The organism is Bacteroides sp. L10-4 (assembly GCF_013373675.1).
Taxonomy (GTDB): domain Bacteria; phylum Bacteroidota; class Bacteroidia; order Bacteroidales; family Bacteroidaceae; genus Bacteroides; species Bacteroides muris.
Window position 1 is genome coordinate 1 of record NZ_JABXJH010000015.1, and the last position, 57,671, is coordinate 57,671.

Annotated in this window: 47 protein-coding genes and 1 pseudogene (1 of these 48 running past the window's edge); 27 read left to right on the plus strand and 21 right to left on the minus strand. The window is 45.1% G+C overall.

The genetic code is table 11. The annotated features are described in order from the left end of the window. Positions 1-244 precede the first annotated feature (244 nt). The 8 genes from HU824_RS06805 to HU824_RS06840 all read right to left on the minus strand — a co-directional run bounded on the left by HU824_RS06805 (position 245) and on the right by HU824_RS06840 (position 7,778). Entirely contained in the window at positions 245-889 is a 645-nt protein-coding gene (locus HU824_RS06805) for an ATP-binding cassette domain-containing protein (protein WP_176468438.1), read from the minus strand. 63 nt (positions 890-952) lie between these two features. After that, positions 953-2,506, minus strand: coding sequence for a DUF4836 family protein (locus HU824_RS06810; protein ID WP_176468439.1), 1,554 nt, complete (start codon positions 2,504-2,506; stop codon positions 953-955). 21 nt (positions 2,507-2,527) lie between these two features. Continuing rightward, positions 2,528-3,226, minus strand: coding sequence for a 16S rRNA (uracil(1498)-N(3))-methyltransferase (locus tag HU824_RS06815; RefSeq protein WP_176468440.1), 699 nt, complete (start codon positions 3,224-3,226; stop codon positions 2,528-2,530). A 1-nt stretch (position 3,227) separates the two neighbouring features. Further along, positions 3,228-3,812, minus strand: coding sequence for a bifunctional nuclease family protein (locus tag HU824_RS06820; protein ID WP_176468441.1), 585 nt, complete (start codon positions 3,810-3,812; stop codon positions 3,228-3,230). A 22-nt stretch (positions 3,813-3,834) separates the two neighbouring features. Then, positions 3,835-5,094 (minus strand): nucleoside permease, encoded by a 1,260-nt coding sequence (locus tag HU824_RS06825; protein WP_176468442.1) that lies wholly within the window; start codon positions 5,092-5,094, stop codon positions 3,835-3,837. 314 nt (positions 5,095-5,408) lie between these two features. After that, positions 5,409-6,590 carry a class I SAM-dependent rRNA methyltransferase gene (locus tag HU824_RS06830; RefSeq protein ID WP_176468481.1) on the minus strand — a complete coding sequence of 394 codons (1,182 nt, stop codon included), beginning with the start codon at positions 6,588-6,590 and terminating at the stop codon, positions 5,409-5,411. Positions 6,591-6,605: 15 nt separating this feature from the next. Then, on the minus strand, positions 6,606-7,220 hold the full coding sequence (locus tag HU824_RS06835) for a 3'-5' exonuclease (RefSeq protein ID WP_136010494.1): 615 nt from the start codon (positions 7,218-7,220) through the stop codon (positions 6,606-6,608). Between the two features lie 3 nt (positions 7,221-7,223). Then, positions 7,224-7,778, minus strand: a complete 555-nt coding sequence (locus tag HU824_RS06840; protein ID WP_136010493.1) for a DUF5063 domain-containing protein — start codon at positions 7,776-7,778, stop codon at positions 7,224-7,226. Positions 7,779-8,015: 237 nt separating this feature from the next. Between HU824_RS06840 and HU824_RS06845 the strand changes: the two genes are divergently transcribed. The 4 genes from HU824_RS06845 to trxB all read left to right on the plus strand — a co-directional run bounded on the left by HU824_RS06845 (position 8,016) and on the right by trxB (position 13,049). Next, positions 8,016-8,177, plus strand: coding sequence for a hypothetical protein (locus HU824_RS06845; RefSeq protein ID WP_168354328.1), 162 nt, complete (start codon positions 8,016-8,018; stop codon positions 8,175-8,177). Between the two features lie 679 nt (positions 8,178-8,856). After that, on the plus strand, positions 8,857-11,361 hold the full coding sequence (locus HU824_RS06850) for a DNA translocase FtsK (RefSeq protein ID WP_176468443.1): 2,505 nt from the start codon (positions 8,857-8,859) through the stop codon (positions 11,359-11,361). Positions 11,362-11,435: 74 nt separating this feature from the next. Further along, positions 11,436-12,068: a LolA-like putative outer membrane lipoprotein chaperone gene (locus HU824_RS06855; RefSeq protein WP_176468444.1), complete on the plus strand. Its 633-nt coding sequence runs from the start codon at positions 11,436-11,438 to the stop codon at positions 12,066-12,068. Between the two features lie 33 nt (positions 12,069-12,101). Then, entirely contained in the window at positions 12,102-13,049 is a 948-nt protein-coding gene (gene trxB / locus HU824_RS06860; RefSeq protein ID WP_136010498.1) for a thioredoxin-disulfide reductase, read from the plus strand. A gap of 143 nt (positions 13,050-13,192) precedes the next feature. On the opposite strand, the pseudogene HU824_RS06865 reads toward trxB, so the two are convergent. From HU824_RS06865 to HU824_RS06875, 3 genes and pseudogenes are all read right to left on the minus strand, one after another. Continuing rightward, positions 13,193-13,351: pseudogene (locus tag HU824_RS06865) on the minus strand (glycoside hydrolase family 20 zincin-like fold domain-containing protein); the annotation flags it as partial. Between the two features lie 106 nt (positions 13,352-13,457). After that, positions 13,458-14,159, minus strand: coding sequence for a Crp/Fnr family transcriptional regulator (locus HU824_RS06870; protein WP_136010490.1), 702 nt, complete (start codon positions 14,157-14,159; stop codon positions 13,458-13,460). A gap of 215 nt (positions 14,160-14,374) precedes the next feature. Then, on the minus strand, positions 14,375-16,564 hold the full coding sequence (locus HU824_RS06875; RefSeq protein WP_136010489.1) for a glutamine synthetase III: 2,190 nt from the start codon (positions 16,562-16,564) through the stop codon (positions 14,375-14,377). A 359-nt stretch (positions 16,565-16,923) separates the two neighbouring features. On the opposite strand from HU824_RS06875, the gene HU824_RS06880 reads away from it, so the two are divergent. Continuing rightward, positions 16,924-19,245 carry a DUF5686 family protein gene (locus tag HU824_RS06880; RefSeq protein ID WP_176468446.1) on the plus strand — a complete coding sequence of 774 codons (2,322 nt, stop codon included), beginning with the start codon at positions 16,924-16,926 and terminating at the stop codon, positions 19,243-19,245. Positions 19,246-19,345: 100 nt separating this feature from the next. Then, a complete protein-coding gene (gene coaW / locus HU824_RS06885) occupies positions 19,346-20,176 on the plus strand; it encodes a type II pantothenate kinase (protein WP_176468447.1) in 831 nt (276 codons plus the stop codon). 3 nt (positions 20,177-20,179) lie between these two features. On the opposite strand, the gene HU824_RS06890 is transcribed toward coaW, so the two are convergent. After that, positions 20,180-21,001, minus strand: coding sequence for an alpha/beta hydrolase (locus HU824_RS06890; protein WP_176468448.1), 822 nt, complete (start codon positions 20,999-21,001; stop codon positions 20,180-20,182). 195 nt (positions 21,002-21,196) lie between these two features. On the opposite strand from HU824_RS06890, the gene rpsA reads away from it, so the two are divergent. The 6 genes from rpsA to HU824_RS06920 all read left to right on the plus strand — a co-directional run bounded on the left by rpsA (position 21,197) and on the right by HU824_RS06920 (position 26,447). Beyond that, entirely contained in the window at positions 21,197-22,993 is a 1,797-nt protein-coding gene (gene rpsA, locus HU824_RS06895) for a 30S ribosomal protein S1 (RefSeq protein WP_136010485.1), read from the plus strand. A 73-nt stretch (positions 22,994-23,066) separates the two neighbouring features. Continuing rightward, complete coding sequence (locus HU824_RS06900; protein WP_255260482.1) at positions 23,067-23,864, plus strand: hypothetical protein; 798 nt, start codon at positions 23,067-23,069, stop codon at positions 23,862-23,864. Positions 23,865-24,010: 146 nt separating this feature from the next. Then, the gene (locus HU824_RS06905) at positions 24,011-24,925 is read left to right on the plus strand and encodes a ribonuclease Z (protein ID WP_176468449.1); all 915 of its coding nucleotides are present in this window, start codon (positions 24,011-24,013) and stop codon (positions 24,923-24,925) included. A gap of 55 nt (positions 24,926-24,980) precedes the next feature. Continuing rightward, positions 24,981-25,535 carry an RNA polymerase sigma factor gene (locus tag HU824_RS06910; RefSeq protein ID WP_136010483.1) on the plus strand — a complete coding sequence of 185 codons (555 nt, stop codon included), beginning with the start codon at positions 24,981-24,983 and terminating at the stop codon, positions 25,533-25,535. 47 nt (positions 25,536-25,582) lie between these two features. Next, a complete protein-coding gene (locus tag HU824_RS06915) occupies positions 25,583-25,948 on the plus strand; it encodes a hypothetical protein (protein WP_176468450.1) in 366 nt (121 codons plus the stop codon). Positions 25,949-25,973: 25 nt separating this feature from the next. Next, on the plus strand, positions 25,974-26,447 hold the full coding sequence (locus tag HU824_RS06920; RefSeq protein ID WP_176468451.1) for a hypothetical protein: 474 nt from the start codon (positions 25,974-25,976) through the stop codon (positions 26,445-26,447). Positions 26,448-26,576: 129 nt separating this feature from the next. Here the strand turns inward: HU824_RS06920 and mazG are convergent, their stop codons facing one another. Together mazG and HU824_RS06930 are read right to left on the minus strand one after the other, a co-directional pair. Further along, positions 26,577-27,401 carry a nucleoside triphosphate pyrophosphohydrolase gene (gene mazG, locus HU824_RS06925; RefSeq protein WP_176468483.1) on the minus strand — a complete coding sequence of 275 codons (825 nt, stop codon included), beginning with the start codon at positions 27,399-27,401 and terminating at the stop codon, positions 26,577-26,579. Between the two features lie 29 nt (positions 27,402-27,430). After that, a complete protein-coding gene (locus HU824_RS06930; protein ID WP_176468452.1) occupies positions 27,431-28,504 on the minus strand; it encodes a DUF3810 domain-containing protein in 1,074 nt (357 codons plus the stop codon). A 186-nt stretch (positions 28,505-28,690) separates the two neighbouring features. On the opposite strand from HU824_RS06930, the gene HU824_RS06935 reads away from it, so the two are divergent. The 4 genes from HU824_RS06935 to HU824_RS06950 all read left to right on the plus strand — a co-directional run bounded on the left by HU824_RS06935 (position 28,691) and on the right by HU824_RS06950 (position 33,035). Beyond that, entirely contained in the window at positions 28,691-31,330 is a 2,640-nt protein-coding gene (locus HU824_RS06935; protein ID WP_176468453.1) for a valine--tRNA ligase, read from the plus strand. A gap of 113 nt (positions 31,331-31,443) precedes the next feature. Continuing rightward, complete coding sequence (locus HU824_RS06940; protein WP_176468454.1) at positions 31,444-31,734, plus strand: hypothetical protein; 291 nt, start codon at positions 31,444-31,446, stop codon at positions 31,732-31,734. Positions 31,735-31,740: 6 nt separating this feature from the next. Further along, positions 31,741-32,082, plus strand: a complete 342-nt coding sequence (locus tag HU824_RS06945; protein WP_176468455.1) for a hypothetical protein — start codon at positions 31,741-31,743, stop codon at positions 32,080-32,082. Continuing rightward, positions 32,052-33,035, plus strand: a complete 984-nt coding sequence (locus tag HU824_RS06950) for a hypothetical protein (RefSeq protein WP_176468456.1) — start codon at positions 32,052-32,054, stop codon at positions 33,033-33,035. The genes HU824_RS06945 and HU824_RS06950 overlap by 31 nt, the downstream gene beginning before the upstream one ends. Positions 33,036-33,136: 101 nt before the next feature. Here HU824_RS06950 and HU824_RS06955 read toward each other — a convergent pair whose 3' ends face one another. Further along, positions 33,137-33,715, minus strand: a complete 579-nt coding sequence (locus HU824_RS06955; RefSeq protein WP_008665234.1) for an RNA polymerase sigma-70 factor — start codon at positions 33,713-33,715, stop codon at positions 33,137-33,139. 136 nt (positions 33,716-33,851) lie between these two features. On the opposite strand from HU824_RS06955, the gene HU824_RS06960 reads away from it, so the two are divergent. From HU824_RS06960 to HU824_RS06985, 6 genes are all read left to right on the plus strand, one after another. After that, positions 33,852-34,865 carry a FecR family protein gene (locus HU824_RS06960; protein WP_176468457.1) on the plus strand — a complete coding sequence of 338 codons (1,014 nt, stop codon included), beginning with the start codon at positions 33,852-33,854 and terminating at the stop codon, positions 34,863-34,865. 235 nt (positions 34,866-35,100) lie between these two features. Beyond that, a complete protein-coding gene (locus tag HU824_RS06965) occupies positions 35,101-38,502 on the plus strand; it encodes a TonB-dependent receptor (protein WP_176468458.1) in 3,402 nt (1,133 codons plus the stop codon). Positions 38,503-38,514: 12 nt separating this feature from the next. After that, the gene (locus tag HU824_RS06970; protein ID WP_176468459.1) at positions 38,515-40,506 is read left to right on the plus strand and encodes a RagB/SusD family nutrient uptake outer membrane protein; all 1,992 of its coding nucleotides are present in this window, start codon (positions 38,515-38,517) and stop codon (positions 40,504-40,506) included. Between the two features lie 25 nt (positions 40,507-40,531). Beyond that, positions 40,532-41,248: a DUF3823 domain-containing protein gene (locus HU824_RS06975; RefSeq protein WP_176468460.1), complete on the plus strand. Its 717-nt coding sequence runs from the start codon at positions 40,532-40,534 to the stop codon at positions 41,246-41,248. A 71-nt stretch (positions 41,249-41,319) separates the two neighbouring features. Further along, the gene (locus tag HU824_RS06980; RefSeq protein WP_176468461.1) at positions 41,320-44,334 is read left to right on the plus strand and encodes a glycosyl hydrolase family 28-related protein; all 3,015 of its coding nucleotides are present in this window, start codon (positions 41,320-41,322) and stop codon (positions 44,332-44,334) included. 29 nt (positions 44,335-44,363) lie between these two features. Beyond that, on the plus strand, positions 44,364-47,366 hold the full coding sequence (locus HU824_RS06985; protein ID WP_176468462.1) for a glycosyl hydrolase family 28-related protein: 3,003 nt from the start codon (positions 44,364-44,366) through the stop codon (positions 47,364-47,366). A 108-nt stretch (positions 47,367-47,474) separates the two neighbouring features. Here HU824_RS06985 and HU824_RS06990 read toward each other — a convergent pair whose 3' ends face one another. The 6 genes from HU824_RS06990 to HU824_RS07015 form a co-directional block, all read right to left on the minus strand. Then, positions 47,475-47,921, minus strand: coding sequence for a hypothetical protein (locus tag HU824_RS06990; protein WP_176468463.1), 447 nt, complete (start codon positions 47,919-47,921; stop codon positions 47,475-47,477). Between the two features lie 66 nt (positions 47,922-47,987). Then, on the minus strand, positions 47,988-49,088 hold the full coding sequence (locus HU824_RS06995) for a DUF6340 family protein (protein ID WP_176468464.1): 1,101 nt from the start codon (positions 49,086-49,088) through the stop codon (positions 47,988-47,990). A 178-nt stretch (positions 49,089-49,266) separates the two neighbouring features. After that, complete coding sequence (secA, locus tag HU824_RS07000) at positions 49,267-52,602, minus strand: preprotein translocase subunit SecA (protein ID WP_176468465.1); 3,336 nt, start codon at positions 52,600-52,602, stop codon at positions 49,267-49,269. Positions 52,603-52,698: 96 nt separating this feature from the next. Continuing rightward, positions 52,699-54,267 (minus strand): alkaline phosphatase family protein, encoded by a 1,569-nt coding sequence (locus HU824_RS07005; protein WP_176468466.1) that lies wholly within the window; start codon positions 54,265-54,267, stop codon positions 52,699-52,701. Then, the gene (locus HU824_RS07010) at positions 54,267-55,487 is read right to left on the minus strand and encodes a DUF4105 domain-containing protein (RefSeq protein ID WP_176468467.1); all 1,221 of its coding nucleotides are present in this window, start codon (positions 55,485-55,487) and stop codon (positions 54,267-54,269) included. Before HU824_RS07010 ends, HU824_RS07005 begins: the two co-directional genes overlap by 1 nt. 257 nt (positions 55,488-55,744) lie before the next feature. After that, positions 55,745-56,095 (minus strand): helix-turn-helix domain-containing protein, encoded by a 351-nt coding sequence (locus HU824_RS07015; RefSeq protein ID WP_168354326.1) that lies wholly within the window; start codon positions 56,093-56,095, stop codon positions 55,745-55,747. A 154-nt stretch (positions 56,096-56,249) separates the two neighbouring features. Here HU824_RS07015 and HU824_RS07020 point away from each other — a divergent pair, with 154 nt between their 5' ends. The 5 genes from HU824_RS07020 to HU824_RS07035 form a co-directional block, all read left to right on the plus strand. Further along, positions 56,250-56,636 carry a nuclear transport factor 2 family protein gene (locus tag HU824_RS07020; protein WP_136010471.1) on the plus strand — a complete coding sequence of 129 codons (387 nt, stop codon included), beginning with the start codon at positions 56,250-56,252 and terminating at the stop codon, positions 56,634-56,636. Between the two features lie 5 nt (positions 56,637-56,641). Next, positions 56,642-56,881, plus strand: a complete 240-nt coding sequence (locus HU824_RS19495) for a flavodoxin family protein (protein WP_210434529.1) — start codon at positions 56,642-56,644, stop codon at positions 56,879-56,881. Then, entirely contained in the window at positions 56,853-57,035 is a 183-nt protein-coding gene (locus HU824_RS19500; protein WP_210434528.1) for a hypothetical protein, read from the plus strand. The genes HU824_RS19495 and HU824_RS19500 overlap by 29 nt, the downstream gene beginning before the upstream one ends. Before the next feature lie 4 nt (positions 57,036-57,039). Then, positions 57,040-57,192, plus strand: a complete 153-nt coding sequence (locus tag HU824_RS07030; protein ID WP_176468468.1) for an NAD(P)H-dependent oxidoreductase — start codon at positions 57,040-57,042, stop codon at positions 57,190-57,192. A gap of 466 nt (positions 57,193-57,658) precedes the next feature. Continuing rightward, positions 57,659-57,671, plus strand: the beginning of a protein-coding gene (locus HU824_RS07035) for a type III pantothenate kinase (RefSeq protein ID WP_136010470.1). 719 nt of this gene lie beyond the right edge of the window; only the first 13 of its 732 coding nucleotides appear in the window; its start codon is at positions 57,659-57,661; its stop codon lies beyond the right edge, outside the window.

A 57,671-nucleotide genomic window follows, 5' to 3' on the forward strand; every position in this document is an offset into this window, starting at 1 on the left:
GGATTATGTCTCGACTGACAATCTGTTCTACGCTGTCAATCGAGGCCTGGCGGGGCTGGGCAAATCCCACTTTATCAACTTCTCCAAAAGAGCCTGATATGTTCATTTATTTTTCTGAATTACTTATTATTTTAATGTGCTAATGTGGTTAATGTACTAATATGCCAATGGGCTGCGCTGTATTTACATTGTGCTGTCACGCCGCAGGTCATTGGCACATTGGCATATTAGCACATTAACATGTTTATAATTGATAAATTTCATCATAATCCAATTCCAGATGTTTGCCGATGGAAGTCACTATGATTCCTGCTCCTTGGCGGTTGGCTTCTTCTGTCAGTAGCCTGCTCATGATTGTTCCATTCTCGTCATCCAGATGGCTGATGGGTTCGTCCAGAAAGATGAAGTCGAAAGGCTGGCAGAGGCTGCGGATAAAGGCTACTCTTTGTTGCTGGCCGAAAGACAGCTTTCCGGCTTTTTCGTTTAGCTTGTCTGCAATGCCGATTGCCTCAAAAAGAGCGAGGACTTCTTTCCTCTTTTTGAAATTGGTAAGCCGGTTCTTCAGTTGTATGTTCTCGATAGCGGTCAGTTCGGGGAAGATGCGCAACTCCTGAAAAAGAATGCTGAGCGAGTGCTTTCGAATATCTGTCCAATCATTGGCAGAGAGTGAACGGATGTTACGTTCATCAAAGTTGATGATTCCTTGGTAATCGTTGCGGTAGCCGTAGATATAACTGCAAAGCGATGATTTTCCGGTACCCGAAGCGGCTTCTATAAGATAACGTTTTTCCTTGTGGAAGATAATGTCCCGATGCCATACGTCTGAGCTGACGGCATCACGGTCGGCAAACACTTTGGGTAGTGTTTGCCGCAGGTGAATACTATTCATTTATAATCTAATGTTGAATGTTAGGGATTAAGGATTAGTAAACTGCAATCTTTTAATCCTTAATTACATGCCCGTAAACTGTTTGATGAAGTCCACAATCTGTTTCAGTGCGTTGGCATTCTTGTTTTTCAGTTGCAGGGTGACGGTCGCCTTGTCCTCGTTGCCAACGGCTTCCAGGTGCGAGATATTGCCGAGCAGTGAGTAATAGGTGCTATACTCTTGTCCGCCGAATCCAACAAGCATTTTTACAACGGGCAGGTCGAGTACGGCTTCAGCATTGATGACAAAGGCTGTGCGCTTGCCTTTCAGGCCGGAAGCAAACTCCGTTTCTTTGGCAGACGGGTCAACGGTCTTGCATACATTCTTGTACAGCAGTTCGTCATTGGTAGCGTACATCTGCTTGTTGCGTATGCCGAAAAATATGTTGATAGCGCGTGATTTATAGACATATTCATTCTCATTCAGCTTCATGATGTCTTCGCCACGCTTCAGTCCCAGTTCGGACTTTTTTTCATAAAGGGTTTTCAAGGGAGCATCGTTCTTTACGCTGGCGTAGGCCAGAAAAGAAGGATTACTGTTCATGGTTACATTGATTAGACCTACGGTCAGGTCGTTATGGAAGGCACTGAACAAGTTCTTCACTTCGGCAGCTTTGGTAATGGAGAAATCGTTGCGGAACTGTTCGTTCTCTTGCAGCACATTGTAGAACTCTTCTCCATTGATACCTATACTGAACAGTGCTAGAGTAGATTTGGGGAAATATTTCAAGAACGTGTTTTCGATGGGACAGGTGCTTTTGATTTGCTTTTCGAAAAGTGCTTTCAGTTCTGCATTCTCGGTATAACTCTCTACTTTCAGTTCAATCTTTCCTTTTTCGAAAGAGAGATTTCCCAGCATCTTCATATCTTTCAGGTCGACGTTGTGGGATATTCCGTAGTTCAACGGATTGGCGTATGCACTCAGCAGGCTGGAAGGAGAGATGAGCATATTGATGTCTCCATTCTGCTTTTGCATTTTCTTGAAACCGGGGTTGCTGTTTATGCTGTTTTCTTTGGTTTGTTTCAGCAAGGCGGGAATTTCCTCTTTTACTTTTTCCAGTTGCGATGTGCCGGTATAGTTCACTACCATAACCGTGGTAGGAGTGAAGGCAAGCAGTGCACGTTTGTTGAGCCGGGCAAAATTGTAACCGTCTGCTTCTTCAATCGGACTGCTTATCTGTTCTTTCTCCGTCACCTCCAGAAGTTTCAGCAGATCATCTTCATTCTGAACCTTGGCCACCATTGTGGTATAGGGGAATGAGGGAGCGTTGAAGATATAGATTGGTGCATTGACATCCACTCCCGATTGAGTCGGGTCTTTCAATATAGCTTCCAATTGTTGGTAAGTCACCGTATTCATATCGCTTTTCAAGGCATCTGTCAGTTTTTGCAGAGCTTCTTTGTTCTCTTTGTCTTTTGCTCCAGCCTTGTCTGCCAATGATTTTAAATTGATTGCGATGACTTGTGAGGCATCGAAAGGAATCACATAGGTATATTCCGGCTTTTTAGATGAACAGGCGCTTATCGATACAATGAGTACCGTCAGTAGCGAGAAGTGTAAGAATAGATTTTTCTTCATATAGTTTTGTTTTGGTGAGTATCATTGATTTTGTAAATTAAGAATATGGCAGGTAACAAGTGCCGCTGTCTCCGTTCGTAGCCTTGATTTTCCCAAGCTGATGGAGATAAATCCGTTTTCTTCTGCCTTCCGGACTTCCTCTTCACTGAAGTCTCCTTCGGGACCGATTAGTACCAGCGCATCTTCCCCAGAATGTACGATGTCTTTCAAAAGTTGTTTCTCACCTTCATAACAGTGTGCGATGAATTTCTGACCCGAAAAGGGCTGTGTGATGAATTTGTTGAAGTCTGTCATCTCATTCAGTTGAGGCAGACGGGCTTTGAGCGACTGTTTGATAGCAGAAACCAATATTTTGGAGATGCGCTCCGTCTTGATGACTTTTCGTTCCGAGAAACGGCAGTTCAGGAATGTCAGTTCGTCAAAACCTATTTCCGTGGCTTTCTCGGCAAACCACTCTGTACGGTCCATGTTCTTGGTGGGCGCCATGGCAATGTGCAGATGACCTTTCCATAAGGGGGCTTGCGGAAGGGTTTCCAGAATATTCACCAGACAGCGCTTGTTGGTAGCCGTACTGATTTCGGCACGATAAAAGCAGCCTTTTCCATCTGTCAGCATGATTTCGTCTCCAGCCTGCAAGCGCAAGACGCGTATGGCGTGTGCGGCTTCCTCTTCGGGCAGCTCTGCGTAGACCTGTATGTCGGGAGTATAGAATACGTGCATATTACAAATTGTTTTTGAGTTGATTAATCTGGTCTCTTAGCCGTGCGGCACGTTCATAGTCTTCTTCATCGACTGCTTTTTGCAGGGCTGTTTTCAGTATGTCTATCGAGTTTTCCTGCAACAGTTCATCTTTGTCCGGTTCGCTGTCTTTTGTCGGGTCGGTGGAACCTTCGACGATTTTCAGACATTCTGCTTCAAGGATATCTTCGTAGATAAAGATAGGAGCATTCATGCGTAATGCCAAGGCAACGGCGTCGCTGGTACGCGCATCAATCCGGAGAATGGTTTCTTCGGTTTTCATATAAAGGTAAGAGTAGAATATTCCGTTGTCTACTTTATAGATAAGAATGCGCATCAGTTTTACGCCCAGCACTTCAAGAACGGAGGCGAATAGGTTATGGGTCAACGGACGGGGTGGTACGATACCTTTCATCTCAATAATCATAGCTTGCGCTTCGGTAGCACCTATGATAATCGGTAGTTGGCGTTTACCGTCCACCTCGCCCAATACCAGTGCGTATGTACCCGCTTGCGCTTGGCTGTTGGAAATATTCAGCACTTGTAGCTCTATTTTCTTCTTCTTCATACTTGTTAAGTCAACCAGATTCTCAATCTGCTTTCTCTGCTTTTTCTGGATTATGTTTATAGCGGAATACTATTCCAAACAACAAACCTATGACTAAGGCATATCCTGCAAAGATAAACCATACCGGTGTCCAGTCGCGGCTTACCAGTCCTCCGCCTTCGGCATATACCGAGAAGGCATCCACCACGGCTCCGCTGGCATAGCCTCCGATGATGGCTCCCACACCGTTTGTCATCATAAAGAACAAACCTTGTGCGCTAGCGCGGATACTGGGATGTGCCTCCATTTCTGTAAACAGTGAGCCCGATACATTGAAAAAGTCAAATGCCATACCATAGACAATCATCGAAAGAACGAGCATCCATAGTCCGCTTCCCGGGTCTCCGAGGGCAAAAAGTCCGAAACGGAATACCCATGCAAACATGCTTATTAACATAACGCGTTTGATTCCGAAATGTTTCAGGAAGAATGGGATGGCAAGGATAAACAGCGTCTCACTCATTTGCGAGATGGAAAGTAGGATGACGGAGTGTTTTACACCGAATGAATCCGCATATTCGGGTATGGAAGCAAACGAACCCAGGAAAAGGTCACCGTATGTGTTTGTTATTTGAAGAGCGGCTCCCAGCAGCATGGAGAACAAGAAGAAAATAGCCATCTTCTTGCGCTTGAACAGCACCAGTGCATCCAGCCCGAAAGCGGAGAGCATTGTTTTTCCTTCGCAGCGCATGGGGGGGCAGGCAGGAAGGGTGAAGGCGTAAAGCCCCAGCGCAGCTGCCGATATGGCTGCCACATAGAGTTGTGCCGCACTCGCCTTGAATCCGGTGAGGTCCACAGCCCACATGGCACAGATAAAACCTACTGTTCCCCATACACGGATGGGAGGGAAGTCTTTCACCAAGTCCATTTTATATCTTTCCAGTGCATTGTAGGATACAGTGTTGGCCAAGGATAACGTGGGCATATAAACAAGCATGTTGAGTAGCATGGCCCAGTACATGTGGTTGTACGTAGTGGCAGTTGAAGCATAAATCAGGGCACCGGCGCCAACCAGGTGTAGTATACCATAAAGGCGTTCGGCGTTTATCCATTTGTCAGCAACGATACCGGTCAGGCCGGGCATTATTAGTGAGGCGATGCCCATGGTTGCAAAGATTGCTCCGATTTGTCCGCCTTCAAAATGTAACGTACCGCCCATGTAACCACCTAATGAAATCAGCCATGCTCCCCAGACAAAGAATTGCAGGAATTGCATGGCAGTGAGTCGGAATTTGATGCTCATAATATTAGCTTTTTATATTTTAAATTATGTAATAGATGCAAATGTACAATGAGACAAGGAGAAAAACAAGTTCTGTACAGCTTTTTCTTCAATGAAAGAGATTAATGAGGGATGGATTTTGGTAAGGAATGTATTATAAAAAAAGAAGGGTATCTATCCCAGACACCCAATCTTTATTAACCTTAAATCTAATACCATGAAAAACACAGTGCAAATATACACGGTTTATGTTATATAACATGCTATTTTGGTGTATTTCTGCTTTTTATTAACTCTATTTAAGAAAAGTAGGCTCTGTTAGCCTGCTTTTTCCTCTATTCTACATATAGAACCAGTCCTTTCAGGTATTCCCCTTCCGGATGATAGATACTGACCGGATGGTCGGCAGGTTGCGTCAGTTGGTGCAGGATGCGTACGCTGCGGCCGGACATGGCAGCGGCTGTAAACACAGCCGTACGGAAGTTTTCTTTGCTGACGGCTTGTGAGCACGAGAATGTGAAGAGGATGCCGCCGGGCTTGATTTTCTCGAAAGCCTTGACGTTCAGTTTGCGGTAGCCTTGCAGGGCATTGCGCAGAGCATCGCGGTGCTTGGCAAAAGCAGGAGGGTCAAGAACTATCAGGTCGTATTGGTCGCCCATGCGGTCAAGGTACTTGAAGGCATCTTCTGCGTATGCGGCATGGCGGGTGTCACCCGGGAAATTCAGCTCTATATTCTTGTTGGTCAGGTCGATGGCTTTGGCGGAACTGTCCACGGAATGCACCAGTTTGGCGTCTCCGCGCATGGCATATACGGAGAAGCCGCCGGTATAGCAGAACATATTCAGTACGCTGCGGTCTTTGGCATAACGTTCCAGTAGCGAACGGTTCTCGCGTTGGTCTACGAAGAAACCGGTCTTTTGGCCTTTCAACCAGTCGATGTGGAACTTCAGACCGTACTCCATGGCTACATTGTCTGTGCTGCCGCCTTTCAAGAAACCGTTCTCCGGATAGAGGTCGGCTTTGAAGGGAAGGGTCGTTTCCGATTTGTAATAGATATTGTCTATCTGGTTGCCCATCACTTCGGTAAGGGCATCGGCAATGGCCATGCGGTCGAGGTGCATGCCGGCAGAATGTGCCTGCATCACTGCAGTACGGGCATAAATGTCGATAACCAGCCCCGGCAGGTTGTCTCCCTCCCCGTGCACCAGGCGATAGGTGTTGTTTGTCGGGTTTCCGGCTATGCCGATACTGCGGCGCATGTCGTATGCTATGCTGAGTTTACGTTTCCAGAAGTCCGCATTGATTTCTTCTTCTTGACGGAAGGTCAGTATGCGTACGGCGATACTGCCAATCTGAAAATGCCCTTTGGCTATGAATTCCTTTTTGGACGTATAGATTTCAACTACTTCACCTTCTTCGGGTTCTCCGTCGAAATGTGCGATGGCACCGGAAAACACCCACGGATGAAAACGCTTCAATGACTCTTCTTTCTTGGGTTTAAGGTATACTTTGTACATTGGTACATTCATCAATTATACATTATTATTTTCTATTTCAAAATCTCCTGTCTGTTTCAGTTCTTGCAGTTTGTTGTAGATGTTGAGACATGCCCAAGCATCGGTGGCTGCATACAGTTTCTGCGGTTCGGTCAGGTTTTCGGCTTCCCAATTGGAAAGGCGCTGGCTTTTCGAAATCTTTTCCCCGAAAAGGATGGCATATATCTTTTGCAGGCTTTTATCCTGGATACCAAAAGTGCGGACATATTCTTGTAATTCAATGCAGGCACGCTGTTCGAAAGGCGCCCGCTTGTGCAGCATCATGAAGTCATCCCGCAAGGAAAGGCCTACTTTCGTTACATTTGGGTTTTCCAGCAATGTGATGACCGGTAATGTCAGTCCCGTGAGATTGAGGCGAAACAGAAAGCAATGTTCTTCTGAAGAAATTTGTAGCAGGGCTACCTTGTGGACATGACCTTTTGTGAACGACGGGCGGGTCTCACTGTCTATGCCCAGTAGCGGGCAGGACTTCAGATAAGAGACCGCTTTTTCCGCTTCCCAGGGTGTTTGTACGACATGTATTTGTCCCGGAAAGGCGGCTTTGGGCAAATCTTTCACTGTTTCTTTATCTATTGTTCTTTTGATAACCATAATTTAATATTCAAAGTCGGCGGTTTCTTCCTCTTCATCCTCATCTTGCGCATACTTCACCTCGTGCAGGGCACGCAGGGTGTTGACAAGTTTTTGTCCCCAATGGAGGCGGAAGTTTTCCTGGCAGATGGCAAGCGAATCGTTCATCGTCTCGTTGAAACCCAGTTGGAATACGAAGATGAAGTCTTTGATGTCCTGATATATATCGGCCAAATCTTCGGAAATATTCCTGGTGATGGGCTGGTCACTATACTTCATGTCAGATACGAACACGTCCAGATAGTCATCTTTCTCGGCCAGAATATTGGCGAGGTTCATGCGGAGTACCTCATAGGTCTCTTCAGTGACGAATGTTTCCGGTGCCTCATCTCCTATGGTTTCGCACTCGGGCAGCATGGAGGCCTTCAGGTAGAGCAGCGGAAGTATTTTTAAGGATGTATCGACGAATGTAGAGCGTTTCACCCCTTCCGCTTGTTCCAGAAACTTGCAAAACTCGGCGGCTACGGTCACAAACTCTACAACATTCCGATCGAATATCACTTGGCTTTCTTTTTTCATATCTTCTTGATTTGAAACGCAAAGATAGCGCAAACCGAAAGTAGAAGCAAATTAATTGGCAGGATTATTCTTTTTTCACTACATGATATTCTGTTCCTCTTGTCTTCCGGTAACTGTTATTCAAGGTACCTCCCTTTGGGGTATCGACATAGGCAAACTGAATTCATACAGCCAATTACGCATCAGGTCAACGTCGTCACCCAACTCGTTGCCCAGTCTTGATATGGTGAATGAGGGATGATTGTTCATGTAGTCAAGGGGCATATAGGCTTCGTTCTGCAAGAAGTCATTCAGGCAATGGTTGTCTGGTCGGGTAGGGTAGACTTGTACCTGTTTGAGATAGGCGTGTGGGGGTGCTTCGATATAGAAGTTGCCTGGATTGTTGTTCCTGTTGATTAGTGTGCCGTCAGTTTAGGCGTGTGAGCTTTGGATTTCGGCTGGTACAAAGCTGGGTGAATTGTCAATGCGTATCTTTATATGATGGTTGCCGGGGCCAAGGTCGGCAGGCTATAGCAGTAAGGTCGGGAATTTCAACATATTTACCATCTAGATGAGAATTTCTATATCTTGTGATTTGTCTCTTATCTATATGATGAACTTGTAGTGGCTGTGACAATGTCGAAGTATACGATTACATGTTTAGTCGAAGGCAAAAGTTATCCAACTGACGTGTGCTATGCAGAATTGATTTGCGGCATGACCCGCACGACTGTGATGCGGCAGATTTGTCGTCTTTGTGAGTAGAATGTGTTGGTGAACAAAGGGTTGCATAAACAGCCGGTTTACTTTTTGAAGGGAAAAGAGTAGATTGATGTGTATAGGGCATGCACGGATTGCGTCATGTAAGCAAAATCTGCCTGCATGCTTGCATGAGGCCTGTTTGCGTGGTGCAATCTGCTGTAAATTAGTGTGCTATGTCATTTTATGCAAGTATGTAAGTAAAACATGCGATAAAACTACAGTTGCAGATTAGGAATGCCTATAATCGGCATGAGAGAAATTAAAGCATGAAAACAACGCGGCAGAAGGATAGTTTTTATTATTTTTGCAATCGATTCTCAATAGTTATCTAAAAAATATGGCAAAGAAAAATTCAACAACTAAAGATACGGAACTGTCACTCTCATTTTTCGAGAAAGTGTCAACGTTATTAAAAAGTGAAACCGTTCATTTTGTTATAGGTTTGGTACTTGTAATTTTTTCGGTTTATTTGTTGCTTGCTTTCACGTCGTTCTTTTTCACGGGGGCGGCAGACCAGAGCATCATTGACGGAGGCAGTGCACAGGAGCTGATTTCCACAAACAATGGGGTGAAGAACTACGCCGGTAGCCGCGGTGCACAGTTGGCCAGCTATCTGATAAATGATTGTTTTGGTGTATCGTCTTTCTTGATTCTTGTCTTCTTGGCTGTGGCGGGGCTGAAGTTGATGCGGGTGCGTGTGGTGCGCTTGTGGAAGTGGTTCGTCGGCTGTTCGTTGATGCTGGTGTGGTTCTCGGTATTTTTCGGTTTTGTGTTTGTAGGCCTGTACAAGGACTCTTTCCTCTATCTGGGCGGTATGCACGGATATAATGTCAGCAATTGGCTTGTGTCTCAAGTCGGTGCACCGGGAGTCTGGCTGCTACTGTTAGTGACTGCCATCTGCTTCTTGATTTATTTGAGTACGCGTACTATAATCTGGTTGCGCAGATTGTTCAGCCTCAGCTTCTTGAAGCGGAAAGAAAAGGCTGAAAGCGCGCCGGGTGAAACGCCGGAAGAGTTCAAGACCTCTTGGGGTGCAAAGGAACACACGAGTGCTCCGGCTTCGGAAGTTGTAGAGGCGGAAAAAGAATTTGAGAAGGAGGAGGATGCTGCCACGGAGAAAGAAGAGATTGAACCGTTGCATGAAATTACCCTTGACTTGGGCGGGAATGGTGAAAGAACGAAGTCAACCAAATTTGCCGATGAAGATGTCACTATGACTTTTGAAACTCCTGTATCGGAGCCGATGCCACCTCTTCGAGAACAGCCGGTAGAGAAGGAGCCGGCATTCCAGGTTGAAAAGGCCGAAGAGGAGGAGTATGTAGGTGCGGAGAAGGAACCATACAATCCCCGTCTGGATTTGGAAAACTACCATTACCCCACAATAGACTTGATGAAGCATTACGATGACAATGGCCCGACCATTGACATGGCAGAGCAAAATGCGAATAAGGATAAGATCATCAATACGTTGCGCAGTTTTGGTATAGAAATCAGCACCATCAAGGCTACAGTAGGTCCTACGGTGACACTGTATGAAATCACTCCCGAGCAGGGTGTCCGCATTTCGAAGATACGCGGTCTGGAAGATGATATTGCCCTCAGCCTTTCGGCACTCGGCATCCGTATCATTGCTCCCATTCCGGGAAAAGGTACGATTGGTATCGAAGTGCCCAATTCCAATCCGAAGATTGTATCTGGTCAGAGCATTATCGGTAGCAAGAAGTTCCAGGAGTCTACTTACGACTTGCCTGTCGCACTAGGTAAGACCATTACCAACGAAGTGTTTATGGTGGATTTGTGCAAGATGCCGCACATGCTTGTTGCCGGTGCCACCGGGCAGGGTAAGTCGGTGGGATTGAATGCAATCATCACCTCTTTATTATATAAAAAACATCCGGCAGAGCTGAAGTTTGTGCTGGTAGACCCCAAGAAGGTGGAATTCAGTATATACTCCGTGATTGAACATCATTTTCTTGCCAAATTGCCCGATGGGGGAGACGCTATCATAACGGACGTCACGAAGGTAGTGCAGACCTTGAACTCCATTTGTGTGGAGATGGATACCCGCTATGATTTGCTGAAAGCTGCTCATGTGCGCAATGTCAAGGAGTACAACGAGAAGTTCATTAGCCGTCATCTGAATCCGGAAAAGGGACATAAGTTCATGCCTTACATCGTAGTCGTTATCGATGAGTTCGGTGACTTGATTATGACAGCCGGCAAAGATGTGGAACTGCCCATCGCCCGTATTGCTCAGTTGGCGCGTGCCGTAGGTATACACATGATTATCGCTACACAGCGACCGACGACGAACATCATTACGGGTACGATTAAAGCCAACTTTCCGGCACGTGTCGCTTTCCGTGTATCGGCAATGGTCGATTCGCGTACCATCCTTGACCGTCCGGGAGCCAACCAGCTGATAGGACGCGGTGATATGTTATTCCTGCAAGGAGCTGACCCGGTGCGTGTGCAGTGTGCTTTTATCGATACCCCCGAAGTGGCGGAGATTACGAAGTTCATCGCCCGTCAACAGGGGTACCCCACTGCTTTCTATCTGCCCGAATATGTGGATGAAAATGCAGGAGGTGATTTGGGGGATGTGGATATGGGACGTCTTGATCCTTTGTTCGAGGACGCAGCTCGTCTGATTATTATTCATCAGCAAGGCTCCACATCGCTCATCCAGCGTAAGTTTGCTATCGGTTACAACCGTGCCGGACGTATCATGGACCAGTTGGAGAAAGCGGGAATTGTGGGACCGGCGCAAGGCAGCAAGCCACGCGAGGTGTTCTGTATAGATGAGAACGACTTGGAAATGCGACTGAACAATCTGCAATAGGAGGACGTTTTTTGAAAAGGGGACTAAAAGCTGATTCCCTTTATATTCTAAAATGAATAATCTAAAATATGAATATGTGGAAAATCTATAAACTACTGTTGGGTATATATATGCTTGCGTTTGCCTTGCCTGCCTGGACACAGCAACCGGATGCAAAAGATATACTGGACTGTACTGCTGAGGCGTTCAAGAATGCAGGAGGAATCAAAATTACTTTTACAGCCCAAGCGCCCGAAGGTTCTTCGACCGGTGTTATTCGTCTGAAAGGAGATAAATTTTTATTGGAAACGGATGGAGTGACAACGTGGTTTGACGGACATACGCAATGGAGCTATCTTAGTTCCAGCGATGAAGTGAATGTTTCTGAGCCTACGGCTGAAGAGTTGCAGAGTGTTAATCCTTATGCATTGTTGTCGCTTTATAAACAAGGCTACAACTTGAAGTTGGGGAAGGTGGACAATCCTCGGTTCAGCTCGCTCTATAAAGTTGTCTTGACAGCCACGGGACGGAAGCAGGACTTGCAATGCATCATTCTGTATGTGACGAAAGATACGTATCGTCCCGAGCGTGTCAGTATGGTGCAACGGGGGGGGGATACAGTGGTTATTATTGTCGATTCCTATCAGACCGGGGAGGATTATCCGGATACCCTTTTCGTGTTTGATAAAAAGGCATACCCTGCTGCTGAGGTAATTGACCTGCGATAAATAGTAAATAGTCAAATAGTAAATAAAATAATGATGGAAACAGAAAAAGTAAAATGTCTGATTATCGGTTCAGGGCCTGCCGGATATACTGCCGCTATCTATGCAGGTCGTGCCAATCTTTCACCAGTGCTTTATGCAGGATTGCAGCCTGGTGGCCAGTTAACAACCACCACTGATGTGGAGAACTTTCCCGGTTATCCCCAGGGTATCGGTGGTCCTGAACTGATGGAAGACTTGCGGAAGCAGGCGGAACGTTTCGGTGCAGATTTGCGCTATGGAGTGGCTACTGCCGCTGACCTTACTGAAGCACCTTACAAGATTACGATTGATGATGAAAAAGTAATTGAAACCGAAACACTGATTATCGCTACGGGTGCCACCGCTAAGTATCTAGGGTTGGAGGACGAAAAGAAATATGCAGGAATGGGTGTCAGCGCTTGCGCCACTTGTGACGGTTTCTTCTACCGCAAGAAAACGGTAGCTGTTGTAGGTGGTGGAGATACTGCCTGCGAGGAAGCTGTTTACCTTGCTGGATTGGCTGCCAAGGTTTATCTGATAGTCCGCAAACCTTATCTGCGCGCGTCCAAGATTATGCAGGAGCGTGTGATGAAGCATGACAAGATTGAAGTACTGTTTGAACATAACGCGGTAGGCCTGTTTGGAGAGAACGGTGTGGAAGGCGTACACTTGGTACAGCGTATGGGGGAGCCGGATGAGAAACGTTATGATGTAGCTATCGACGGTTTTTTCCTGGCTATCGGTCATAATCCCAACTCGGACATTTTCAAGCCTTATATAGATACGGACGAAGTAGGTTACATAGTTACCGAGCCGGGAACACCGCGTACGAAAGTGCCGGGAGTTTTTGCTGCCGGAGATGTGGCCGATTCTCACTATCGTCAGGCCATTACAGCTGCCGGAACAGGTTGTCAGGCGGCAATTGAGGCAGAAAGGTATCTTTCAGCAAGAGGACTGATTTAAGATTAGAGATTGTTAGGGATTAAGAGCTGGTTTGAGTAGCTATTATATAGGGGTCAGATAATCTTAATCCCTGATTTTAAATCTTCTAATACACTTCTATCTCATCTATGTACATATCCGATGGGATTATTTCATCCGGTGTATCTTTTACCAAATATGGCAGGTGGTAAAAGCTGACAAATGGTCTGGATGCCGTAGTAGAAACCGTTGGGTTGTGAAGTAATCAATGCCACTGGCAGTGCAGAGAGTTTGTATTCTTCTTTGGACATACCTTTTGTGGTGGTGATGGATAGAACTGGTATTTTCTGGACTGCCGATGCGTAAGGATATGCCGGAAATATTCTGATACGTGTTAAGGTAATAAAGGGGGAGGATGAAGATACAATTAACGTGTGGGGGTATCAATTGTTATCCGATTTTGCTGATTTTCTTCAGCTTCTCTTCGTCTATGATTTTGATTTTACGTCCGTCGATGGTGATTAATCGTTCTGTGGCAAACTGTGACAAAGTACGTATAGCGTTGGAAGTGGTCATGTTTGACAAATTTGCCAAGTCTTCACGTGAGAGATAGATACTCAAGGTGGAACCGTCTTCTTCCAGACCATAACTTTCTTTGAGGAACAGCAAGGATTCTGCCAACCTTCCGCGGATGTGTTTCTGAGTCAGGTTCACGGTACGTTCATCGGCAATGCCCAAATCAACGGACAATTGTTTGATGAAGAACATGGCAAGATCATTGTTTTGTGTGAGCAGAGTCATTAAAGCAGTCATAGGTATCTGGCAAACAAGAGACGGCTCGAATGCGGATGCTGCCGTGACATAGTCTGTTTTTGCAAAATATGGGCGATAACCGAAATATTCGACAGGTTTAATCATACGGATAATCTGGCTTCTTCCGCCGACTCCGTCTTTATAGATTTTTACCTTTCCACTCAGCAGACACATCAAGTACGTAGGGGTCTCGCCTTCGCAATGGATGACTTCGTTCTTTTTGTAGTTCTGGAGTGTGAAGTGGTTGGCGAGGAACTCCCGTTGTTCGTCATTCAGGGGAGACCATATATCTGCAATCAACTCCGGAACATTAATATCAGATAAGTTTACTTTTACCATAACTGCTGCAAAACTGTGTTATACAGCACAAATGTAAAAAGAAAAAATTAAATATTGCACAAATATGACAAAAAGATGTCGTAGGGAGGGAGATAAAGGAGAATTTGGGGGATTTACGATTGAAGTTTGTATTGTTAAACAACTGCTCATTAACAAGTAAGTTTATGTTTACGGAAGTAACTTCAATCGTAAATCGTCAAATTGTAAATCCCCTTTTACTTCGTGAACAACAGCTCCCTATACTTCGGAAGTGGCCAGATTTCATCATCAATTTCCATCTCTAGGTGGTCGATGTGGTCACGGATGCTTTCTAGATAAGGGCGTACGGTTTCTTCGTAAGCGAAAGCCTTGTCTTTGTAATTATCCATGTGGTTGGCTACTTTGCGGGCTTCGGTCATTTCGCGTACTTGCACCTTGATGGCGGTTACGCGCTTGGATATTTCGCGTACAAGTTCTTTCCGGTCGGCGCTGAGGACTTCGTATTCTTCGGGAGAGAAGGCCTCGCGCAGACCACGGAGATTTTCCAACAGGCGGTTTTGGTAGATAACGGCAGTCGGCACAATGTGGTTGATGGCAAGATCGCCTAGTACGCGGCTTTCTATCTGTACTTTCATGGTGTATTTCTCCAATTCCACTTCCAGACGGCAGGCAAGCTCCGTTTCGTTGAAGATACGTTCACCGATGAGGACGGAGCGTGATTGGTTGTCCATGTAGTGCATCAGGGCTTCAGGAACGTGGCAGATATTGGTCAGCCCACGGCGGGCGGCTTCCTGCTTCCATTGTTCGGAGTAGCCGTCACCTTCAAAGCGGATAGGCTCGGAGGCGATGATGGTCTCTTTCATAATGCGGAAGATGGCTTCATCCTTGCCGACTCCCTCTTCCATCAGCTTATCGACGGAGACTTTGAATTCGTTCAACTGGTTTGCCATAGCTGCATTGATGGCAATCATGGCAGCGGCACAGTTGGCGGATGAACCTGCGGCACGGAATTCAAAGCGGTTGCCGGTAAAGGCGAATGGGGAGGTACGGTTACGGTCGGTGGTATCCAGTAATATTTCAGGAATACGTCCGATGCCCAATTTCAATGTCGTTTTCTCTTCCGATGTCATCTTGCTATTACTTATCTGGCGGGCTATTTCGTCGAGGATGGAAGAAAGCTGTTTGCCTAGGAAGATGGACAGAATGGCGGGCGGTGCTTCGTTGGCTCCCAGACGATGGCTGTTTCCGGCACTCATGATGGAGGCACGTAGCAGGTTTTGGTTTTTGTATACCATCATCAGTACGTTTACCAGAAAGGTGAGGAACAGCATGTTACCTTTCGGATTCTTGCCTGGTGCAAATAGGTTGATACCCGTATCGGTGCAAAGCGACCAGTTGTTGTGCTTGCCCGAGCCGTTCACGCCGTTGTAGGGTTTCTCGTGAAGCAGTACGGCAAAGTGATGCTTGCGGGCAATGCGTTTCATCAAATCCATCACAAGCTGGTTGTGGTCGTTGGCAAGGTTGGCATTCTCAAAGATAGGCGCCAGTTCAAATTGGTTGGGAGCTACTTCGTTATGACGTGTCTTGACCGGGATACCCAGTTTGTGACATTCTATTTCCAGTTCTTTCATGAAGGCTGTGACGCGTGGCGGGATGGAGCCAAAATAGTGGTCCTCCAGTTGTTGGTCTTTAGCCGAAGAGTGTCCCATCAGGGTGCGTCCGGTTAAGCAAAGGTCTGGGCGGGCATTGTACAGTGCCGAGTCGACGAGGAAATACTCTTGTTCCCAACCTAAATTGGTGAAGACACGTGTGATATTCTTGTCGAACAGTTGGCATACGTCTGTCGCTGCCTTGTCTACGGCTGCCAAGGCTTTGAGCAATGGAGTCTTATAGTCGAGTGCTTCGCCGGTATAAGAGATGAAGATGGTGGGGATACAGAGCGTGGTATCTACCACAAAAGCGGGTGAAGAAACGTCCCAAGCCGTATATCCACGTGCCTCGAATGTGTTTCTGATACCTCCGTTGGGGAAAGAGGAGGCATCCGGTTCCTGCTGGATGAGCAGTTTGCCGGAAAAACGTTCAATTACTTCTGTTCCTTCGCCGAATTCGATGAAGCCGTCATGCTTTTCGGCTGTTCCGTCTGTCAGAGGTTGGAACCAGTGCGTGTAGTGGGTGACGTTGAGGGACTTTGCCCAACTTTTCATGCCGTTGGCAATCAGGTCTGCCATTTCGCGGTTGATGGGGGTACCTTTTTCGATGGCGTCGGTCACGGCTTTGTAGGCTTCACGGGGCAGGTATTCCTGCATTTTTTTACGATCGAAGACATGGCTGCCGTAGTAGTCGGACAGTTTGTTTGAAGGGGTAGTTACTTCAAGAGGTTGCCGATTGGCAAGTTCTTGAAGAGCAAAAAATCGCATTTTTGACATATAAGTCTTTCCTTTTATTGGTTGTTTGGCGCAAAAATACATGTTTTTTTTGAAACACCCCCTCTTTTTTGGGGGGTGTTGTTGAAAATATTAGTGTTTTTTGAGAATGTACCCCTTTAAAAAAAGAAAACCAGCTTGTGTGAAAAGAATAGCCCGAAGATTGTGTTCGTCTCATGTTTCAATCAGTAACCTTCGTGTATTACGATTAGTAATACCTACAACTCGGTATACATGGTGCCGATTTTATGATTCTTCGCACCTGCTCTGATTTCTTTAACTCCTAACGAAGGGAATTGAAGTGGAACTCTCTAATTTCTCTGGATGAAAGAGTTGTACGCCATTTTTCTTCTTTATGAAACATGTTTTTGCATTACACAAATTCTTCCGTATATTTGTTCCGGTTCAAAAAAGAGAGATTGCGGTTGAAACGTTTATTGTTTATATGGGTTGGGATTTGCTTCTTGTTTTCTTTCATACAGAAGGCAGGGGCGGAGCGTATATCTTATCCGGTTGACAAACATGTGAGTTCGGCAGACTCCATCATGGAGAAAGTCATCTTCTTTGCTCCTTTTTATGAACGTATTATTGAGAGTTATAAAGCTGAACTTTACATAAAAGGCTGGGTGAACATTCGTAAGAAGAATCATATTCTTCGCTATATCCCTTCCATGTTCCGGCCCAAGAAAGGGGTGCGGGAATATATGATGGAAACTTATAGCGATTTACATTTTACAGCTCCTGACATCTATGACCAAAAGGTAAAGGCAAGTGTCGGCACAGCTTCCGAGTTTTGGGAACTGGACGGACGATTGCCTGAATATTTCCATGTCAACATCTATTCTTCTACTTTATTATATGATAAACTGATTTCTCCCTTAGCTCCCAATGCCAGGAAATATTATATCTACCGGATTGATACGGTGATGGGCGAGAGGCATGCCCTTCAGTATAAAATCCGCTTTATGCCCAAAAGTAAGAGCTTTCAGTTGGTGGGCGGTTATCTGATAGTGAGTGACAACGTGTGGAGTGTGCGTGAGATGCGCTTTTCCGGACGCAATGAGATGGTAAGGTTCAACAACCTGGTGAAAATGGGAAATGTGGGAGACTCGGACGAGTTCCTGCCATTGCAGTATGACGTGGAGGCGACATTCCGTTTTTTGGGAAATGTGGTAGATGGTACTTATGAAGCTGTACTCGATTATAAGAATATCATTCAGAAGGCTCCCGGCAGTGACATAAGAAAGTCGGCATGGAAGAGCAAGTATGATTTGTCCGATTCGTACACGTTGCGTACGGATACAAACGCTTTTCGGCGTGATACCGCCTACTTTAAAACTTTACGTCCCGTTCCGTTAACCCCGCATGAGGAGACTCTGTATCAGGATTTTTTCTTACGTCGGGATACACTCGTCCGGAAAAAGAAATCGGTCAATAAGAATCTGGAATTCTGGGGACAGATTGGCGATGCTCTGATTAGTCGTTATACGGTAGACTTGGATAAATTGGGGAGCGTGCGTTGTTCACCGTTAATTAATCCGTTTCTTTTGAGCTATAGCGGTACACATGGAATTTCGTATCGGCAAGAATTCAAGTACAACCGTATTTTCAAGGGCGACCGCCTGCTACGCGTTGTTCCCCGGATAGGTTATAACTTTAGAGAGAAGGAATTTTACTGGAGGGTGAGGTCTGACTTCGATTATTGGCCTCGTAAGCGTGCGGCGTTTCATCTGGAATTTGGTAATGGAAACCGGATTTATAGTAGTGATGTGCTGGATGACCTGAAAGCTATCCCTGACAGTATTTTTGATTTCAACCAGATACATTTGGACTATTTCAAGGACTTGTATCTGAATCTGCGCCATAGCTGGGAGCTAGTGAACGGCTTGTCGCTGGAAGTCGGCATATCCATGCATAGACGTACAGAAGTGAACCGTTCCAGATTTGAGCTTAACTATCCGAGTATGCCATCAGTAAAATCAGCGACAAACGTAGGTTCCGGCGGCTCGTCATTCTTTCCGAATTTCGACCCGAATATCCTGAACAAGTTTCGCCATACTTATAATAGTTTTGCCCCCCGTGTTCGTCTGTCCTGGACTCCAGGACAATATTATTATATGAACGGTGACCGCAAGGTAAATCTTCATTCCAAGTATCCTTCCATTTCGGTGGATTGGGAGAGGGGAATCAGCGGGGTGTTGCAGAGTAGTGGTTCATACGAACGTGTGGAGATTGATTTGCAGCATCAGATTTCTTTGGGACTGATGCGCGATATTTATTGGCGCTTTGGCTGGGGAGAGTTCACCAATCAGAAAGAGCTATACTTTGTGGACTTTGCCAATTTGCGGCGTTCCAATCTTCCTATGGGCTGGAATGATGATATTGGCGGGGTGTTCCAGTTGCTTGACGGACGATGGTACAACTCTTCCCGCAGATATATCCGCGGACATCTTGCCTATGAAGCGCCTTTCCTTCTGCTCCGCCATCTGGTGAAATATACCCAGTATGTATTGAATGAACGTCTGTATCTGAATGTACTGGTAGTACCTCACTTGAAGCCTTATCTGGAAGTGGGTTATGGTATTGGTACCCATGTCTTTGACTTTGGCTTATTTGCCAGCTTTGCCAACTGGAAGTATCAGGAAATAGGTTGCAAATTCACCTTCGAACTGTTTAACAAATAGCAATGTGGTAATGTGCCAATTAGTATATTGGCACATTATCACATTAATCAATTGTCAATTATCGTTTCTTTCGTACCTTTGCTGCAAATTACTTGTAACTATGGGTATAGTGATAGGAATAGATGTGGGTGGAAGTACCACGAAAATCGTTGGAATCAATGAGGGGCAGATACAGTCTCCAATGTTTATTACGGCAACCGATCCGGTGACTTCCTTGTTTGGAGCATTCGGCAAGTATATTTATGACAATGGCATACAGTTGTCCGATGTGGAGCAGGTGATGCTGACAGGAGTAGGAAGCGCATTTGTCGACAGTCCTTTATACGGATTGCCTACCCGCAAAACGGATGAGTTTATTGCCAATGGCTTGGGAGCCAGGCATGCGACGGAGATAGACCAACTGATTGTGGTCAGTATGGGTACCGGTACTTCTTTTGTGAAAATAGACAGAGATAAGATACAGCATATTGGTGGTTTGGGAATTGGTGGAGGTACCTTGCAGGGATTGTCGAGGCTGCTACTGAAAACCCATGACATCCATCAGGTGTCCGAGTTGGCAGAGAAAGGGGATGTGACCCGTATCAACTTGCAAATAGGTGACATTTGTAATGTTGCTTTGCCTGACTTACCCGTAAGCGCCACCGCCTCCCTTTTCGGAAAGGCGGATAGTAATGCTTCCCAAGAAGATATTGCTTGCGGCATCATCTGTACTGTACTTCAAACCATTGGAGGAGCTGCTGTACTGTCAGCTTTGAACAGTCCTATTAAGGATTTTGTTCTGATAGGAAATCTTACCCAACTGCCCCAGTGCCGGGAGGTATTTTCTAAAATGAATGATATCTATCATGTACATTTCCATATACCGCCCTATGCTGAATATAGAACAGCGATAGGAGCGGCATTGGCATACGTAAAAGAAAGGCAAGGATAGTGGTTACTTCTTGCCTGCCTTCTTCATATAGCTGTTTATCAAAGTGCAGGCTGGAGTGACCACCGTACCATGGTCAAATCCCTCCATCTGATAGAGGGTGGATTTTTGTCCCAATGCTTTGAGAAGAGCATGCAAATGGGCATTTTCTTCATAGCGTGCCAGCATCTCCAACTCTTTGTCGCCAGTGATAAGTATCATGGGTGAAGCGTCTTTTCTTACGTTATTGGAAGGAGCATATTTGTCTATAATCGGAGTGTCGGAAGGCAGCCCGCGTTCTTTGCGGATGGTATAATGGGTAGTGGTCTGTCCGCTGATGGGGAAAGCACCTGCCAGGCTGTTGGCGTCAATATTCCACTTTGCCAGGTAACTCTTGTCCAGATTGAGTATTAGACAGAGATAACCACCGGCTGAATGACCGGCTATGTATATTTTGTCTTTATCTCCTCCGAATTCTTCTATATTCTCGAAAGTCCAAGCAACGGCCTCTGCGGCATCTTCCGTGTAGGCAGGATTTTGCGCACGCGGACTGAGTCGGTAGTTTACGGCTATCACGGCGTAGCCTTGCCCCAGGAATTCCTTCGGAAAATGTTTTTCTCCGGCTTCCAGTCCTCCACCGTGGAACCAGACAAGGGTGGCAAATCCTTTTTTATCAGTAGGATAATAGAGGTCGAGTTTGCAACGCTCCAGCTTATAACTGTCCTTTTCGCCGGGATGAAGATAGGAAATGTTCTTTTGTGTACGGTAGTTGTTGTCCGTTGCCTGATTTTGGCTATAACATAATAATGTATAGCAAATGATGGAAATGCATGCGATTATTTTTTTCATGATAAATTATTGAAATTATGTATAAATGAAACGATGCAAAGGTACTATTTTTTTGTTCTTTAATTGATTATTCCACTGCTGTTTTGAGTACTTTTTGTTTTGTAGTTCAAGAAAATACTTCTATCTTTGCGGCCGATTTACAATGAGTCAACATAAAGTCTCACTTAATTAACGAGTTAAACAATTTATTTATTAATGGAAAATTTAAAGAATGTAGCTCCTATTGAAGACTTCAATTGGGATGCTTATGAGAACGGCGAATCAGTAGCCAGTGCAAGCCACGAAGAACTGGAAAAGGCGTATGACAATACGTTGAATAAGGTTAACGACCGCGAGGTAGTTGACGGAACCGTAATTGCAATGAACAAGCGTGAAGTAGTTGTGAATATCGGTTACAAATCAGACGGTATCATTCCGATGAGTGAATTCCGTTACAACCCTGAGCTTAAGATTGGTGATACTGTTGAAGTATACATCGAAAATCAGGAAGACAAAAAAGGACAGCTCGTACTGTCTCACCGTAAAGCTCGTGCTACCCGTTCTTGGGATCGCGTAAACGCTGCTTTGGAAAACGAAGAAATTATCAAGGGTTACATCAAATGTCGCACAAAGGGTGGTATGATTGTGGACGTATTCGGCATCGAAGCTTTCTTGCCGGGTTCTCAAATCGACGTGAAGCCTATCCGCGATTACGATGTATTCGTTGGCAAAACTATGGAATTTAAGGTTGTTAAAATCAATCAGGAATTCAAGAACGTGGTTGTTTCTCACAAGGCTCTTATCGAAGCTGAACTGGAACAACAGAAGAAGGAAATCATCGGTAAACTCGAAAAAGGACAAGTCCTCGAAGGTACCGTTAAAAATATCACTTCCTATGGTGTATTTATTGACCTGGGTGGCGTAGACGGTTTGATTCACATCACAGATCTTTCTTGGGGCCGTGTCAGCGATCCGAAAGAAGTGGTTGAACTCGACCAGAAACTCAACGTTGTTATCCTTGACTTCGATGATGAGAAGAAGCGCATTGCTCTTGGCTTGAAACAACTCACTCCGCATCCTTGGGATGCCTTGGATGGTAATCTGAAGGTGGGTGATCATGTAAATGGTAAAGTAGTTGTTATGGCTGACTATGGTGCATTCATCGAAATTGCTGCCGGTGTTGAAGGTCTGATTCACGTATCTGAAATGTCTTGGTCACAGCACTTGCGTTCTGCACAAGACTTCATGAAGGTAGGTGATGAAGTGGAAGCAGTAGTCCTGACTCTGGACCGCGAAGAACGTAAGATGTCTTTGGGTATCAAGCAGCTGAAGTCTGATCCTTGGGAAACTATCGAAGAGAAGTATCCTATCGGCAGCAAGCACACTGCAAAAGTTCGCAACTTCACTAACTTCGGTGTATTTGTTGAAATCGAAGAAGGCGTTGACGGCTTGATTCACATTTCTGATTTGTCTTGGACGAAGAAGGTTAAACATCCGTCTGAATTCACTCAGATTGGTGCTGATATTGACGTGCAGGTATTGGAAATCGACAAGGAAAACCGCCGCTTGAGCCTCGGTCACAAGCAGCTCGAAGAAAATCCCTGGGATGTATTTGAAACAGTATTTACAGTAGGTTCTGTACACGAAGGTACTATCATCGAAATGTTGGATAAGGGTGCTGTTGTAGCTCTGCCTTATGGTGTAGAAGGTTTCGCTACTCCGAAACACCTCGTTAAGGAAGACGGCTCACAGGCTCAGTTGGACGAGAAACTTGAGTTCAAGGTAATCGAGTTCAATAAGGACGCTAAGCGTATCATCCTTTCTCACAGCCGTATCTTCGAAGATGCTGCAAAGGCAGAAGAAAGAGCTGAAAAGAAGGCTGCTGCCAAGAAGTCAGCCAATAAGAGAGAAGACGTTGCTCCTGCCATCCAAAATCAGGCTGCATCTACTACTCTGGGTGACATTGACGCTTTGGCTGCTTTGAAAGAGCAGATGGAAGCTGGAAAGAAGTAACTATTATTAAACTATAAATTAAGAGTAGGGCACTTATATTACAAGTGTCCTTTCTTTTTATAAATCTTTATTTATGATGGAAAATATGTTCAAAAGTGCGGGGAAGACGGTATTGTTCGCTTGCCTGTCATTGATGTTACTGACTGCATGCAGTCAGAAGTCTAAATTGAAGATGGCCATAGAAATTGCCAACAAGCAGTGTCCGATGAGTATGGGGACGGCTGGCGAGGTGTCAAGCATTGTTTTTGACGGAACTAATGTGGTATATTCTATGTTGATGAACGAAGATTATGCGGATTTTGAGGCTTGGGAAAAGCATCCGGATGTCATGAAGTCAACTACAATCGCCATGTTCAGTAATCCTAAAGACAATATCAGGAAACTGTTGGAAATGGTGGTTGATACTAAATCCGGGATGAAATTCGTTTATAAAGGGAATGCTACCGGGAAAGAGGCAGAGTGTCTGTTGGATACAAAGGACTTGGAAAATATCCTGAATCAGAAGGTTTCGAAGGAAGAAAGCGAACAGAAGAAACTGGAGGAACTTGTGAAGGCTACCAATATTTCTTGTCCTATGAGGGTAGACGAAGTCACCGTGCTTGAGAAACTGGTGATAGAGGTGGAGAATGTGGTCTATACTTATACTATAGATGAGAACTCTATGGATATAGCTTCCTTGAAAGGAAATGAGGAGCAGATGAAACAAAATGTCAAGGGGTCCTTGAATGTGTCAGAGCCGGCATTGAAAGTATTCTTGGAGGCATGTGTGAAGAATAACAAAGGTCTGGTTTATCGCTATGTGGGGGATGTTTCCGGTGATAGTACGGAGTTTATGTTCAGTGTTGCTGAGATAACAATGCTCTTGAAATAGAGGATATTTTTTTGCATATAATACGCACTGTAAGAAATGCGCTGAGCTTTTTATACGTAAATATGGAGGAGAGGATTGAGAAAACTGTCGGTTTTGCAATCCTCTTTTTCGTGTTTGTGCGGATAAATCGCTATATTTGTCACATTATGGAAAAATTTGAGTTACATGTTCTTGGTTGCGGTTCCGCTTTACCCACAACGCGTCATTTCCCTACGTCTCAAATCGTGAATGTGCGCGACAAGCTGTTTATGATTGATTGTGGGGAAGGAGCGCAGTTGCAGTTCCGTAAATCGCATCTGAAGTTTTCACGTTTGAATCATATCTTTATCTCCCATTTACATGGAGACCATTGTTTTGGCTTATTGGGGTTGGTTTCCACACTTAATCTTTTAGGACGTACAGCCGAGCTGCATATCCATTCTCCCAAAGGACTGAGAGATTTGCTGGTGCCTATGTTGGAATTTTTTAATAAACAGATGACGTACCAAGTTCTTTTCCATGAGTTTGATGCTAAAGAACCGATACAGATTTATGAAGACCGTTCGTTGACGGTTACTACCATTCCCTTACGCCATCGTATGCCATGCTGTGGCTTTTTGTTTGCAGAGAAGCAGCGTCCTAACCATATCATCCGTGAAATGATAGACTTTTATCAGGTGCCGGTATATGAGTTGAACCGCATTAAGAATGGAGCCGATTATGTAACTCCGGAGGGAGAAATTATAGCAAATGCCCGTTTGACGCGTCCTTCTGAATCTCCCCGCAGTTATGCATATTGTTCGGATACAATTTATTTGCCTTCTATTGTAGAGCAGATAAAAGGAGTTGACTTGTTATTTCACGAGGCTACTTTTGCTGATGAAGATGCGCCGCGTGCCAAGGAGACATTCCATACCACAGCCACGCAGGCTGCATGGATAGCCAGGGAGGCAGGAGCAAAAAAATTGATGATAGGACATTTTTCTGCCCGTTATGAGAATGAAAATGTTCTGTTGAAAGAAGCTGTTGCCATCTTTCCGGACACACAGCTTGCTAAAGAGACACTTTGTGTATCGGTATGAATTAAACTTTTTGTATCTTTGGCAGTCTAAAAAATAAATGCGAATAGAAAAACATATGACCCCTTCCTATAATGAACGCGAAGTGTTGGCTCTTCTACAAGACGAAAGCACACAAAAGCGGGGATTTGAGATGATTGTTGCCCAATATAGCGAGCAGCTGTATTGGCAGATTCGTCGTATAGTCCTCTCTCATGAAGATGCCAATGATTTACTTCAGAATACTTTCATTAAAGCATGGATTAATATAGATTATTTCAGGGCAGAGGCTAAACTCTCTACCTGGCTCTATCGCATAGCCTTGAATGAATGCCTCACTTTTCTGAACAAACAACGGGCTGCTTCCACAGTCTCTTTGGATGACCCCGAGGCAGATGCACTTCAAAAGCTTGAAAGTGATCCTTACTTCTCCGGTGATAAAGCAGAGATGGCTTTGCAAAAAGCCTTGCTTGCCTTGCCGGAAAAACAACGTATGGTGTTTAACCTGAAGTATTACCAGGAAATGAAATACGAAGAGATGTCCGATATATTTGGTACTTCCGTAGGTGCCTTGAAGGCTTCCTATCACCATGCCGTGAAGAAAATAGAAAAGTTTTTGGGTGAGGAGTATTAAACCTTTGCCACAAAACAATGTCTAATTAAACAGAAAGGATAAAGCTTATGAAAGAAGAAGATAAAATACTGAAAAAGATAGGGATGGAAAATCCTTTCCGCGTTCCTGACGGCTACTTTGAGAATCTTACTTCAGAGGTAATGAACCGGCTTCCCGAAAAAGAAAAACTCACTGCTGTGCAGACAGAGCCTACAATATGGCAGAAGGTAAGGCCTTGGTTGTATATGACCGCCATGTTTATAGGTGCTGCATTGATTATCCGCGTGGCTTCTTCGGAGCATACTCCCTCTGTAGAGCGTATAGCTGCTGATGATACGGAAACAGAAATGGAATATATTAATATGGCCGTAGAGAATTCCATGCTGGATGATTATTCATTGTATGTTTATTTGGCAGACTCTGATGTAGAATAAGGTAACAACACTCAACTATTGAAAAATGAAAAGACTGATTGTTTTATTGGTTATGATATGTGGCATGATGCCCCTGCTTTGGGCTAGTGATGGATGTGACCAACATCTGTCACCCGAAGAGTTCCGTGCCAGACAAAAAGCGTTTATCACCGAGAAAGCTGGACTGACAAGTGAGGAAGCGGACAAGTTCTTCCCATTGTATTTTGAATTGCAAGACCGGAAGAAACAGCTCAATGACGAGGCTTGGAAACTGCTCCGGCAAGGGAAAGACGAAAAAACAACCGAAGCCCAGTATGAGGAAATTATGGAAGGCGTATATGATGCCCGTATTGCTTCTGACCGGTTGGACAAGACCTACTTTGATAAATTCAAGAAGATATTGTCTTGTAAAAAGATTTATCTGGTGCAAAGAGCTGAAATGCGTTTCCATCGTGATCTGCTGAAAGGCATGCATAAAAAGGGGGATGCTTCTCCACGGAAAACACAAGGGAAAAGATGAATAGTGAATGAATACAAATTAAGAAAGGTTGCCACAATGATGTGAGCAACCTTCTTTTTAAATGATAGATACCTCGTTTTGGCCTGGCTAAACCTCTACTTTAGTTCCCTAAACCTTTGCTTTAGCCCGCTAAACCTGACCTTTAGAAGAATCATCTTGTTTGCTTTCTTTTTCCAATGCTTTCGCTTCATTCCATAGCTTATCCATTTCTTCCAGTGTCATGTCATGGAGGTTTTTGCCCTCCTTGATGCTGTGCGCTTCTACATAGTTGAAGCGGTTGATGAACTTCTGGTTGGTCCGTTCCAGCGCATTGTCCGGATTGATTTTGTAGAGGCGGGCAGCGTTGATGAGGCTGAACATGACATCGCCGAATTCAGCTTCAGCCTTTTCTTTATCCATGTGGGCGACTTCTGCCTGGAATTCTTGAATCTCTTCTTTCACTTTGTCCCAAACTTGTTCGCGCTCCTCCCAGTCGAAGCCTACATTGCGAGCTTTGTCCTGAATGCGATAAGCCTTGATGAGCGAAGGTAAGGATGCAGGTACACCGCTCAACACAGTTTTGTTTCCGTCTTTCTCCTTTAGTTTCAACTGTTCCCAGTTCTCGGAAACTTGTCCGGCAGTTTCGGCTTTTACATCACCGAATACGTGCGGATGGCGGAAGATAAGCTTTTCGCAAAGACAGTCGCAAACATCCTTCATGTCGAAATCATCGGATTCACTGCCTATCTTGGCATAAAATGCTACGTGCAGCAGTACGTCGCCCAGCTCTTTGCAGATGTCATTCTTGTCATCGCGTATCAGGGCGTCGCAAAGTTCATAAGTCTCTTCGATGGTATTGGGGCGCAGGCTTTCGTTGGTCTGCTTGCGGTCCCAGGGACATTTCTCGCGCAGCTCGTCGAGTATGTCGAGGAAGCGGCCGAAGGCTTCCATTTGTTCTTTTCTTGTATGCATGATTATATTGTTTAATGTACCATTTATATTGTTTATTCTTCCGGAATCACTTTCCCGTGGTTCTTCCATTCTTCGTAAGAGATAAGCAATCCTATTACTTCCGAATAGTTCTTGCGTCCGCTTTGAATCTTGTTTCCTTTAAGGTACAAGTCGTAGATAAAGTTCTGGATGTCTCCGATGAGCGGACTGTATTTCTCCATCCAGTATTGCTGGTTCTTTTGGACCAGTTCTATGATTTCAGGACGTATCCGGCTGAAAAGCTCTGCGTATTCTTCTTCGCTCATCAGTCGGCGGGCGTTACCCAGCACATGTGATAGCACGGAAAGATAGCCGCTGAAACGAATCTCTTTCACCTGCGAACGGGTGCAGACCTGGTAAGCGTAGAAGTTGGCTTCTGCCTCGCTGGTGATGCCTAAAAGGTGTGCCAGCTCGTGGGCATAAGTAGCGGGATATTGCGGTGGAAGCAAATCGCCGTTCAGCGTGAATTCGCAGAAGAAAGGTCCCATGCTTCCCGTAACACCGACCATGGAAATGAACGGAGTGAAAAGCATGGTCTTTACGCGCGGAGAGGAGTGGGGAGGGCGGTGTATCCCCAGCGTATCGCTGATTTGGTTGTATCCGTGTACGCTTTCCCGGCAGACCAATGGTTCGTCAATGGAGGTGACATCTGTATAGGAAGCATTCAGCTTGTCGATATAGTTGTCTACAAATGACTGAAAGATTTCGGGAGTATAGGCAGTATAAGGAATGTTTGTCCTGCCATAAAAGTCCTTTTGTGAGTAGTTCAGTCCCCATGCCAGATAGAACCATGCATATATCCACAGCAAGTATTCCATTTCGTTCAGCAGAATCTGTTTCCACTTCTTCTTCTTCTGGATATAGCGTGCCCTGATGGGATTGAAAAGAAGTCCGAGTACACTGAGGAAAATGAACAAGTCGCCTATGGCAAAAGGCATGAGTTTTGAAAAGGAGGACAAGAAATGGGAAATCACCGGATATACAGACTGTGCATATACTTCTCCCAATATTGGAATGAGCTGCGTTGCCCATACAACAGACAGTAATACGATTAATATGACATACCGGATTTTCAATTTGTCTCTCATTTTTATTTTCAACCTACCATTAAGAGGACTATCGACCTCTAACTCCTAAGCCCGGAGGGCGATAACTCCCTTTAACTCCTACTAACTCCTGACTCATTTTGTAGGGACAAAAATATATATTTAAATTTTAATTCATTAATTTTGCGCCCGTTATTCGCAATAAATTAATTATAGAGATTTAAAAACATGGAATTAGCAAGTAAGTACAATCCCGCTGACGTGGAGGGAAAGTGGTACCAGTATTGGTTGGACCACAAATTATTCAGTTCGAAACCCGATGGTCGTGAGCCTTACACCGTCGTCATCCCGCCCCCCAACGTCACCGGTGTGTTGCACATGGGACACATGCTTAATAATACCATACAAGATATTCTGGTACGCCGTGCCCGCATGGAAGGCAAGAATGCCTGCTGGGTGCCGGGAACCGACCATGCTTCCATTGCTACCGAGGCCAAGGTGGTGAACAAGCTTGCCGCACAAGGCATCAAGAAGACAGACCTTACCCGCGACGAGTTCTTGAAGCACGCCTGGGAATGGACCGATGAACACGGCGGCATCATCTTGAAGCAGCTCCGCAAGCTGGGCGCTTCCTGCGATTGGGACCGTACGGCTTTCACTATGGACGAGAAACGCAGTGAAAGCGTGCTCAAGGTCTTTGTCGACTTGTATAACAAAGGTTTGATTTACCGTGGTGTCCGTATGGTGAACTGGGACCCGAAGGCACTGACTGCTCTTAGTGATGAGGAAGTAATCTATAAGGAAGAGCACAGCAAACTGTACTATCTGAAGTATATGGTAGAAGGTGACCCCGAAGGACGTTATGCAGTGGTTGCCACCACCCGTCCCGAAACCATCATGGGAGATACCGCCATGTGCATCAATCCGAATGACCCCAAGAACACTTGGTTGAAGGGCAAGAAGGTGATTGTTCCGTTGGTAGGACGCGTTATCCCGGTCATTGAGGACGATTATGTAGATATAGAATTCGGTACAGGTTGTCTGAAGGTAACTCCTGCCCATGACGTGAACGATTATATGCTGGGTGAGAAGTACAACCTGCCGAGTATTGACATCTTCAATGATAACGGTACGCTCAGTGAAGCGGCCGGACTGTATATCGGTATGGATCGTTTTGATGTACGCGATCAGATTGAGAAAGACCTTGTCACTGCCGGTCTGTTGGAGAAAGTGGAAGCCTATACTAACAAGGTAGGTTGCTCCGAACGTACCAACGTGCCCATCGAGCCGAAGCTTTCCATGCAGTGGTTCCTGAAGATGCAGCACTTTGCCGACATGGCTTTGCCGCCAGTGATGAATGATGAGTTGAAGTTCTATCCTGCCAAATATAAGAATACGTACAAGAACTGGTTGGAAAATATCAAGGACTGGTGTATCAGCCGCCAGTTGTGGTGGGGGCATCGCATTCCTGCCTACTTCCTGCCGGAAGGTGGCTACGTGGTAGCTGCCACTCCCGAAGAAGCCTTGGCGTTGGCAAAAGAGAAAACAGGTAATGCCGGTCTTAAACAGGAAGACCTTCGTCAGGACGAAGACTGTCTGGATACTTGGTTCTCTTCCTGGCTGTGGCCTATATCTTTGTTTGACGGCATCAACAATCCGGGCAATGAGGAAATCAGCTACTATTATCCTACCAGCGACTTGGTGACCGGTCCGGACATTATCTTCTTTTGGGTAGCCCGTATGATTATGGCAGGTTATGAATATGAAGGGAAGATGCCGTTCAAGAATGTTTATTTCACGGGTATTGTCCGTGACAAGCTGGGACGTAAGATGTCCAAGTCGTTGGGTAACTCTCCCGATCCATTGGACTTGATAGAGAAATACGGCGCCGACGGTGTACGTATGGGTATGATGCTTTCGGCTCCTGCCGGAAACGACATCCTCTTCGACGATGCACTTTGCGAACAAGGACGTAACTTCAACAATAAGATATGGAACGCTTTCCGCTTGATTAAAGGCTGGGAAGTAAGTTCAGAAGTTCCCGTACCCGAAGCAGCCGAACTGGCTATGCGTTGGTTTGAGTCTAAACAGAATGCTGTAGCTGCTGAGGTAGCCGACTTGTTCAACAAGTATCGTCTGAGCGAAGCGCTGATGGCTGTTTATAAACTGTTCTGGGACGAATTCTCTTCCTGGTATCTGGAAATGATTAAACCGGCATACGGCCAGCCCATCAACCGGAAAGTGTATGAAGCAACTATCGGTTTCTTTGATAACTTGTTGCATCTGCTCCATCCGTTCATGCCATTTATTACAGAGGAGTTGTGGCAGCATCTTTGCGACCGTACAGACGGTGAGAGCTTGATGGTAAGCCCGTTGTCAATGTCGGCATTGGTAGATGAGGATATCATCCGGGAGTTTGAAGTGGTGAAAGAGGTTATCAGCAATATCCGTTCCATCCGTTTGCAGAAGAACATCGCCCAAAAAGAGGCACTTGAGTTGCAGGTTATCGGTGAGAATCCGGTTGCGGCATTCAGCGCAGTTATTACGAAAATGTGTAATCTCTCATCTATTGACATCGTGGAGAACAAGGCCGATGGTGCTGCTTCCTTCATGGTAGGTACTACGGAATATGCCGTACCTTTGGGTAACATGATTGACGTGGAAGCCGAGATAGCCCGTATGGAGGCCGAACTGAAGCATAAGGAAGGATTCTTGCAGGGTGTGCTGAAGAAACTGGGTAACGAGAAGTTTGTGAATAATGCTCCTGCTGCCGTTCTTGAGATGGAACGCAAGAAGCAGGCAGATGCTGAAAGTATCATCAAATCTCTCAAGGAAAGTATTGCAGCATTGAAGAAGAAAGAATGCTAAGAAACATACTCTGAATGTTTAGGAATTTGTTTAGGGGGATTTGTCTTTGATACATGAAGAGATTGAAGAGAAACAAGGAATATATATTATTCACCCCTAATAAATTTCTAAATATGAAGAATAACAGGAAGATCCTTGTATGGGCAACGTTGGCAATGTCTTTATTCATCCAGTGTAAACCTGCAGAGCGGACATTCAAAGTGCGGTTTGACAGTACTAAGGAGGTATCGGGTAAGAAATTCGCTTTGAAAGACATGAATCCTGAGCTACCGGCAGACTGGGATGGGTATCAGTTTGTGGTGCTTGAGTATAAGATTGCCACTGCCCAGCGTTTCCAACTCGGTTTTACTACCGATTATGGCTACAATGAGTTGCGTATCATGTCCTACGTTCCCAATGCCTGAAACAAATTGGCTATTCCTTTAAAATACTTTACCGAATTGCCTGATGCGGCTGTGGATTTGGCTGCAACTTTTAACCATGCCCGCTATATGGGGTGGATAAACTTAGGAGGCAATAGGAGACCGTTGCACGGTGTGGACTCCATCGGCATCCGTATGCGCAAGCCTATCCACAATCCGATGATTGAGATTCGTTCCATTATGCTTGCCCGCGAAGATTCGGGAGATGCGTATATGGGCGAAGTCCCTGCTGTAGACGAGTTCGGACAATCTAACCCGGTGGAGGAGGTGTGGTGCGCGATGCAGAGCATCGTGAAGGCATGTACAAGGAACTTCCCCCTGCCGAGCTGATGGAAAAGTTTGCCAATCGCAACTACCGGGGCAGCCGTTCCGCCTCTTTCGGTTTTTGGAACCAGTATCGCAGGCATGGTGAGTCATTCCCCGAAAAATCAAAAGAACTGATATTTAAGCGCATGGACAAATGGGGGCTGAATACCATTGCCAACTGGTCGAGTGCCGAAGTCATGAACATGAACCGGAAAGCTTTCTTGATGCCTTTGCGCAATATCGGCATTGAGCGTGATTTAATGGGGTTTTGCGATGTGTACGCTCCTTCCTTTGAATCTAACGTAGACAAGTCTTTAGCCAAATTTGTGACAGGCTACAAGGACAATCCGTGGCTGATAGGTTATTTCATAGGGAACGAACCTGCCTGGCTGAATGAGGAAGCCCGCCTTTGCAGCCTTGTTCTTGAGGGGAAAGACCGTCCTGTCAAAGAGGCCTTGAAGAAACATCTGCAAGAGAAAGGTGACACTCCGGAAAGCCGTAAGGAGTTCGTCTTTTCTACTTTCCGTACCTTCCTGACTACGACAAACCGAATCCTGAAGAAGCACGACCCGCATCATCTGAACCTCGGTATCCGCTTCGGCAATATTCTCGAACTGGATGAAGAGATTCTGAAGATATGCGGTGAATCGTTCGATGTCCTTAGTTTCAATTGTTACGATTTAGTGCCCGACCCGGCTATGATGGACTGTGCGCTCAAGGTGGCAAAGCTGCCCGGACTGATAGGTACGGGCTACTTCCAGTGGTGCGACCAGGATTTGACCGGGCGCAATGACAGGGAGAACTATAACTGCGGACTGATTGATGTGACCGATTGCCCATACAAAGAACAAGTGGAGGCCATGATGGAAACAGCCAAAGGGTTGTATGAGATTCACTCCGGAACCAAACAACCCTTTGACCGTAAACCGGAAAATGCCAGTGGACATGGGGCGATTCTTGATTTGTGGAACGAATGATGATAAGCTGATTATCTGAACAACTCTGCCACACGCCGCATCAGTCTTGCAGTGGTGTGTGGGCCGGCAAGGTATAGGAGACGTTCCGCTTGTGTATGGTCTTAATGCGAGGTGAGCAGGTGCATCAATATCAGTGGCAGATAATCTTTCAGCTTGACCCTTAAAATCTTCAAAGCTTGCTGAATGCGGTAGTCTACCGTTTTGGGGGAAACGTTGAGTAGTTCGGCAGCTTCCTTGTAACTCAGATTCTGGAAACGATGCATGATGAAAGCTTCCCTATAAGTAGGCGGCAGTTCGTTGATGGCCCTTTGTATATGCTTGCTTAATTCGTTGATTTGATAGATATCCACCTCCTGCAGCATGGCGAACATTCGTTCATAGTAAGCGGTGTCTGCCCGTTGCTTCACTTCATTTTGGGCAATCCGGGTCATGCAACGATGGTAGACAGCCTTGAACAGATATTGCTTGAGCGAATATTCGATAATGGGTCTTTCGCGGTTTTCCCAAAGCCATAGCATGACGTCCTGAACAATCTCTTCTGCATCTTCCAACCGGACAAAACGATAGCAGTAGGTACAGAGCACAGAATAGTACTTTTGAAATAACACATCAAAAGCACTTCTATCTCCTTTTTGTATGGCGGATAATAAAGATGTATCTTCTAATGGTATGTTTCTCATAGGGTGGGGGGCATTATTGTTGGGCAAAAATAGCTTTTTTTCCCATTATAATCTAAGCATATAAAATATTTTTAGCTTTTTGTTTAGGAGTTCTTTTCACCCGTTTGTCTTTAGATTAAAGCTAGCAATAAAAATTATGGTAAAAAGAGAGGGAATGGAGAACCTGCTTCTCAGGTATTATGAAGGAGAGACAACGGAGAATGAAACTGCTCTGGTAGAGGAGTGGCTGGAATCATCGGAAGAGAACCGCAGGACAGCCCGCCAGGTTCAGACACTCGGTCTGGCAGCGGACATGGCGCAGATTTCATCCAGGCTGGATGTAAAGAAGGCCTTGGAGGATGTACATCGTAAGATGAAACAGAAAAAGGTCAATAGGTATCAGGTATTATTTAGAGGGATGCAACGGGCGGCCGCCATTTTATTCATCCCTTTGATGGTATCGTGGTCTATCCTTTATTGGGACAAGGATAAAGAAGAGATACATATGATGGAAGTCAGGACAAATCCGGGAATGACTACTTCTGTCGAATTGCCGGATGGAACGGAAGTCGTTCTGAACTCGTCGTCGTCGTTGCGCTATCCTTCCCGGTTTGCCGATGATAAAAGGGAAGTGAAGTTGGTGGGTGAAGCATTCTTTTCTGTCGCAAAAGATGAAAAGAAGTTCATTGTCGGCACGCTGAACAATTCCAAGATAGTGGTACATGGAACGGAGTTCAACGTAGAGGCTTACAAAGGGAGCAGGACGGTACAGACCACTTTGGTTTCAGGTAAAGTCAGTTTCTCCTATGTGAATAACGGCAGGAGGAATAATGTGATGATGATACCGGGGCAAAAGGTTATTTATGATATAGTGCGGGAAAAGGTCGTTGTGAAAGAAGTCAATGTAGACGTGGAAACATGTTGGAAGGACGGACGCTTGATTTTCAGAAACACTCCGTTTGAAGATATATTGAAGAGTTTGAGCAAAAGATATAATGTGGAATTCATTCTGAAAAAGGCTTCATTGAAGCAGAATTCCTTTACGGCTACATTTACCAAACAACGTTTGGAGCGAATATTGGAGCACTTCCGAATCTCCTCGAATATTCATTTCAAGTTTGTTGAAGATGGTGATGTGAATGCCGAGAGACAGGTAATAGAAGTTTATTAACCCTTTAAAAAGTAGTATGATGAAACACAAGTCCGTTTAGAAAAACATGCAGGAAAATGTTGGCGCATTTTCCTGCATGAAACACAGTAACTTTTAAATATCTGTTTGGCGACAGATAAAGCAACTTTATTTTTTCACTAGAAATCAATACAAAATTATGAAAAAACACTATTGTATCCAATCATTTAGGGCAAAAAGTGTCCTGATGAGATGCATGAAAAAAATTCCTCTTGCTATGAGATGCACATTATTTATGTTGTTTTGTTTGGTTGGTATGACTTTTGCCAATGAAGGTTATGCTCAAAAGACAATGGTAAACATTGCTCTTGAGAACAAGACTGTTGATGAAGTACTGACAGAATTGGAACAGGGTACTGAATTCGTTTTCTTCTACAACAACAAGCAGATTGACGTTAAGCGCCGTGTATCGGTCCGGGCAAATAACAAAACCATATTCAAGGTTCTGAACGATGTATTCAAAGGAACCAATATAGGCTATAAGATATTGGACCGTAATATAATCCTTTATGATAAAGCTGTAGGAGCTGATGGGATACAGGCAACCTTACAGGCTGCGACAGTGAAAGGTTCTGTGGTCGATGCAACCGGTGAACCGGTGATTGGTGCCAGTATCTTGGTGCAGGGAACTACCAACGGTGTCATAACAGACATTGACGGTAATTTCATTCTGACCAATGTGGGCTCTGATGCTACTCTTATAATAAGCTATGTAGGTTATAAGACACAAAACATAAAGGTTGCAGGCCGAAATTCGTTCAAGATAGTTTTGGTAGAAGATGCTGAGATATTGGATGAAGTGGTTGTTGTAGGATATGGTGTACAGAAGAAAGAATCACTGACCGGTGCCATTGCAGCCATTGGTGCTGATGAAATAGCTACGACCAAGACCGAGAATCTGATTAGCAATATTCAAGGTAAGATGCCGGGACTATTGATTCGCCAGAAAACCGGAGAGCCGGGAACTTTCGACAATATGGTGAGCATTCGCGGTTATGGTGACCCGTTGGTGGTAATTGATGGTATCACGCGTGAAGGTACTGAAGAACTTGCACAGCTGAATTCTGAGGATATAGAAAGTATCTCTATTTTGAAAGATGCTTCTGCCGCTATTTATGGTATGAATGCGGCTAATGGCGTAATCATTGTTACTACCAAAAAAGGTGTGGCCGAAAAGACCAGAGTATCTTACTCGGCATTGTTCGGTATGAAGAATGCCACGGGTATGGAAGAAACGGTAGATGCTTATACTTATCGCATGTTGGCCAATGAAAGGGCACGTAATGACCAGGCTGCCCCTGAATACACTGACGATATTCTGGAACTGTATAGAACCGGGGCTAAGGGTTATACAGACAATAACTGGATTGACATGTTTATGAATAAACTGGCATTCCAGCAATCGCATACTGTTTCTGTGAGAGGCGGAACGGATAAGGTGAAATATTATGTGAGCTTCGGCTATAATGGCGATAATGGTTTGCTGAAGAGTGGTATCCAGTACTATCATAGATATAATCTGAGAAGTAACCTGACTGCAGAGCTTACGAAAGGGCTGAAACTGAATGTGAATCTGTCCGGGCGTTGGGATGAAACCCAAAGGCCGAGAGAGGATTTTATGTGGACTTTTAAGACTTTGATGGTTAATGACCGTGGTATCGGTACTCATACGATTGCTAATCCCAATCATTTGTCTGCAATCGGTCCTGAAAACAAGAATCCTTTTGCGTTGGTTGATCCGGATATAGACGGTTATCGCAAGAACAGAGGCCTGACGTATTCTGCCGATGTGGAATTGAATTGGCAAGTTCCTTTTGTAAAAGGGTTGGCATTGAGTCTTTTGGGGTCATTTGACGGTAACAATCGTAACAACTCTTCTTTAAATCGTTCTTATCCGTTGTATGATTATTATACAGATGCGCCTGCCGGTACGGGAGGTAGTACTGATGCTTATTCCAATACGATGAGAATATATCAGAAGATTTATGGTAGGTTGCAGGCTAATTATATGCGTTCTTTCAATCAGCACAATTTGAATGTGACAGCTGTGGCAGAGTTGAACAGTACACGACGCGATGAATTATCCGGTTCCCGGCAATATTCAGAGTTGTTTACTAATGATATTTTGAATCAGGCAAGTCCGGGTACAGCTACCAATTCAGGGTATCGTAGTTTTGGCCGTTTAGCAGCCTATCTGATGCGTGCGAACTATGATTATGCCGGTAAATACTTGTTGGAAGTAGTAGGGCGTTATGATGGTTCTTATCGTTATGCTCCTTCTAAGCGTTGGACGTTCTTCCCGTCGGTAAGTGCCGGATGGCGACTTTCGGAAGAAAGTTTCATCAAGGACAATTTGCCGTTTATTACTAATTTGAAAATCAGGGGTTCTTTTGGGCAAAGTGGATATGATGCCGGTGATCCTTTCCAATATGTATCTGCTTATAATTCAGCTTCTAATGGTTATGTTTTTGATGGTGCCAGCCAGATTATGGGTATGGTAGCCCCTGGTGTAGTGACTGACCGGCTTTCTTGGGTTACATCTTCTATTTCCAATGTAGGTCTGGATTTTGACTTATGGAACGGTAAGTTGAGTGGTACTATCGAGTGGTTCAATCGTAAGAATGAAGGCATTTTGGCCGACCGTGCACAATCTGCTCCTGATACATTTGGTGCAAGTTTCCCGAAGGAAAATCTGAATTCTAACCGGAACCGGGGTTTTGAGATTGAATTGGGACACAGAGGACAAATCGGTAAGGACTTCTCATATTCAGTAAGTGCTAATTTTACGTATGCCCGTGAAAGAAGTCTGCATGTGGAACATGCAGAATATACCAGTTCTATGGATAGATGGCTGAATGGAAAGGAAAACCGTAATAGTAATGTGATGTGGTTGTATAAATACGATGGCCAATATACTTCTTTGGAACAGTATGAAACGGCTCCTTTGATTGGTGGGAACTTGGGTAACTCTAAGATGCTTCCGGGTAGTTACAGATTGCTTGACCTGAATGGTGATGGTAGAATTAACAGCAGTGACCGTGTTCCGGAGTTTTGGGCAACCGGTGCAAATCCTCCTATCCAGTATGGGTTGACTTTGGCGGCTTCTTATAAGAATTTTGATCTCAATATGCTGTTTCAAGGAGCTTCCGGTTACTCCATCGGATATGCCAATGATGATGTTTGGGGATATGGTGGCAAGACAAATAAATCTTATTTAATTGCGAAATATGTAGATCGTTGGCATCCTGCAAATATAACAGATGATCCGTATAATCCTGCCACACAATGGGTAGCCGGCTATTATCCGGCATTACGCCACAATTTCTCTAATACTTCGGATAATGGTAGTAGATGGAATTATGGTATTTCCGTTTGGCTTCCGCAAGCTACTTATCTCCGTTTGAAGAGTATGGAGATCGGTTACAATCTGCCAAAATCATTTATGAAAAGAATCGGGTTGAACAGTGCCCGTATCTTTGTCAATGGTTCAAATCTGCTTACGTTCTGTAACAAGGCTTTGAAGGATGCTGACCCCGAACGTGAGGAAAGGGATTGGGGAGCCAACCTGGCATATCCGTTGATGAGAACTTATAACTTTGGGTTAAACATAAACTTTTAATTCTGAAATACCATGAAAAAAAATATTTTATCGATATTCTCGTTATGTGCATTGATGGGATTGTCCGGTTGTAATGCCTTCTTGGAACTTGAACCGCTGGATAAAGTGTCTCCCGATCAGTTATTGGAGACAGAAGGTGGTGTAAAGGCACTATTGGCAAACATATATACCATGATTCCTATGGAAGATTTTAATTATCGTCCGAACGCTGGTTTTAATCAACGCGGTTATGATGGTGTGAATGAAACTACTAATTTGGCATTTCTTACCGACGAAGCTACCCGTAGTGACGGAGGAGTGGATATAGGTTATGAAGGATTCAATTATTGGCCCTATGGAGATATTCGTCAGGTGAATATCTTTATGCAGAATGTAGAAAAAGCCAAGGAAGCTGGAACAATTTCTGTGGCAGATGCGGATCGTATGACTGGTGAAGCCCATTTTGCACGTGCCTATATGTATTATGGGCTTGTAAAAAGATATGGCGGCGTTCCTCTGATTGACAAAGTGCAGGACGATGATTATGCCAATGGTGGACCGGGTGCTGTGGCAGTTCCCCGCAGTACAGAGTTGGATACTTGGAAATTTGTATTGAATGAGTGCACCCTTGCTGCTGCTACTTTGCCCGATGCGACTTCTGGTTCGGATTTGTATCGCGTAACCAAGTGGGCAGCTTATGCGTTGAAGTCAAGAGTTGCACTTCATGCAGCTTCTGTAGCCAAGTATTGGAATCTGGCACCTTTGGCTGGTGAGGCTGTCACTCAGAAACTGGTGGGTGGAATGACTTCTGCCGATGCCGATGCATTCTATAAAGAATGTATTGAAGCATCTAAGTTTCTTATAGAGAATTCCGGTAAATCTCTTTATAAGCCTGCTCCGGCTACTGTTAAGGAGGCTGCATCAAACTTCCAGGCCTTGTTCCTGAATGACCAGAATGAAGAGATTATTTTCAGTAAAGCGTATCTTAATGGAACAACCAATACTAATCAGGGACATAGCTATGCTCAGTTTAATATCCTTCCTCAAGTCAATCCGGGCGCTCTGAAATATGGACGTTTCAATCCGATGTTGGAAATCGTTGATTTGTTTGAAGATTATACGGATGACGGCACGGGAAAAAGTGCAAAGATTGTAACTCGTACGGATGGGAATGAAGATGCTTATATCGCTAATTTCCATAATATGAATAATGCTTCTGTAGTGAACACCTTGATGTCGGTACCTTTTGTTAAATATAACGATTTGTATGAACCGTTTGCCAACAAGGATGCACGTCTGTTGGCAAGTGTGGTTGTGCCGGGTTCATCTTATGCCGGCACTGAGATTATTATCCAGGGCGGATTTATTAAGGACAATAATAGCTATGTGGCTTATTCAAACGAGTCTACTCAGAAAAATGGAACAACATATTATGCTTTAGGAGCCGAAGGTGAAACCATGTTCTCTGGATTTAATAATGTGAACAGTGGTGAGGATGCTAATTGGACTGCTACAGGTTTTGGAGTTCGTAAGTATATGCCCGAGGGCGAGAGCATGTCTCCCGACCGTCTTTCGTCCACTACCTCTTATATTGATATGCGTTTGGCAGAAGTCTACCTGAATTATGCTGAGGCTGTTGTGGAAAATGGTAGTGGATTTGGCGATAAGGAATTGGCTGAGAACTGTTTGAATGCTTTGCGACGTAGAGCCGGACACACCGACCGGATATCTTTGACATTAGAGAGTGTCTTGAAGGAACGTCGTGTGGAGATGGCGTTTGAAGGAAAGCGTTTTTGGGATATGAATCGTCGTAGGGAATTCCATACTGAGTTCAGCAATAATAGAATTCGTAAAGCTTTGGTGCCGATGCTTGACTTGCGTGGTGCAGAGCCTAAATATGTCTTTGCAAGGGTGAACTATTTTGGTGACGAAACAAGAGGAGGGCGTACTTTCCAGAACATCAACTACTATAGGGGCATACCTAATATTGCTACGAATGGTTTAGTTCAGAATCCAGGTCATTAATTTGAATAATATTAAGTAGAAAGTTATGAAAAAGATATTGTTATTTGTGTCATGCTTCTTATTCGCATTGACATCTTGTGAAATTGATAATTATGAGGGACCGGATGCTTCCATACATGGTTCTATCTTTGACGAACAGACAGGTGAACTTGTAGGTTCTGATATGGAAAACGGTAATGCAATTAAAGTGAGGGAGCATGGATTTACTAATGCTACGGATCAAACCTGGTACATCACAAATACTGGAGAATATCGTAACAATATGGTTTTTGCTGCCACTTATGATGTTCGTTTTGAAAATGGGAATTTTTATCCATTTGAAGTGAAGGATTTTGTTGTTAAGTCAGGGGATAATGTGTATGATTTCAAGGTTATTCCTTATATCCGCGTCAAAAGTCCAAAAGTAGAAAAGAATGGCAATGTAATTACTGCTACATTCTCGTTGGAAGCTGGTAAACAAGAAGTGAAATTGAAAGAGATTCAGTTGTTTGCTTTTTCAGATATGTGGGTAGGTAACAATGTGAAATTGACGTTGAATGGAGGGACTGATAAGCAAGTGTTTAGTCCGAGTACTGCTATAAATAGCGCTGATATTTATACATTGTCCATCGATCTGGGACAAAATGCTGATGTCTTGAAATACAGCAAGAATTATTATTTCCGTATTGGCGCTCTGGCTGATGTTTCGGGTGTGGGCACTGTACGGCATAATTATGCGCCGGTAGTAGTTATAAAATTGTAATTTATAGCAGAGGGAGACGTTCTGCTTGACGGCAGAACATCTTTTTTTATCCATACATTAAAAATAAGACCATGAAGAAATTGAACACGATTATTTTAATTTTGCTGGGGATGATATGTACTCAGTTGTATGCTGTACAATTGAATTCGATTTATCCTCTAAAACCCAATGACTCCGAAGCTTTTTATTTCACTTCCGAGAACTATCCTATAAAGGCGGATGGAAAGATGGATGTATCGGATGCTTTGCAGGCAGCGATTAATCAAGTGAAGAAAGAAAAGAATTTCGGAATCCTTTTTATCCCTGAAGGTAAATATAAAATCAGCAAGACCATTTATATTCCTACGGCTATTCGTTTGATTGGCTATGGAAAGAATCGCCCGGAATTTATTCTGGCTAAGAATTCTCCGGGTTTTCAGGAGGAAGTAGCTGATGATAAAGGAAAAGCTAAATACATGTTCTGGTTTACGGGAGCCGTTGTCAAGGAAGGTGAGAAACCCTGTGATGCCGGTGCCAGTACGTTCTACAGTGCCATGTCGAATATCAACTTGCGCATAGAAGATGGTAATCCGCATGCAGTGGCGCTACGCACACACTTTGCCCAACACAGTTTTATCAGTTATGTGGCCGTATACATAGGTAAAGGCAAGGCTGGTCTGTTCGATGTGGGCAATGAGTTGGAAAACGTTGCTTTTTACGGGGGAGATTATGGCATTTATACGACAAAAGCTTCTCCCGGATGGCCGGTAATGATGGTCGACTCTTATTTTGAGGGACAACGTGTAGCTGCTCTTCGTTGTCAGGAGTCCGGTTTGGCAATGGTGAATCTGTATGCCAAGAATGTTCCGGCTGTATTTGATATTGACCCTAATTATTGCGACAAGTTATTTTTGGAAAACAGCTATTTTGAAAATGTAAGTGGTCCGGCAGTGGTGATTACCAACGAGAACAACAGCAACAATCAGATAACCTTTCGCAATGTATATTGTAAGAATGTACCGACCTTGGCGAAATATACCCGTAGCAATACGGCCACCCATGTTTCTCATAAAATCTATAAGGTAAAGTCATACGACCACGGCTTGCAGATGGATGACATGGTGGATATGCCGGAATATGAAACGTTGGTTGATATTGAACCGATACAGAAGATGCCGGTTGCCCAACTGATGGACATCCCTGCACTGCCTGCAATGGCAACATGGGTAAATCTGCGCGAACTCGGTGCAAAGGGAGACGGGGAAACGGATGATACGAAGGCCATCCAGGAGGCTATTGACAAGTACGATAATATCTATGTGCCCCAGGGCTGGTATCGCATTACCGAAACTTTGAAGATGAAGCCCGATACCAAGTTGATAGGCCTGCATCCTTTTGGCACTCAGTTCCGGCTGGACGAAAGTACTGCTGCATTCAGTGGTTTTGGCAGTCCGAAAGCGATGGTGGAATCTTCGGAAGGCGGTGTAAATATGCTGGTGGGCATTGGTATCAATACCGGCGGTTATAACTATCGTGCTGTAGGTGTGAAGTGGATGGCAAATGCAGATTCTTATATGAATGACGTGAAGTTTGTAGGCGGGCATGGCGGTTTATGGAAACCTAAACCGGGTGTTGAGGAACCACGTGCCCGGTGGAACAGACCGGCTCGTATCAGTTCTCCCGATAATCCGGTAGCGGCTTCGGGCATGGATCTTGCTTGGGACAACCAGTATTGGAGTCTGTGGGTGACCAACAACGGTGGCGGCACCTTTAAAGACATCTGGACAGCAAGCACATATGCCACCAATGGTTTCTATGCCAACAATACTTCTACTCCGGGGCGTATCTATGCCATGTCCATCGAGCATCATGTAAGAAATGAAGTACGTTTCAACAAGGTGTCCAACTGGAAGGTGTATTGCATGCAAACCGAGGAAGAGAGCCGCGAAAGTACCGATTGCCAACCGATAGAGATGGACGACTGCAAAGATGTGACCTTTGCAAACTTGTATATGTTCCGCGTTATCCGTGTCAATGAACCGTATCACAGTTCTGTACGTATCCGCAATTGCGAGAACATCGCATTTCTGAACCTGCATAACTATTCTCAGATTAAATATACGAATAACATTGCAGTGTTCGATGTCAACAAAGACATTGACATCCGCCCGTGGGAACTTTCTCGCTTGATTGTAACCGGAAAAGAACCTCATCAGCAACCGTTAGGCAATGAAATAGGTAAGGTGAACCAATTGGCTTCCGATTTGGAATTTGCCGAAGGCATTGCGCGCGACAGTAAAGGTAACATTTACTTCTGCGACCATCGGATGCGTCGTATCTTTAAGTGGTCGGTAGAGACAAACAGCTTGTCGCTGCTGGCAGATTTCCCGTGGAAACCCTCCAACCTGGCTTTTGATTCAGAAGATAATCTATTGGTATTGTTCAGATATGATGCGCAGCCGGGATATCTGATTAATGGTAAGCCGGAGGAAATGCCGGTAATGCCTGATACAAAAGGTACTTCTTTCAGCGGATATGGTAATTCCGCATATACAATGAGAGTCTACTCCATTGACCCGGAAAATCCGGAAGAGACCATCAAACTGTTGCCGCGTGTTCCGATGGGTCAAGTGAAGAACGTGTATAAGGCTCTTTATCCTTCTAACCGTTGGAGAGACTTCCACGATTTCAATGCGGTGTCGGTCTATGTTCCTGAAATGTGCTTCCTGGCACCGGATGGAAAAACTATCATTCCTCATTATTTCGACTTGTCACGTAGTTCTTCCCTGCTGGAAGCCTATCCGGGAAAGCCTTTCTATACCTCTGATGAATATGACCGCAGAATGGTGAAGATGGATGTGGCCAATGACGGCACGCTCTCCAACTTGAGCTATTTTGTGGAGCAGGGCGAATTTGGTTCTGCTGTAGATAAGGAAGGGAACTTGTATGTGGCTGACGGAGAAATATATGTATTTGATAAGGATGGCAAGAAGAAAGGGATGATTCGTGTTCCCGAACGTCCGTCCACATTACAGTTTGGCGGTAAGGATGGCAATACATTGTTTGTCACAGGCCGTTCCAAGTTCTTTGGTGTACGTATTAAATAAGGAAAATCCATATTAAAACAATCTGTGTAATGAGAAATTATCAAATAATGAGATACCTGCTGATAGTCTGTTGGATTATCTGTAATATGTCGTCCGGGTGGGCGGTAGGGGGTGGTTCCGCCTATACGCAAAGACCGGACGATCCGGAAGCATTCTACTTTACCCCGGAGAATTACGGCTTCAAGGCTGATGGAAAGTCCGACGTGACCGATGCGCTTCAAGAGGCAATCAATCAGGTGAAGCGCGAAAAGAATTTTGGGATACTGTTTCTGCCGGAAGGAAATTATCGCATTAGTAAGACGATTCAAATTCCCTCATCCATTCGGCTGATTGGTTATGGGAAGAAACGGCCGGTGATTTATTTGGGAGCCGATACACCCGGTTTCCAGACTACTCAAAATTATATGATATGGTTTACGGGAGGGCTGGCACAAGAGGGCAGGAAGCCTTCGGATGCTGGTGCAGGTACTTTCTATAGTGCGGTGTCCAATGTGGATTTCCGTATAGACAAAGGTAATCCTCAAGCCGTCGCCATTCGTGCGCATTTTGCCCAGCATGGATTTATCAATCATTGCGACATTCGGATGGGTTCGGGAAAAGCCGGCATGTATGATGTTGGCAATGAACTGGAAGACGTCAAGTTCTATGGCGGTGAATATGGGATAATTTCCTCCAGGACTTCTCCGGGATGGCCTATGATGATGGTCGATACTTACTTTGAGGGGCAGAGAAAGGCGGCTGTCTATTCAAAAGAGGTGGGGTTTGCCATCGTCAATATGCATGTGAAGAATACGCCCGTTGCCTTTGAAATGGCAGAGAATCTGGCAGACCGCCTTCATGTGGAGAATTCGTTGTGGGAGAATATTTCGGAAGCCGGTGTCAGGGTAAGCGTGGAGGGAAATACTTTTTCGCAATTGAATCTGGTGAATGTGGATTGCAGGAATGTTCCCGTACTGGTGGACTATGCTCAAAGTGGAAAGAAAGTTGCCGGAAAAGCAAAAATGTACAGAGTCAAGGAGTTTACTTACGGTCTGGTGTATCAGGATTTGAATGATGCTTCTTCTTTCAGGGAAATATGTGAAATAGAGCCGGTGGCAAAACTGCCGGTTACACTTGGCAAGGACCTTCCGGTTCTTCCGGCAATGGAGACATGGGTCAATATCCGAGACTTAGGGGCAAAAGGTGATGGCGAGACTGATGATACGGAAGTTTTTGAGAAAGCTGTCTCTTTGCATAAAAACATCTATGTGCCCCAGGGGTGGTATCGTCTGACGAGAACGTTGAAGCTGTCTCCCGGTACTAAGCTGATTGGGCTGCATCCTTTTGGGACTCAATTTCTGTTGAAGGAAAGCGAGCCTGCATTCAGTGGTTTCGGCATGCCTGTGCCTTTGGTTGAATCTTCCGAAGGCGGCGACGACGTGCTGAATGGCATAGGTATTAATACCGGTGCGTATAATTACCGTGCTGTCGGCTGTAAATGGATGGCGGGTGAGCGTTCGTACTTGAATGATGTGAAGTTTGTAGGCGGGCACGGTACCTTGCGCAAACCGGCTCCGAATGCTTCCGGACAGTCGTCTTACCGCAGGGGCGAGCGTCGAATTAGTTCTCCGTCTTCTCCGGTCATGGAGACCGGTAAGGATATGGCTTGGGACAACCAGTATTGGAGTTTGTGGATTACAAACAATGGCGGCGGGACAATTAAGGATGTTTGGACAGCCAGTACGTATGCTGCCAGTGGGCTTTATATTAGCGAAACGAAGACTCCGGGACGTATTTATGCCATGTCTTTGGAGCATCATGTCCGTACTGAAGCCCGTTTCCATAATGTGGCCAACTGGAAAATCTATGCTTTCCAATTCGAGGAAGAAGGTCGTGAAGGGCCTGATTGTTATATGGCAGAAATGTCCAACTGTCAAAATATCGAAATGGTAAATGTGTGGATGTATCGCGTAATCCGTGCCTTTATGCCGAAGAGGATAGGTTTCCGCATATGGGATTGCAAGAATATCACTTTCCGTAATATGCACAATTATACGCAGATATTACCAGTCATAGAGTTTCCTATATATGATATGAATAAGAAGTTGCCCGTTTATTCGTGGGACTTTGCCCGTCTCACTGTTTCGGGTAGCGAGAAGAGCCTTCGCCCTTCCTGCACGGTCATGGACAAGCCAGTGAAGCTGGCTACCGGTTTTGAACTAGCCTCCGGAGCTACTATCGACAGTAAAGGAAATATCTACTTCTGTGAAAACCGTCTGAAGAAAATCTATAGATGGTCGGCAGACACGGAGCAGATTACTTTGATAGCCGATTATCCCTGGAAGCCTTTTACATTGGCTACTGATACGCAAGACAATCTACTGGTTATTTTCCGCTATGACCCTCAGCCGGGTTATCTGGTGAACGGCAAGCAGGAAACGGTAGTGCGCTTGCCGGATGATAATCCGATGTACAGTGGTTGGGGTAACAGTGGCTGGAGTGCTTGGGGGTATTCTTTTAATCCGGATAACGTGGATGCTACGATGAAGCCTATGCCACGTGTCGTTACAGCCAGTATGAAGAATATACAGAAAGTCATTCACCCTTCCAGCCGTTGGAGAAGTGACTTTGACAAGGTGGTTGCCAGTATGCCTGAGTATAGTTTTGTCGCTCCGGATGGCGTGACAATTATTCCGGATACCTATGATTTGGGGCGTTCTTGTGCTTTGACTGTTACAGTGCCCGGTCAGTCAGAACCGGTTTATATTGTAAATGAGATGAATAAAACGACTGTACGACTTTCAGTTGGTGCGGATGGCCGTTTGACAAAACAAGGAATAATATGTCCTTATGGTCAATACAGTAATGTGACTGATGCTGACGGGAATGTTTATGTGGCTGATGGGGAAATCTTCGTCTATGACAGATATGGTAAAGAACAGAGACGTATTCAGATAGAAGAACGCCCTATTTCCTTGGCAATCGGTGGAAAGCAGAAGGATATGCTTTTTGTTACTACCTCAAGTTCTTTCTATGGGATTAAGATACGCTAGGTGTCTGGCATAAGTAAAAAAGAATCAGCCCCTGCGGTAGTTTTATATCGCAGGGGCTGAATTTTATATTATAAGAAGGTATCTTTCTCTCTTGGGTTGTTCGGAATATTATTTTTCCAGCAGTTCTTTCAGAAAAGAATCCAGTTCTTCATCCAATCCTTTCAGCAATTCCTCATTAACCAATAAGGTATCATCGTCCATCAGCAGCAGCTCAGCGATTGTTTCTCTATCGTCATCCACCAGTACAAAAGAGAATGGTTTCAGAATCGTCAGCTTGTCAAATTTTCCTTCATTTTTCATGTTACAGAGCAATGAGGACAGGATACGCTCTACATTTTCATAGAAACCATTTCCCTCGTAGGCCATCCATTCTTCAATGGAAGTATTGGCAAGTTCCTTATCCTCGTCGTCAAAGATAGACAGTGCGCCCGAATTCAGATTTGGTTGCAGATGAATGTCTGTAACGACAGTCTGTTTGCAACCGCAATTGTACTTGTCGATTGCTTTTTTAAGAGTCTCTTCCAGAAGTGCTAATGACGATTGACTGAGTTTCATAATAACTTTCTTTTCTTAATTGTTGTTCAAAGGTATAAAAAAAACGGTTATCTCTGCATCATTTGACTAAAAATCATCATCAAATCGGTTCATTTGCATGTTCAAGCGTGCCATCCCCTCTTTTCGATTCTTCAATTCGTCTACATACATGCTGATGAAAATATAATAGGAAATGGCTCCATCATGTATTTCACTTGTATTTTGGGGGACTGTTTTGCTTTTTTCGCGGGCAAGGGTTTGCGCTTTCAATGCCCATTCCAAAGCGGTATCTATGCTGTCTTGCATTTCGTAGCCCAAAGCCGCGTTATAGGCGGCATACATTTTCTGCTTCCCTTTTTTTGTTTCGTAGGTCTGCTGCCAGAGTTCTACGGCTTTACCCCAGTTTTCTTCTTTGGCATATATGGCTGCATCACGCATATTGACAGAACCACCACTGAAAAGATAGCGGTTAGCGGTTTTCCAATAGGGTAGCAGATGTTTGACCGGAACGGTTCCTGCAAATTCAGACGCTTGTTTTACCATATCTTCTTCGCTAATGAGACGAGAACGTGCTGACATTTCACTGTTTCCTGTCTCTTCCCAGAAAATGCTGTCATTACTGTTGACAGTTACCATAGAACCTTTGCGGTTAGGCAGATATATTCTGACGGTAGGATATACCTTTACGTCTACCGTACCAAGAAATACACCCCAGCCGGGCATATAGCTTGTTTTGCGACTGGAACGTATTTGTATGTTCTCCAGGGCTATCAGAAAATCCACGTCCAAATTCTGTGTAAGTTCCAGTACCTCATTCCTTGATAATGTGCTTTCGCGAGGATTAATGTCTTTGCTCCGTAAGGCAGAGTCGCATATCACTACTTCCTTGAAATAATTTTCATTAGCAAGGGATTCTGCAAGGGCTTCGGTGGTTATGACGGCATCTCCATTGTAGTAGTTGGTGAGACGTGCCAGCTCGTTCTTGCTTTTTTTCTGTTCTTCCTCACTGACGATGAGTTTGTTGTCCGGTATATCCGGCATGTTGTTGACAACGGCCACACGTTTTAGGGTTGCCGGGAAACTGACTTCTGCCGGAAGCATGTAATCAATGGATAGTTGTTCTACACTCTGGCAGCCGCCTAACAACAGCCCCCCCATTAATAACAGGCAATAGTGATATTTGGTCATGGTCTTTGGTTTTATTCTTTGGAGCAAAAGTACTCTTTTAGCTGAATATTCAAAAGTTGGAATGAATAAAAAATGTGATAATGTGGTGGGAGAAAAAGTGATAGGGTGATAAAAGATACCTGACGGTATCATCTTATCACCCTATCGTCTTATCATTTTATAGCTTTATTGCTTTGGCTTACGCATTCCTTCCGTGGCAATTTTTGTATTTCTTACCGCTTCCGCAAGGACAAGGGTCATTGCGCCCTACGGTCTTTTCGGCACGGATAGGTTCGCGTCTTGGTTGTTCGCGCGTATCTTGTGCCGCAGCGGCCTGCTGGTTCGGGTCGTTCAAATCAACCTTCTGTTCGCGATACTTGCTCATATCCTGACGTTGTTCCGGAGCAGCCTGGCGCACCTCTACCTGGCGGGGAGCCTGGGGAGCCTCAGGGGCTTCAGCCGGAGCCTCCTGTACCGGGATTTGTCCACGCATCAAGATAGAAATAGTCTGATTATTAATCTTATTCACCATGGTATCAAACAAGTTCACAGATTCCAGCTTGTAAATCAGCAGCGGGTCTTTCTGTTCGTAACTTGCATTCTGCACGGAGTGTTTCAGCTCGTCCAGTTCACGCAGGTTTTCTTTCCATGCTTCGTCGATGACGTGCAGCAAGATGGATTTCTCGAATGACTTCACCACCTCCTTACATTCTGTCTCATAAGCTTTCTTCAGATTGCAGGAGATGTTGTACATACGTTTTCCGTCTGTGATAGGGATAAGTATGTTTTCGTACATGTATCCCTGCGTTTCGTATACTTGCTTGATGACCGGATAGGCTATCTGTGCCATACGTTCTGTCTTGCGTTTGAAGAGTTCCATGGCAGCGTCAAAAGTTCTGTCTGCCAGTTTTTCTTTCTTCTCATTACGGAATTCCTCTTCGGTGAAAGGTACTTCCATGGCAAGCGTCTGGAGTACATCCATCTTGCAGTTTTCGTAGTCGGGCGCTTCGACGGCGTTGGCACAACGGTCCCAAATCATGTTCACGATATCCATACCGATACGTTCGCCCATCAAAGCGTGGCGGCGTTTGGTGTACACTACTGTACGTTGTTTATTCATCACGTCGTCATATTCCAACAGGCGTTTACGGATGCCGAAGTTGTTTTCCTCCACTTTCTTTTGCGCACGCTCAATGGATTTGGAAATCATGCCGTGTTCAATCATTTCCCCTTCCTTGAATCCCAGTTTGTCCATCACACTGGCAATGCGGTCGCTGGAGAACAAACGCATTAGGTCATCTTCCAAGGATATGAAGAATACGGAAGAGCCCGGGTCACCTTGGCGTCCGGCACGGCCGCGCAACTGACGGTCTACACGGCGTGATTCGTGGCGTTCGGTACCGATGATGGCAAGACCGCCTGCAGCCTTCACTTCCGGACTCAGCTTGATATCGGTACCACGACCGGCCATATTGGTAGCAATAGTTACGGCACATTTCAGACCCGCGGTAGCCACAATGTCCGCTTCTTTCTGATGCAGCTTGGCATTCAAGACACTGTGCTCAATCTTACGCATGGTAAGCATCTTGCTCAGCATTTCGGATATTTCAACGGAAGTGGTACCCACCAGTACGGGGCGTCCTGCTTCTACCATTTTCTCTATTTCTTCGATGACAGCTTTGTATTTTTCGCGTTTTGTCTTGTAAACGCGGTCGTTCATGTCGTTACGGGCAATGGGGCGGTTGGTCGGGATAACCACTACGTCCAGTTTGTAGATGTCCCACAACTCGCCGGCTTCTGTTTCTGCCGTACCGGTCATACCGGACAGCTTGTGGTACATACGGAAGTAGTTCTGCAACGTAATGGTAGCAAAAGTCTGCGTGGCAGCTTCTACCTTCACGCCTTCCTTGGCTTCGATGGCTTGGTGCAGGCCGTCGGAGTAGCGGCGTCCTTCCATGATACGTCCCGTCTGCTCATCCACAATCTTCACCTGACCGTCGATTACCACATATTCGTCATCTTTCTCGAACATGGTGTATGCCTTCAGCAGCTGGTTGATGGTGTGTACACGCTCGCTCTTAATGGCATAGTTGGTCATCAGAGCATCTTTCTTTGCAAGGCGTTGTTCGTCTGTAAGGTCTGTTTCGTTTTCCAACGCAGAGAGTTGGGCAGTGATGTCAGGAAGTACGAAGAAGGTGGGGTCTTCTACATTGCCGCTGATCAAGTCCACACCCTTGTCCGTCAAATCCACGCTGTTCATTTTCTCTTCGATAACGAAGTACAGCGGGTCGGTCACCTCGTGCATGCGTTTGTTGTTCTGCTCCATGTAGATTTCCTCGGTCTTCAGCATACCGGCCTTGATGCCCTGTTCGCTGAGAAACTTGATGAGTGCCTTGTTTTTGGGCAGGCACTTGTGGCTGCGATACAAGGCGAGGAAGCCTTCTTCCTGGTCTTTCTTGTCGTTCGATGCAATCAGGCGCTTGGCATCGGCCAGGTATTGGGTAGCCAGTCTTTTCTGGGCTTCTACCAGGCGTTCTACTTGCGGGCGGAGCTGTTCGAAGAGTTGGTCGTCGCCTTTGGGCACCGGTCCGGAGATAATCAGCGGAGTACGGGCATCATCAATCAATACTGAGTCCACCTCATCGACAATGGCATAATTATGCTGGCGCTGTACTAGGTCTTTGGGGCTGATGGCCATGTTATCACGCAGGTAGTCGAAACCGAATTCATTGTTTGTACCGAACGTGATGTCTGCCAGATAAGCTTTGCGGCGGGCATCGGAGTTGGGCTGGTGCTTGTCTATGCAATCTACACTCAAACCGTGGAACATGTAAAGGGGACCCATCCATTCAGAGTCACGTTTTGCCAGATAGTCGTTCACTGTTACCACATGCACACCGTTACCGGTCAGGGCATTGAGGAACACCGGCAGGGTAGCTACCAATGTCTTACCTTCACCGGTTGCCATTTCGGCAATCTTGCCTTTATGCAGAACCACACCACCGAACAACTGTACATCATAATGTACCATGTTCCATATGGTATCGTTACCACCTGCTATCCAATGGTTCCGGTAGATGGCTTTATCGTCTTCGATGCGTACAAAGTCTTTGGTGGCAGCCAGTTGGCGGTCGAAGTCGTTGGCTGTAACCACTACTTCTTCGTTTTCAGAGAAGCGTTTGGCCGTTTCTTTTACGATGGAGAAAGCTGTAGGTAATACTTCGTCCAGCGCTTTTTCATAAATCTCCAATATTTCTTTTTCGATTTTGTCGATCTGGTTGAAGAGGTCTTCGCGTTTTTCCAGTTCGGTATCTTCAACGCTGGCTTTCAGTTCTTCTACTTTGGCGCGTTGTTCGGTTGCCGAATCGTGGATGTAGGCTTTCAGTTCTTCTGTCTTGGCGCGTAAGGCGTCGTTGTCGAGTTTGGCTACTTCCGGGTAAGCGGCTTTGATTTTCTCCACCCACGGTTGTATTTCCTTCATGTCGCGTGTGGATTTGTTGCCGAAAATCGAGCTTAAAAATTCATTAAATCCCATTATATATTTATTTTATTATTATTACTGAGTTAGTTGAGCGTGCAAAGTTACTGATTTCTATACAGATTACCCAGATTTGCACGGATTATTTTAGAATCAAAAGTCAAGGGGGGATGCCGTGCTTCCATTAGGGGCACGGATGCGCATCACACTTGCTAGGGTAGGGGCAATGCAGTCAATGCTTATAGGTATACGGATGGTTTCAGCCTTCATTCCACCTCCCAACAAAATAAGGGGGGCAGGAATATCAGCTGTACGTACTACACGGTTATCGGTACTATTTTCCTGCATGACAGTCCAGCCAGGGAGTATTTCAATAAGCAAGTCACCGGAACGCTTGCGATGAAATCCATTGCGTATGCGTTCTATTTGCGGCGACCAGGGACCCAGCAGCAGGCGATGGGCTGAATATACTTCGCTCACGCCACTGAACTGCACCAGAAATTCAGCGGACTTTTCTTGAATTTCAGTCAGGCTCAACTGCTTGTTCTCAATGAGTTTATGGTTGAGATAGATTTGTTGGTTATAATAGGCTTCCACATATTGTCCCTCGCCATAGGATGCCATGAGGTACATGTTCAGCAGGGCGGCACAGCGGTTCAGGTGGAATTCTCCGCCCGGTATCCGGTATATGCCCGGGTCGGCGGTTTCCGGGTCGGCATAGCCGGTGGAGGTGATGCAGAAAAGTACGTTATGGAGTCCGATTTTACGTTCTATGAGTTCTAATAAGGAAGCTATGCTACGGTCCAGTCGTACGTAGGTGTCTTGCATTTCCATGGCACACTCCTGCGTACTACGATGGTTATAATTTCCAGCATAATAGGTCAGAGATAGTAGGTCGGGCACGTCATCTTGTCCGATGGTACTCTTGTTCAGCAGCTCTTCGGTCAGCAGGTTGATTTCCTCGTTGATGAAAGGGCTGGTAATCAGACGGCGGAACTTATTTGTGCGTTCACCGTCCAGTTTGTATTTGAAGGGCTCGTTGCGCCATTCGGGCAGAAATGTATAGCTGGTAAAGGGAAGTGCGGGTGTCCATACCATATCCTTGATACGGTAGTCGGGAGATTTCCGGTCGTTGTATTGACTCAGCCACCACGGAAACTCGTTATAGTAGGTTGTACTACACCATTTTCCAGTATTGTTATTAAGCCAGAAAGCTCCGTTTCCCGCGTGTCCTGCACCCAATATGGCGGCATCGCGGAAAGGTGCGATGGCATAGACCAAGCCTTTGTTGCGGGTGGCTACTTTCAGCTCGTCGGCAATGGTGGAGGTCAGTAATTGGGAGGGGGAAGTGCTTTCGTCGGTATAGTTGCCCATGAAGTTGGGGTCTTCTACGCAGTTTATGGGGCGCAACGTACCTGCATCCAGCCACTGTTCTGCAATGATGCCGTTCATAGACGGTGTTGTTCCGGTGAAGATGGCGGCAATAGCCGAAGCCCGGTCTGTTCCGCAGAAGGGAAATTCTGCTTGGCGGAATACTTTACCTTCACGCAGTAAGCGCTTGAATCCCTTTTCTCCGTATAAGGACGAGAATGCTTCCATATAGTCTGTGCGCAACTGGTCAATGGTCAGCGCCACCACCAGCTTTGGGGAAGCGGGCAACGGTTGGGCTTGTATACTGCTGAATGTAAGTGCGAGTATGGAAGTTATCAGTCCTTTTTTCATTATTTTCGTTTGTATGTCAGAATGAGGTGGTTTGCAGAACGTATCAGCAAACATAGTGCCAAAGGTAATACTGCTGGTGGAATTCTCTGTGGAATTATTGCCCAAATCCCTATAAAAAGTATTAAAATAATAAAATTGGCCAGCATATAGCGGCTTGACTTCCTTTTCTGCACCCTATATAGCATCCATGGAAGGCAGAACAGGTGGAGCGGATGGAACACAAACAGCAGGTAGTTGGGGCTTACTGCCGGGTGCTGTGAACACAGTACTAGGAAGGCCAATATGCATCCGGCTACTCCTGCCGCAAGGAAAAGTACAAGGTCTGTTCCCCAAAATGTTTTTCCTCTTCGTATGCCATAGAGGCTGATGCCTGCTGTGAGTACCAGTAATAATGAAGCTGCCTGCATGGGGGTGATGTCTTCGCTGACGAAATCGGCAGGCGTTTTTCCCGTCACTACGATTCTCTCTTCCCGGGTCACCAAGGGTCTTTTTTGCCCCTTTTTGTCTGCAATCTGTGCTTTGTTGAAATACGCTTGCAGGTAGAAGGGGACAAACATGGCCAGCCGTTTGCTGATGGGCTCGTCTGCCTTGCTGCCCATGCACAAGTCCATGCCGAAGCGCGACCACGGATGCCCTTCGCTGTATGCGTGCAGCAAATCTCTGAAGGAGAGCCCCGTATTGCAGTCGGTCATGTTGTCGGCATAGTGCAGGGTGCCGTTGATGGCACGCTCTATCAGGTCTCGCGGGCGAGTGGCGCAATTGTCGTAGAAGAAGTTGTAGCGGTACACCCGGTTTTCAGGGCGATAATTCTCTTTCAGCAGTGCCGCCAGGCGTTCTTTCTCTTCCTGCGTCAGGTTGAGTGTCTGTTGCCAGACGTCGCGTCCCAGATAGTTGTATTCGGCGGCGAAATGTCCATAGCCGGTCACTCCTAGTTGATAATCCGTTTCTCCCAAGGCAAAACGAAGGATGAAGTTAGGGGCATTGAAGTTGAACATGCCGTAATTGAAGACGGCGTCAATACCACGCGTATAATTCTCGTACCGTATGGCGGTGTGTCCGAACAGGGAATAAATTTCTCCTCCTGCAGCACAAGTCAGTAGGCTGACGCGTATGGAGTCTGTTGTGGCTGTCTTTTGCTGTTGCGCCACCTGGGCATTCGCCGCAGGCAGGTAGAAAAAAAAGATTACTATATATATATGTATAAGCAGGCTTCGTTTCATGCCGCAAACTTACTGAAAATCTCTGGAAAAGGCTAATAAAAGGTGGAAAACTCTTTGTAACGCCTGTTAATAAGGCGTTTGCGAGGACAAAATAGGACATACGAAAAAACGGGATAATGCAAAGAAAAGCGGATGTATGAAGCCGTCAGGTTTTCAAATCATTACCTGCTGAAGTGTGATCTTTAACACGTGGCACTGATTGAACTGGCTGCACACCTGTATGCTACCGACAAATTAACACAGTTCGGCTGTAGATTTCATTCCTGGCCATATTTTCTGACGAATAAATCCCGATTTGCTTCTCCCCATGTAATCATGGCATCAAGGATTGGCAATAGTGATTGCCCGAGTTCTGTAATGGAATATTCCGAGCGTGGTGGAAGCTCAGGGTAGATGGTTTTACCTACAAGGCCATCATCCACCAGTTCTTTTAGTTGTAAATCGAGTACACGTGGTGTGGCTTCAGGTAAAGCCTTGTGTAATTCGCTCGGACGCATAGCTGCATTGCGAAGTTCGTCCAGTATGCAAGACTTCCACTTAGAATCTATCAGGCTCATTGTCAGCCGAAGCGGACAACTCAAATCGACAGGTATTTTTCTTTCGTACATAATTGTTCCTATTTACGAGGACAAAGATACGGATAACATTCCGAATGAATGGTACACCGAATAATTTTTCAGTATATGAATAATTTTTCGGTACTTGTCTGTACCAGCATTACCCTGTAACTTTGCAGACGATTAATAAAAAAATAAAAGCATTATGAGAGATTCTATTAAAGAATATGAAGCAGTACAAGCAGCTGCTATGAAGTTTGTAAAGAGCGTGGCTGAAGGCAATAGCAAATATGCACGCGAGTTATTTACCGATGATGCTGTGCTGTTCGGTTTTCTCGATGGAGAACCGGAACGCGGTTCCATCGAACAGTTCTACCACAACGTGGACACTGTCAGTGGAGGTGAGGCATTTAAGGCACGTGTTGATGTGGTGGCGGTGGAAGAAACACTGGCAGTTGTTCGTGTTCTTGAAGAGGGCTGGGGGAATCGTATTGATTTCACGGACTATCTGCTTCTGCTGAAAATTGGCGGTGAATGGAAATGTGTAGCCAAGGCCTATAATCAAAACTCGAATACGATACAAAATAAATAGAAACAATGAGTAAAAGAATTGTCATATTAAACGGAAGTCCACGTATGAAAGGCAATACGATAGGACTGGTGGAAGCCTTCAAGCAAGGTGCGGAAGAAGCTGGACATACGGTGGAAGTTTTCAATTTGCAACGGATGGACATTCATCCTTGTTTGGGATGTCTGGGCGGTGGACGCGATTCAAAAAGCCCTTGTCTGCAGAAATTGCGTTTTACTCATGGCAGCAGAAGGCAATACACCGGATAACTTTGAGCCTGTAGAGCATTACTATCATGCTTTGCTTCGTCACCTCGGCTGGGAAAATCTAGGCGAAGTATATGCTGGCGGCGTTATGCAGATTGGCGATATTGCTGGACATCCTTCGTTGGAAAAGGCATATTCATTAGGTAAAAGCATCTGAAACGATGAAAGCATTATTGGTAAACGGCAGCCCTCACAAAGACGGATGTACTTTTACAGCATTAACTGAGGTCGTTCGTACTTTGCATAAGCATGATATTGAAACTGATATGCTGTATCTTGGTAAGAGGCCAATTCTGGATGTATCCGATTGGTAAAAGAGGGAATTGGAAATAGTCGCCATGCGAGACGGTCGTTTATTCAGATTGGTTGTTTGTTTTTAAATTATGAACCTGATGTAATTCTTGATTCACATTATTGGTTGTCTTCAATCAACTGCCGAGTACAGGTGGAAAATGTTTTATATTTACAAATGATACGAGTGTAAGATATAGTGGTATATTGAACCTGATTCAGTCGTATACTGAATCAGGTTCAATCGTATACTGAATAGGGTTCAGTCGTATACTGAATGTAGTGTGTTTTAATCATACTGATAATCAGATAGTTATAATATGGTGTTGTGGTTTCAATAAATCTCAACAGATTGTCGGGGTGGTATTGTGCTTGTTCAGTACGGAATGAATAAGGATTCTCGTGTGATTGCTTTCTAATAAAGATTTGGTTTCTGCTGGGTTTTAATATTAATGTTATATCTTTGCGCCGCTAAAATTATGCAATACGGTGAATCTCATTG

Coding starts and splice junctions, on each gene's coding strand:
- HU824_RS06840 (WP_136010493.1), bottom strand. CDS start 7,778: ATGAAAAAAGAAAGCCAAGTGATATTCGATCGGAATGTTGTAGAGTTT.
- trxB (WP_136010498.1), top strand. CDS start 12,102: ATGGAAACAGAAAAAGTAAAATGTCTGATTATCGGTTCAGGGCCTGCC.
- HU824_RS06890 (WP_176468448.1), bottom strand. CDS start 21,001: ATGAAAAAAATAATCGCATGCATTTCCATCATTTGCTATACATTATTA.
- HU824_RS06845 (WP_168354328.1), top strand. CDS start 8,016: ATGATTGTTCATGTAGTCAAGGGGCATATAGGCTTCGTTCTGCAAGAA.
- HU824_RS06970 (WP_176468459.1), top strand. CDS start 38,515: ATGAAAAAAAATATTTTATCGATATTCTCGTTATGTGCATTGATGGGA.
- HU824_RS06900 (WP_255260482.1), top strand. CDS start 23,067: ATGATGGAAAATATGTTCAAAAGTGCGGGGAAGACGGTATTGTTCGCT.
- HU824_RS06815 (WP_176468440.1), bottom strand. CDS start 3,226: ATGCACGTATTCTATACTCCCGACATACAGGTCTACGCAGAGCTGCCC.
- HU824_RS06975 (WP_176468460.1), top strand. CDS start 40,532: ATGAAAAAGATATTGTTATTTGTGTCATGCTTCTTATTCGCATTGACA.
- HU824_RS06935 (WP_176468453.1), top strand. CDS start 28,691: ATGGAATTAGCAAGTAAGTACAATCCCGCTGACGTGGAGGGAAAGTGG.
- HU824_RS06980 (WP_176468461.1), top strand. CDS start 41,320: ATGAAGAAATTGAACACGATTATTTTAATTTTGCTGGGGATGATATGT.
- HU824_RS06920 (WP_176468451.1), top strand. CDS start 25,974: ATGAAAAGACTGATTGTTTTATTGGTTATGATATGTGGCATGATGCCC.
- coaW (WP_176468447.1), top strand. CDS start 19,346: ATGGGTATAGTGATAGGAATAGATGTGGGTGGAAGTACCACGAAAATC.
- rpsA (WP_136010485.1), top strand. CDS start 21,197: ATGGAAAATTTAAAGAATGTAGCTCCTATTGAAGACTTCAATTGGGAT.
- HU824_RS06915 (WP_176468450.1), top strand. CDS start 25,583: ATGAAAGAAGAAGATAAAATACTGAAAAAGATAGGGATGGAAAATCCT.
- HU824_RS07015 (WP_168354326.1), bottom strand. CDS start 56,095: ATGTACGAAAGAAAAATACCTGTCGATTTGAGTTGTCCGCTTCGGCTG.
- HU824_RS07010 (WP_176468467.1), bottom strand. CDS start 55,487: ATGAAACGAAGCCTGCTTATACATATATATATAGTAATCTTTTTTTTC.
- HU824_RS06805 (WP_176468438.1), bottom strand. CDS start 889: ATGAATAGTATTCACCTGCGGCAAACACTACCCAAAGTGTTTGCCGAC.
- secA (WP_176468465.1), bottom strand. CDS start 52,602: ATGGGATTTAATGAATTTTTAAGCTCGATTTTCGGCAACAAATCCACA.
- HU824_RS06870 (WP_136010490.1), bottom strand. CDS start 14,159: ATGGTAAAAGTAAACTTATCTGATATTAATGTTCCGGAGTTGATTGCA.
- HU824_RS19500 (WP_210434528.1), top strand. CDS start 56,853: ATGGCAGCAGAAGGCAATACACCGGATAACTTTGAGCCTGTAGAGCAT.
- HU824_RS07030 (WP_176468468.1), top strand. CDS start 57,040: ATGAAAGCATTATTGGTAAACGGCAGCCCTCACAAAGACGGATGTACT.
- HU824_RS06810 (WP_176468439.1), bottom strand. CDS start 2,506: ATGAAGAAAAATCTATTCTTACACTTCTCGCTACTGACGGTACTCATT.
- HU824_RS06940 (WP_176468454.1), top strand. CDS start 31,444: ATGAAGAATAACAGGAAGATCCTTGTATGGGCAACGTTGGCAATGTCT.
- HU824_RS06910 (WP_136010483.1), top strand. CDS start 24,981: ATGACCCCTTCCTATAATGAACGCGAAGTGTTGGCTCTTCTACAAGAC.
- HU824_RS06960 (WP_176468457.1), top strand. CDS start 33,852: ATGGTAAAAAGAGAGGGAATGGAGAACCTGCTTCTCAGGTATTATGAA.
- HU824_RS06995 (WP_176468464.1), bottom strand. CDS start 49,088: ATGACCAAATATCACTATTGCCTGTTATTAATGGGGGGGCTGTTGTTA.
- HU824_RS06930 (WP_176468452.1), bottom strand. CDS start 28,504: ATGAGAGACAAATTGAAAATCCGGTATGTCATATTAATCGTATTACTG.
- HU824_RS19495 (WP_210434529.1), top strand. CDS start 56,642: ATGAGTAAAAGAATTGTCATATTAAACGGAAGTCCACGTATGAAAGGC.
- HU824_RS06820 (WP_176468441.1), bottom strand. CDS start 3,812: ATGAAGAAGAAGAAAATAGAGCTACAAGTGCTGAATATTTCCAACAGC.
- HU824_RS07005 (WP_176468466.1), bottom strand. CDS start 54,267: ATGAAAAAAGGACTGATAACTTCCATACTCGCACTTACATTCAGCAGT.
- HU824_RS06855 (WP_176468444.1), top strand. CDS start 11,436: ATGTGGAAAATCTATAAACTACTGTTGGGTATATATATGCTTGCGTTT.
- HU824_RS07020 (WP_136010471.1), top strand. CDS start 56,250: ATGAGAGATTCTATTAAAGAATATGAAGCAGTACAAGCAGCTGCTATG.
- HU824_RS06965 (WP_176468458.1), top strand. CDS start 35,101: ATGAGATGCACATTATTTATGTTGTTTTGTTTGGTTGGTATGACTTTT.
- HU824_RS06985 (WP_176468462.1), top strand. CDS start 44,364: ATGAGAAATTATCAAATAATGAGATACCTGCTGATAGTCTGTTGGATT.
- HU824_RS06835 (WP_136010494.1), bottom strand. CDS start 7,220: ATGGTTATCAAAAGAACAATAGATAAAGAAACAGTGAAAGATTTGCCC.
- HU824_RS06905 (WP_176468449.1), top strand. CDS start 24,011: ATGGAAAAATTTGAGTTACATGTTCTTGGTTGCGGTTCCGCTTTACCC.
- HU824_RS06830 (WP_176468481.1), bottom strand. CDS start 6,590: ATGTACAAAGTATACCTTAAACCCAAGAAAGAAGAGTCATTGAAGCGT.
- HU824_RS06990 (WP_176468463.1), bottom strand. CDS start 47,921: ATGAAACTCAGTCAATCGTCATTAGCACTTCTGGAAGAGACTCTTAAA.
- HU824_RS06880 (WP_176468446.1), top strand. CDS start 16,924: ATGTTTTTGCATTACACAAATTCTTCCGTATATTTGTTCCGGTTCAAA.
- HU824_RS06955 (WP_008665234.1), bottom strand. CDS start 33,715: ATGAGAAACATACCATTAGAAGATACATCTTTATTATCCGCCATACAA.
- HU824_RS06825 (WP_176468442.1), bottom strand. CDS start 5,094: ATGAGCATCAAATTCCGACTCACTGCCATGCAATTCCTGCAATTCTTT.
- HU824_RS06850 (WP_176468443.1), top strand. CDS start 8,857: ATGGCAAAGAAAAATTCAACAACTAAAGATACGGAACTGTCACTCTCA.
- HU824_RS06875 (WP_136010489.1), bottom strand. CDS start 16,564: ATGTCAAAAATGCGATTTTTTGCTCTTCAAGAACTTGCCAATCGGCAA.
- HU824_RS06950 (WP_176468456.1), top strand. CDS start 32,052: ATGTACAAGGAACTTCCCCCTGCCGAGCTGATGGAAAAGTTTGCCAAT.